54 protein-coding genes, 1 tRNA gene and 1 riboswitch (1 of these 56 only partly in view) are annotated in these 57671 nt (G+C 39.9%); of the genes, 28 read left to right on the top strand and 27 right to left on the bottom strand.

Annotation, left to right across the window (positions count from 1 at the left end):
* Positions 1 to 48: 48 nt before the first annotated feature.
* A complete protein-coding gene (locus tag HDF25_RS11245) occupies positions 49 to 549 on the top strand; it encodes a DUF4468 domain-containing protein (RefSeq protein WP_184624856.1) in 501 nt (166 codons plus the stop codon).
* 69 nt (positions 550 to 618) lie between these two features.
* On the opposite strand, the gene HDF25_RS11240 is transcribed toward HDF25_RS11245, so the two are convergent.
* From HDF25_RS11240 to HDF25_RS11220, 5 genes are all read right to left on the bottom strand, one after another.
* Positions 619 to 690 (bottom strand) — tRNA-Arg (locus HDF25_RS11240).
* A 154-nt stretch (positions 691 to 844) separates the two neighbouring features.
* A complete protein-coding gene (locus tag HDF25_RS11235) occupies positions 845 to 1417 on the bottom strand; it encodes a hypothetical protein (RefSeq protein WP_184624855.1) in 573 nt (190 codons plus the stop codon).
* 162 nt (positions 1418 to 1579) lie between these two features.
* Entirely contained in the window at positions 1580 to 4438 is a 2859-nt protein-coding gene (locus tag HDF25_RS11230) for a lantibiotic dehydratase (protein ID WP_184624854.1), read from the bottom strand.
* Between the two features lie 66 nt (positions 4439 to 4504).
* Complete coding sequence (locus tag HDF25_RS11225) at positions 4505 to 5491, bottom strand: sensor histidine kinase (RefSeq protein ID WP_184624853.1); 987 nt, start codon at positions 5489 to 5491, stop codon at positions 4505 to 4507.
* Between the two features lie 331 nt (positions 5492 to 5822).
* The gene (locus HDF25_RS11220; protein ID WP_184624852.1) at positions 5823 to 6542 is read right to left on the bottom strand and encodes a LytR/AlgR family response regulator transcription factor; all 720 of its coding nucleotides are present in this window, start codon (positions 6540 to 6542) and stop codon (positions 5823 to 5825) included.
* 357 nt (positions 6543 to 6899) lie between these two features.
* On the opposite strand from HDF25_RS11220, the gene HDF25_RS11215 reads away from it, so the two are divergent.
* Positions 6900 to 7475 (top strand): TetR/AcrR family transcriptional regulator, encoded by a 576-nt coding sequence (locus tag HDF25_RS11215; RefSeq protein ID WP_184624851.1) that lies wholly within the window; start codon positions 6900 to 6902, stop codon positions 7473 to 7475.
* A 267-nt stretch (positions 7476 to 7742) separates the two neighbouring features.
* The gene (mgtE, locus tag HDF25_RS11210; RefSeq protein WP_184624850.1) at positions 7743 to 9116 is read left to right on the top strand and encodes a magnesium transporter; all 1374 of its coding nucleotides are present in this window, start codon (positions 7743 to 7745) and stop codon (positions 9114 to 9116) included.
* 79 nt (positions 9117 to 9195) lie between these two features.
* On the opposite strand, the gene ychF is transcribed toward mgtE, so the two are convergent.
* On the bottom strand, positions 9196 to 10290 hold the full coding sequence (gene ychF / locus HDF25_RS11205; protein WP_184624849.1) for a redox-regulated ATPase YchF: 1095 nt from the start codon (positions 10288 to 10290) through the stop codon (positions 9196 to 9198).
* Between the two features lie 131 nt (positions 10291 to 10421).
* Between ychF and HDF25_RS11200 the strand changes: the two genes are divergently transcribed.
* Positions 10422 to 10895, top strand: coding sequence for a hypothetical protein (locus HDF25_RS11200; RefSeq protein WP_184624848.1), 474 nt, complete (start codon positions 10422 to 10424; stop codon positions 10893 to 10895).
* Positions 10896 to 10927: 32 nt separating this feature from the next.
* Here the strand turns inward: HDF25_RS11200 and HDF25_RS11195 are convergent, their stop codons facing one another.
* The 4 genes from HDF25_RS11195 to tatA all read right to left on the bottom strand — a co-directional run bounded on the left by HDF25_RS11195 (position 10928) and on the right by tatA (position 14183).
* Positions 10928 to 11617, bottom strand: coding sequence for an SRPBCC family protein (locus HDF25_RS11195; RefSeq protein WP_184624847.1), 690 nt, complete (start codon positions 11615 to 11617; stop codon positions 10928 to 10930).
* A gap of 309 nt (positions 11618 to 11926) precedes the next feature.
* A complete protein-coding gene (locus HDF25_RS11190) occupies positions 11927 to 13282 on the bottom strand; it encodes a sensor histidine kinase (RefSeq protein WP_184624846.1) in 1356 nt (451 codons plus the stop codon).
* A gap of 8 nt (positions 13283 to 13290) precedes the next feature.
* Entirely contained in the window at positions 13291 to 14025 is a 735-nt protein-coding gene (locus HDF25_RS11185; RefSeq protein ID WP_317618201.1) for a response regulator transcription factor, read from the bottom strand.
* Positions 14022 to 14183, bottom strand: a complete 162-nt coding sequence (gene tatA, locus HDF25_RS11180) for a twin-arginine translocase TatA/TatE family subunit (RefSeq protein ID WP_184624845.1) — start codon at positions 14181 to 14183, stop codon at positions 14022 to 14024. The genes HDF25_RS11185 and tatA overlap by 4 nt, the downstream gene beginning before the upstream one ends.
* 322 nt (positions 14184 to 14505) lie before the next feature.
* On the opposite strand from tatA, the gene HDF25_RS11175 reads away from it, so the two are divergent.
* From HDF25_RS11175 to HDF25_RS11155, 5 genes are all read left to right on the top strand, one after another.
* Positions 14506 to 14952, top strand: a complete 447-nt coding sequence (locus tag HDF25_RS11175; RefSeq protein ID WP_184624844.1) for a KTSC domain-containing protein — start codon at positions 14506 to 14508, stop codon at positions 14950 to 14952.
* A gap of 148 nt (positions 14953 to 15100) precedes the next feature.
* Entirely contained in the window at positions 15101 to 15709 is a 609-nt protein-coding gene (locus HDF25_RS11170) for an alpha-ketoglutarate-dependent dioxygenase AlkB family protein (protein ID WP_184624843.1), read from the top strand.
* A gap of 117 nt (positions 15710 to 15826) precedes the next feature.
* Positions 15827 to 16429 carry a TetR/AcrR family transcriptional regulator gene (locus tag HDF25_RS11165; protein WP_184624842.1) on the top strand — a complete coding sequence of 201 codons (603 nt, stop codon included), beginning with the start codon at positions 15827 to 15829 and terminating at the stop codon, positions 16427 to 16429.
* 122 nt (positions 16430 to 16551) lie between these two features.
* On the top strand, positions 16552 to 17058 hold the full coding sequence (locus HDF25_RS11160) for a hypothetical protein (protein WP_184624841.1): 507 nt from the start codon (positions 16552 to 16554) through the stop codon (positions 17056 to 17058).
* Between the two features lie 318 nt (positions 17059 to 17376).
* Positions 17377 to 18021 (top strand): DUF4468 domain-containing protein, encoded by a 645-nt coding sequence (locus HDF25_RS11155; protein WP_184624840.1) that lies wholly within the window; start codon positions 17377 to 17379, stop codon positions 18019 to 18021.
* A gap of 264 nt (positions 18022 to 18285) precedes the next feature.
* Here the strand turns inward: HDF25_RS11155 and HDF25_RS11150 are convergent, their stop codons facing one another.
* The gene (locus HDF25_RS11150; RefSeq protein ID WP_184624839.1) at positions 18286 to 18477 is read right to left on the bottom strand and encodes a hypothetical protein; all 192 of its coding nucleotides are present in this window, start codon (positions 18475 to 18477) and stop codon (positions 18286 to 18288) included.
* Positions 18478 to 18707: 230 nt separating this feature from the next.
* Here HDF25_RS11150 and HDF25_RS11145 point away from each other — a divergent pair, with 230 nt between their 5' ends.
* The 5 genes from HDF25_RS11145 to HDF25_RS11130 all read left to right on the top strand — a co-directional run bounded on the left by HDF25_RS11145 (position 18708) and on the right by HDF25_RS11130 (position 24169).
* Positions 18708 to 19145, top strand: a complete 438-nt coding sequence (locus HDF25_RS11145) for a DoxX family protein (protein ID WP_184624838.1) — start codon at positions 18708 to 18710, stop codon at positions 19143 to 19145.
* 58 nt (positions 19146 to 19203) lie between these two features.
* A complete protein-coding gene (locus HDF25_RS11140) occupies positions 19204 to 19803 on the top strand; it encodes a hypothetical protein (RefSeq protein WP_184624837.1) in 600 nt (199 codons plus the stop codon).
* Between the two features lie 93 nt (positions 19804 to 19896).
* Complete coding sequence (locus tag HDF25_RS11135) at positions 19897 to 22338, top strand: PIG-L family deacetylase (protein WP_184624836.1); 2442 nt, start codon at positions 19897 to 19899, stop codon at positions 22336 to 22338.
* Entirely contained in the window at positions 22338 to 22469 is a 132-nt protein-coding gene (locus HDF25_RS25840; RefSeq protein ID WP_260409361.1) for a hypothetical protein, read from the top strand. Before HDF25_RS11135 ends, HDF25_RS25840 begins: the two co-directional genes overlap by 1 nt.
* Entirely contained in the window at positions 22466 to 24169 is a 1704-nt protein-coding gene (locus HDF25_RS11130; RefSeq protein ID WP_184624835.1) for a sodium:solute symporter, read from the top strand. Before HDF25_RS25840 ends, HDF25_RS11130 begins: the two co-directional genes overlap by 4 nt.
* Here HDF25_RS11130 and HDF25_RS11125 read toward each other — a convergent pair.
* Together HDF25_RS11125 and HDF25_RS11120 are read right to left on the bottom strand one after the other, a co-directional pair.
* On the bottom strand, positions 24140 to 26212 hold the full coding sequence (locus tag HDF25_RS11125) for a tetratricopeptide repeat-containing sensor histidine kinase (protein ID WP_184624834.1): 2073 nt from the start codon (positions 26210 to 26212) through the stop codon (positions 24140 to 24142). The two genes, HDF25_RS11130 and HDF25_RS11125, sit on opposite strands and share 30 nt — an antisense overlap.
* Positions 26213 to 26433: 221 nt before the next feature.
* On the bottom strand, positions 26434 to 27285 hold the full coding sequence (locus HDF25_RS11120) for a DUF2911 domain-containing protein (protein ID WP_184624833.1): 852 nt from the start codon (positions 27283 to 27285) through the stop codon (positions 26434 to 26436).
* Between the two features lie 240 nt (positions 27286 to 27525).
* Here HDF25_RS11120 and HDF25_RS11115 point away from each other — a divergent pair, with 240 nt between their 5' ends.
* Entirely contained in the window at positions 27526 to 28137 is a 612-nt protein-coding gene (locus HDF25_RS11115) for a DUF4142 domain-containing protein (RefSeq protein WP_184624832.1), read from the top strand.
* Between the two features lie 33 nt (positions 28138 to 28170).
* On the opposite strand, the gene HDF25_RS11110 is transcribed toward HDF25_RS11115, so the two are convergent.
* Complete coding sequence (locus HDF25_RS11110) at positions 28171 to 29979, bottom strand: hypothetical protein (RefSeq protein ID WP_184624831.1); 1809 nt, start codon at positions 29977 to 29979, stop codon at positions 28171 to 28173.
* Positions 29980 to 30145: 166 nt separating this feature from the next.
* Here HDF25_RS11110 and HDF25_RS25835 point away from each other — a divergent pair, with 166 nt between their 5' ends.
* From HDF25_RS25835 to hemN, 5 genes are all read left to right on the top strand, one after another.
* The gene (locus tag HDF25_RS25835; protein ID WP_260409360.1) at positions 30146 to 30274 is read left to right on the top strand and encodes a hypothetical protein; all 129 of its coding nucleotides are present in this window, start codon (positions 30146 to 30148) and stop codon (positions 30272 to 30274) included.
* A gap of 35 nt (positions 30275 to 30309) precedes the next feature.
* A complete protein-coding gene (locus HDF25_RS11105; protein WP_184624830.1) occupies positions 30310 to 31494 on the top strand; it encodes a PAS domain-containing sensor histidine kinase in 1185 nt (394 codons plus the stop codon).
* Position 31495: 1 nt separating this feature from the next.
* A complete protein-coding gene (locus HDF25_RS11100) occupies positions 31496 to 32560 on the top strand; it encodes a response regulator (protein ID WP_184624829.1) in 1065 nt (354 codons plus the stop codon).
* 83 nt (positions 32561 to 32643) lie between these two features.
* A complete protein-coding gene (locus HDF25_RS11095) occupies positions 32644 to 33102 on the top strand; it encodes a lactate dehydrogenase (RefSeq protein WP_184624828.1) in 459 nt (152 codons plus the stop codon).
* Positions 33092 to 34456: an oxygen-independent coproporphyrinogen III oxidase gene (hemN, locus tag HDF25_RS11090; protein ID WP_184624827.1), complete on the top strand. Its 1365-nt coding sequence runs from the start codon at positions 33092 to 33094 to the stop codon at positions 34454 to 34456. Before HDF25_RS11095 ends, hemN begins: the two co-directional genes overlap by 11 nt.
* A gap of 2 nt (positions 34457 to 34458) precedes the next feature.
* Here the strand turns inward: hemN and HDF25_RS11085 are convergent, their stop codons facing one another.
* From HDF25_RS11085 to HDF25_RS11050, 8 genes are all read right to left on the bottom strand, one after another.
* A complete protein-coding gene (locus tag HDF25_RS11085; RefSeq protein WP_184624826.1) occupies positions 34459 to 35136 on the bottom strand; it encodes a sulfite exporter TauE/SafE family protein in 678 nt (225 codons plus the stop codon).
* Positions 35133 to 35558 (bottom strand): FixH family protein, encoded by a 426-nt coding sequence (locus HDF25_RS11080; protein WP_184624825.1) that lies wholly within the window; start codon positions 35556 to 35558, stop codon positions 35133 to 35135. The genes HDF25_RS11085 and HDF25_RS11080 overlap by 4 nt, the downstream gene beginning before the upstream one ends.
* A 3-nt stretch (positions 35559 to 35561) precedes the next feature.
* On the bottom strand, positions 35562 to 36959 hold the full coding sequence (gene ccoG, locus HDF25_RS11075) for a cytochrome c oxidase accessory protein CcoG (protein WP_184624824.1): 1398 nt from the start codon (positions 36957 to 36959) through the stop codon (positions 35562 to 35564).
* 2 nt (positions 36960 to 36961) lie between these two features.
* A complete protein-coding gene (locus HDF25_RS11070) occupies positions 36962 to 37798 on the bottom strand; it encodes a cbb3-type cytochrome c oxidase N-terminal domain-containing protein (protein WP_184624823.1) in 837 nt (278 codons plus the stop codon).
* Positions 37782 to 37961: a hypothetical protein gene (locus tag HDF25_RS11065; RefSeq protein ID WP_184624822.1), complete on the bottom strand. Its 180-nt coding sequence runs from the start codon at positions 37959 to 37961 to the stop codon at positions 37782 to 37784. The genes HDF25_RS11070 and HDF25_RS11065 overlap by 17 nt, the downstream gene beginning before the upstream one ends.
* Before the next feature lie 7 nt (positions 37962 to 37968).
* Complete coding sequence (ccoN, locus tag HDF25_RS11060) at positions 37969 to 40080, bottom strand: cytochrome-c oxidase, cbb3-type subunit I (RefSeq protein WP_184624821.1); 2112 nt, start codon at positions 40078 to 40080, stop codon at positions 37969 to 37971.
* Between the two features lie 67 nt (positions 40081 to 40147).
* Positions 40148 to 40339 carry a cbb3-type cytochrome oxidase assembly protein CcoS gene (ccoS, locus tag HDF25_RS11055; RefSeq protein ID WP_184624820.1) on the bottom strand — a complete coding sequence of 64 codons (192 nt, stop codon included), beginning with the start codon at positions 40337 to 40339 and terminating at the stop codon, positions 40148 to 40150.
* Complete coding sequence (locus HDF25_RS11050; RefSeq protein WP_184624819.1) at positions 40336 to 42726, bottom strand: heavy metal translocating P-type ATPase; 2391 nt, start codon at positions 42724 to 42726, stop codon at positions 40336 to 40338. The genes ccoS and HDF25_RS11050 overlap by 4 nt, the downstream gene beginning before the upstream one ends.
* Positions 42727 to 42943: 217 nt before the next feature.
* Between HDF25_RS11050 and HDF25_RS11045 the strand changes: the two genes are divergently transcribed.
* Together HDF25_RS11045 and ribB are read left to right on the top strand one after the other, a co-directional pair.
* Complete coding sequence (locus HDF25_RS11045) at positions 42944 to 44260, top strand: sensor histidine kinase (protein WP_184624818.1); 1317 nt, start codon at positions 42944 to 42946, stop codon at positions 44258 to 44260.
* A gap of 43 nt (positions 44261 to 44303) precedes the next feature.
* Positions 44304 to 44957: a 3,4-dihydroxy-2-butanone-4-phosphate synthase gene (ribB, locus tag HDF25_RS11040; RefSeq protein WP_184624817.1), complete on the top strand. Its 654-nt coding sequence runs from the start codon at positions 44304 to 44306 to the stop codon at positions 44955 to 44957.
* Between the two features lie 65 nt (positions 44958 to 45022).
* Here ribB and HDF25_RS11035 read toward each other — a convergent pair whose 3' ends face one another.
* Positions 45023 to 46162, bottom strand: coding sequence for an acyltransferase family protein (locus HDF25_RS11035; protein ID WP_184624816.1), 1140 nt, complete (start codon positions 46160 to 46162; stop codon positions 45023 to 45025).
* Between the two features lie 177 nt (positions 46163 to 46339).
* Between HDF25_RS11035 and HDF25_RS11030 the strand changes: the two genes are divergently transcribed.
* The 4 genes from HDF25_RS11030 to HDF25_RS11015 all read left to right on the top strand — a co-directional run bounded on the left by HDF25_RS11030 (position 46340) and on the right by HDF25_RS11015 (position 52993).
* Positions 46340 to 49462: a SusC/RagA family TonB-linked outer membrane protein gene (locus HDF25_RS11030; protein ID WP_221450890.1), complete on the top strand. Its 3123-nt coding sequence runs from the start codon at positions 46340 to 46342 to the stop codon at positions 49460 to 49462.
* A 13-nt stretch (positions 49463 to 49475) separates the two neighbouring features.
* Positions 49476 to 51056 carry a SusD/RagB family nutrient-binding outer membrane lipoprotein gene (locus tag HDF25_RS11025; protein WP_184624815.1) on the top strand — a complete coding sequence of 527 codons (1581 nt, stop codon included), beginning with the start codon at positions 49476 to 49478 and terminating at the stop codon, positions 51054 to 51056.
* A gap of 13 nt (positions 51057 to 51069) precedes the next feature.
* Positions 51070 to 51984 (top strand): DUF4397 domain-containing protein, encoded by a 915-nt coding sequence (locus tag HDF25_RS11020; protein ID WP_184624814.1) that lies wholly within the window; start codon positions 51070 to 51072, stop codon positions 51982 to 51984.
* 514 nt (positions 51985 to 52498) lie between these two features.
* Positions 52499 to 52993, top strand: a complete 495-nt coding sequence (locus HDF25_RS11015) for a hypothetical protein (RefSeq protein ID WP_184624813.1) — start codon at positions 52499 to 52501, stop codon at positions 52991 to 52993.
* A gap of 14 nt (positions 52994 to 53007) precedes the next feature.
* Here the strand turns inward: HDF25_RS11015 and HDF25_RS11010 are convergent, their stop codons facing one another.
* On the bottom strand, positions 53008 to 53880 hold the full coding sequence (locus HDF25_RS11010; RefSeq protein ID WP_184624812.1) for a LysR substrate-binding domain-containing protein: 873 nt from the start codon (positions 53878 to 53880) through the stop codon (positions 53008 to 53010).
* A gap of 271 nt (positions 53881 to 54151) precedes the next feature.
* Between HDF25_RS11010 and HDF25_RS11005 the strand changes: the two genes are divergently transcribed.
* The gene (locus HDF25_RS11005; RefSeq protein WP_184624811.1) at positions 54152 to 55366 is read left to right on the top strand and encodes an MFS transporter; all 1215 of its coding nucleotides are present in this window, start codon (positions 54152 to 54154) and stop codon (positions 55364 to 55366) included.
* On the opposite strand, the gene HDF25_RS11000 is transcribed toward HDF25_RS11005, so the two are convergent.
* The 3 genes from HDF25_RS11000 to HDF25_RS10990 are packed head-to-tail and all read right to left on the bottom strand — an operon-like array spanning position 55363 to position 57259.
* Entirely contained in the window at positions 55363 to 55758 is a 396-nt protein-coding gene (locus HDF25_RS11000) for a DUF1634 domain-containing protein (protein ID WP_184624810.1), read from the bottom strand. The two genes, HDF25_RS11005 and HDF25_RS11000, sit on opposite strands and share 4 nt — an antisense overlap.
* A 5-nt stretch (positions 55759 to 55763) precedes the next feature.
* Entirely contained in the window at positions 55764 to 56597 is an 834-nt protein-coding gene (locus HDF25_RS10995) for a sulfite exporter TauE/SafE family protein (protein WP_184624809.1), read from the bottom strand.
* 11 nt (positions 56598 to 56608) lie between these two features.
* On the bottom strand, positions 56609 to 57259 hold the full coding sequence (locus tag HDF25_RS10990; protein ID WP_184624808.1) for a FadR/GntR family transcriptional regulator: 651 nt from the start codon (positions 57257 to 57259) through the stop codon (positions 56609 to 56611).
* Positions 57260 to 57402: 143 nt separating this feature from the next.
* Positions 57403 to 57490, top strand: a riboswitch (TPP riboswitch).
* 51 nt (positions 57491 to 57541) lie between these two features.
* On the opposite strand from HDF25_RS10990, the gene thiS reads away from it, so the two are divergent.
* Positions 57542 to 57671 carry the 5' portion of a sulfur carrier protein ThiS gene (gene thiS / locus HDF25_RS10985; protein WP_260409359.1) on the top strand. Its footprint extends 83 nt past the window's final position, so 130 of the gene's 213 nt are visible here — the first part of the coding sequence; it begins with the start codon at positions 57542 to 57544; its stop codon lies off the right edge, out of view.

The raw sequence follows: 57671 nt of genomic DNA, 5'->3' as shown, positions 1-57671 counted from the left end.
TCTTGTTTTGGTTGTGTGTTTTTATTTAACTTAGAAAAAAGTGAAAATATGAAAAGACTAATTCTCTCTTTATTCTTAATTGCTCCTCTGATGGGGTTGGCCCAGGAATCACAAATTGATAGCCTCACAAATAAAATAACTTATACTGAAGTTGTTAAAACCCCTGGGACTAAAGTGCAACTATTTGATAAGGCCATGGAGTGGCTCGCAACTTCTTTTAAATTGGTTAATGATGTTGTTCAGATAAAAGATAAAGAGGCAGGAAAGATTGTAGCTTCATTGCTCGTTTATTCATGTGAAGAAGGACGGGTATATGCTAATATAATTATCCTTATAAAGGATGATAAATTTAAATATACAATTACTGATCTGGTATTTAATGGCAAGGGGAATTTTAGATCCTGGCAGTTTGAAGCCGATCCCGCTAAGGCTAATATTACGAAAAGGGGAGTCAGGAATATTAAAGACAACGCGTTTTTAAGAGTCCAAAATCTGATTCAATCTTTAAAGTCCAAAATGTCCAGTCCAAATTCGGTCTCAGAGTTTTAACTGTAAGCTGCGTAAATCGTAAGTTATAATTGAAAAAGCCTCTATCTTTAAAGTTAGAGGCTTTTTTAGTGTTCCCGAAGGGATTCGAACCCCCATCTTTGGTACCGGAAACCAAAATTCTATCCATTGAACTACAGGAACATTTCGGCGAATATAGGCATTCAAATGCTTATTACATATTTTCCCTGGGATAAAATTTATTTTTAATTATTTACGGATGCCCGTTACAACCAAATGAAAGCCCTGGTATTTCAACAGATCTGAACCTGACAGGATAGTTTCGATGAAGAACAGCTTATTGTTTACCCAGGTTTCCTGTTAAAGACAAGATTTCAAAGGTATAGGTCAGCTGGGTTTTGTTTTTTTCGTAACACTGAAGTGCATCCCATAAACTCCTGAATTTTGCAGGGTTCAGATTATTTTTGACATCCCTGCAAAAGGCGACAACACCATGATCTTTCCATTCATTATTACTTGTTGAGAGCTCGATGAAAGGATAAGACTCTCCTTTGGATAGTAAGGATATTTTGAAGCCGTCAAGGATGTCGTGAAGCAGACGGAAACAAGACTCACTGTCTCTGTACAAATCCGGAAACAGACCTTCAAGATGAATGTTCTCAATATTCTGTTCCAGAGCGGTTACCTGCTTCAGAAAAGCAAGTCTGATCTGATCAGCAGATTCATCGGGTACAGATAATTCATCTTGCAGTATTTTTACCATTTGCAATGATTGGGCCATGGATTTTTTTGATTCTTCATTGTTTTTTTTGAGAAAGATCTTGTGAGCAGACTGGAAGTTTTCAATCGCTTCGAGGCTCTTGACAAGAACTGAAGGGGCGTTGTAGTAGTTTTTGATAGAAGGTTTCATAGATCGTCGGTTGCTTGCAGCAACATTCGAATCCCCGGCAGGAAAAAACTCATGTTACCACTTAGGTAAAAATAATAATTTTGTTGAATGCGTATCTTATTTTTTTAATTAAATTTTACCGGAACGCATTGTCTGTCAGTGATAAATCTATATGTTTTATCTTTATACAGACGCCTGGGCTTCTTTTTCCTGGTTGACCAAATTCTGATTGTGTAGCCTTCCGATTTTCATTTTTATCCGTTTGGTCAGGTAATTATAGATGATCATCTCATGCATGCGCTGATCATCGTGAAATATCCTGTTGACATGCATGTGAAATAAATCCGCTAATAAACTATATTTCTTTGTTTCCGGACAACTGGCCAGGGCCGTCAGAAATGATCTCTCTGTCTGAAGGGCCCTTTTCTGCAATAGCTTATCCCTGTATATCGAAAGGCTGTCATAATTGAAATCTTTGAAACTTAGATTTATTTTTTTGAGCCCTTCTGGGAGAATCTTGAATTCTGCAGAGAAATTGCCATGCATTTGTTCTGCAAATTTAGCCTGTTCCTGAAGGGTTAGTTCCATACCATGCAGCACATTCTCCATCAGCATCATGGAAAGTATATAAAGGTCGTTCGCCTTTACAGGTTTAGTAATAACACTTAATACATAATCACTGTCAATTCCAAAATTCTTTTCTGCCAGGGTTATTCTCTTTAAGCCATATCTTTCTGTTTCCTGACGGTAGATTTTGACTTGTAAATCGGCTATAATACCAGTTCTGATATAAGGGGCCAGAAGATCGGAAAGACTTGTTGTCAACTCCTGTCCGTCAGTTATTTTCCTGAGCTGAAGCCTTAACCTGATATGATAGGATGGATCGTTATAACGAATAAAAAACCAGTTTTTCAATTGTTTACGCGATGGAGAGATGAATTGTCTGTTGATGAGCTGAAGGATGGAATTGCATTTTGAAGCGTGACAATAAATTTCGAAATACAGCCATTCTGTTCCGGGTAAAAATAGATCAGAAAAATGCTCTTCTTTATTCCAGCTGCCAGCTAAAGGATAAGGGAAATATAGCTGATTTTTATGTTGGAGGTTCACAATAAATTCCGGAAGATAGGGCGCATTATTTTCATCGACCGCCTGAGGCAGCTTAGGGATAAAAGCTTCTTCGATATAGAGGTCTTTTTTATTCCGGCAAAAGAGAAGGAAAGAATGCCTGTCTTCCTCTGCATTCATATCAAAGACAAGTGTCTGATCATTCACCCCGCATTTGAATGGTTTATCTAAATTAATATGTTTTAACCAGTCATGTAAGGCCTTTAAAGATTGATCAATAGCTGTCCCTGCACATACTGATTCCGGAACCAGCCACTTTTCAGGAGACAGGATAACATTTTTATACTGTATTCTCTGATAGTGTAAAAGTCCGGGAAATATAGTGTCCAGTTTGAGGCCTAAATAAGAACGGAGGCCCTGATGCTGCAAGTCGGAGAGAAACCGGTAAACAGCCAGATCGGAACGGGCGTAATTATAGGCAGAAGCTAGTTTAGGGATTATTCTTTTGCCATATTTGACTGAATGCAGGATGAGTTCATTCCCTTTGACACTTAACATGATATCATCCAGGTCGAGTACGTGCTGACTTTGCGGCCAGCTTAAAATAGGAAGTTCATATTTATAGATCGCTTTTCTGCGGTTAATATTATCAGCATGTTTTTCAATCTGGTACGCGATATCAAAAAACAGGATATCAGGATTAGCCTCCTGTTCTGTCTGGACAAATCCACGTCCCAGGCTGGTGATTTCATCACTGGCCATGGTGAACCTGCCCAGTAGAGAGTTTGCAGTACAGCCGCCAAAATATTCCACAATCAGATGTTCCTCAGTAGCCTGTAGTAATATACTGATCGTATTGGCTACAGGGAGCTGTGAAAGCGTAGGAGGGGCCTTAAAATCCGTCAGTTGTATAGTTTTCTGCTGCATCATCTGATTGAGTATAAACTGGTGCAATGCAGTATAGGAGAGGTTGTGATTTTCATTTTGTACAGATCTTCTGTATCCCTGCAGTTCATGAACAAGCAGGTCCTCTTCTTTATTTAGTGTCGTAGATCCGTAGCCAACACCTATTTCGGGGTCCATCGCAATTTGTAAGGGAACTTCTTTTTGTTCAAATTTTTTGACAAATTTTTGTCTGAAATCATCCAGTGAGGTCATCTGGCTGGCGGGTGTATGTGTAGCAAGGAATTCAGTCAACTCTGTTAATACCTGAAGTCTTCGCTCAGATAATTGTCCTTTTATCCTCTTCCGTTCGGCAATAATGTAATCGTCTATTTTATCTCTGTGGGCATAGCCGATACGGTCAAAATAATCATGGCCAATAATATTGGGTTGGAAATCTGTAATCAGTAATTGAAGGTCAACCAGTTGCTCCAAAAAATAGTTTGACATGGCCAGACTCAGTTTATGTTCCTTACGCAGAAAACGACGTGTTTCTTCAACAGTCCTTTTGGTCCTGCAAAAATCAAGTGTGGATAAGGTTGTTTCTTCGACTTCAATAGCTGACAGTTCAAAAGATCCGTTTTCAATATTGATATAACGTAAGTCATCACCTCCCTTGTAAGCTGTTGTATTCGCCATCAGGAAATCTGCACGATGAAATAGCCATTCGGAATCAAAATTGAAATTTTCCTTTTCCTGCCAGTTGACAAAACGGTGGCTTATATGTTTTTTTGAGAGGGTGACCGGATCATTATTGGTTTCGTTATTAACCGGAATAATAGAAAATGCCGCAAAATTTCCAAAAGGGGTTGCCCTGTATTTGGCGCGGTTAAAATACTTCCAGATCGTAAACCTGATTTTTGGGTCGAGCGTGGAGAGGTCTGAACATTCTGTTCCCCTTATCATTTCGTAAAATGAAGGAGAGGACTCATGAATGTAATTCTTTAGTTCATCCCATACTATATGTATATCCTCCTGATAAGAAAATACCGGGGTGCGGGAGATACTAACGGGTGAGAGCGTCAATTTCATAATTTATGTTTATATATTTTATTAAATAATTAAACAATATGATGCTCTTTACAGGTAGAGGTTTAATTAATTATTCAGCTTTATTTTAATTTCCACCCTGAATAAGTTAGCCATCATGCCATGGCTGAATTGATAATTTTCTTTATAAAACTGTTTTAACCTTGAATTGATATTAGCCAATCCGGTTTTACCGCTTATGATATTTCCATCATGATTAGGAAGATTCGAGGTTTGCAGAATCAGATATTCATCTGTTGATTCTACCCGTATTTCGGCCGGATAATCTTTGTCCAGCAGATTACCATGTTTAAAAACATTTTCAACCAGAGTAAGCAAGATGATTGGAATAATGGTTACCTGATCATTCTTTAGTTTGGTAGTATATTCAATATAAAGGGTATGATTGAACCTTAACTGATTCAGTCTGATAATGTTTTCGACTTGCTCCAGTTCTTTGGTCACCAGTATGGTCTGGCTGTTATTCTCTAAGGCAAAACCCATAATGCCGGATAACCTCATGATGGCTTCATTGGCTTCTTCAGGTTTTTTCTTTGCAGCGTATTTGATAAAGCTTAAAGTATTGAAAAGTAAATGAGGATTGATTTGTGCACGGAGAAAGTCCTGTTCAGCACGTAGAAGTTCATTTTTCAGCTGTTCGTTTTCTATTGTGCGGTTAAGTTCATTCTGTTTTTTCTGATAATAGCTGATCAAAACATAATAAGCAGAGCCATAAAGGGCAAAATATACTCCTCTCCAGACTGTACCAGCAAATGTCGTTAGAGTAAAGTACACTGAAAGCTTAGTATAGGTAATAGATTCGACATGATTTTGAGCGAATTCTTTCAGGCAGATAATGATAAATATTGAAATAAAATAATAGACAAGTAACTCGATAATGATGAGTGCCGGTATCAGCCATATATCCTTTTTGGTCTTTGTTGACCCTTTTCTGAGTAGTATCAGCGAATGAAAGTAAAACAGTGCAATGTTAAGAGAATAAAATAGAAAATAATCAATAAAAGGGCGGATGGATGAGGTGATCATCCTTAGCATAAACATCTCATAAATTATAAATAAACACCAGCATAATATATGGATGCGTACGCCTTTTATGAGTCTGAATAGGTCTTTATATAATAATTTTACCATGTAATATAATAAAGGTGTACAGCCCTTTTTTTGGGGATAACATTGGCGATAAACTAAATAATTACAGCCATGAGTTTGACCAGAAAAAAACTAAAACTGACAAAAAAAACATTGTTTCTTTACCAAAAACAATCACGTCGTCCTGATCCAGTTGCTACTGATCCAACGAATACATTTACTATAACCCCTAACTTGCCCCGAGTGTAATGTCGGTTCGGTATCTGAACATATCTATCTATGATTTTAAGGTGTGTTTCTTTAGAAAATCGAGAAACACACTTTTATATTTTTCTCCGATCTGATAATTCTGACCGCCTGCCAGTCTTGCAATATTGCCATCCACACGGTCCAGATAGTTTAAAGAGATAATGATTGATTTGTTTATCCTGAAAAAGATATCCATAACCTGCAATTTGTCTTCCATAGCTTTCAGACCGATATAAGTTATTTCGTGACCACTGGTGGTATGTATCATGATATAGTTCAGCATTGCTTCGATATAAACAATATCACTGTATTTTATCTTGATATAGCTACTCTTCTGGCCACCCTTGATAAATAAGAATTGCTGTTCGTCTTTTTGTAACCTCAGGATATCCTGGTATTTCAGCGTCAGATCTTCTACTTTTTGTCTGAAAGAAAGATAACTGACAGGTTTAAGCAGGTAACCATCTGCCTTGGCCTGGAATGCTTCAGGAGCAAAACCCCTGTGTGCAGTTACATAAACTAAGAAATGACAATAGTTATTCATAATCTCGGCAGCCTCAATTCCATTGAGTACCGCCATACTGATATCTGAGAAAATAATATCGATGTGATTTGTTTCCTGTAAATAGGCAATAGCCTGTCTGGCATCCGAAAAAGTCTCCAGCAAATTTAAATGAGGTACCTGGGCAATCAGCTCGCAAAGCTCATCAATAGCATGAGGTTCATCGTCAATAACAATACAACTCATTATCATAGATTATTCTTTTTTTTAACATGATCAACCGCTATAAATATACAAGCATTAATATTATAAGAGGCTTTTTTCGATAAAATTTCGGGCATTCATATAATATATTAACCAGTTAATATAAGTTTTTACAAATTGATATCCCTGAATTATATCTTGTTATTAAACGAAAAAAATAAATATAAGTATATAAAAATAGAATGTTTTGTGAAAATTGATGTGAGTTTGCGGCTAAGCAAACGTTTGTGTTGAAGGTCATATAAGTTTTGTAACCATCAAAATCAACTGATAATTAAAAACAGCAAAAAAATAATAACCTACGGCCCTGCAACTACTTAAGAAAACAATATAATACCGATGAAAAACAAAGAGAATACAAAAAGGAAGTTATTAGATGCGGTGGGTGAAATCATCAAAAAAAGCGGATTTAATGGATTAGGTGTAAATAAGGTCGCTAAGCTGGCCGGAGTTTCAAAAATCCTGATCTACCGTTATTTTGGAGATTTTCACCAGCTGATTAAAGCCTATGTGGCAGAAAATAATTTCTGGACAAACAACGTAACTGATCCGGCCGGATCAGAAAGTACACCGGATATTGTACGTGAACATATCATGTTAATATTAAAGGAACGGTTTCATCACTTTTATAATCATTGTGAACTGGAAGCTATATTACTTAATGACACTTCCGGTTACAATCTCATTATTAAAAACAGGGCGAATGATAACCGTTTACACAACAGAAAGGCGCACAGTCTGAAAGAGGCAATTTCCGGCGATCATCATATCAGTTATTTTAATGTGGTTTCTGCTTTACTTGTTGCCGGAACTGATCTGCTTGTTTTAGGCGGGCTTCAGGAAAAGAAAGAGGAGTTGCAGCAATCTATGGGACAGCTTGTAGAATGGACGTTTGGAGAAGCTCTCAAAGTATAAGAGCCTGTTTAAATTCATCTGCTCATTTGTTTATGCTTCTTTTTAGCTGCAACTTCATCCTATTCATTTCAGGTAGGAAAGCTACCAGAAATAAATAGGACTCGTTTCGCTTAAAAATAAGCTGTAAACAATTTGAACATCTAAAATTAAACAGGCTCTAAGGATTACAATTAATTGTACTTTACGTAACGCGTTTTTAAAAATAAAACATCACTTTTGCAATCTTGATAAAGCAAAAGAAACATGTAAATAATAAAAGCGCTATTTATGGAAGAAAAGGTTGTTGAAGAAGTTGTTGAACTAATTGAGCGTGATGGTGATGGACAATTAGGGGAGTATTTAGATGCGCTTAATATTTCGGATGTTGAACATCTTATAGACGAACTTCCTCAATATGCGGTTAAATTCATTAACACTCTTTCTATTAAAAGGGCAGTTAATGTTTTCAGAATCCTGGATTTTCCAACCCAGGAAAAAATTATAAAAAAGCTTCCCGGAGAAAAACTTGCCCAGCTGATTAATCTGCTGCCGCCGGATGACAGGACCTCCCTGTTTTCTGAGCTTAAAGGGGATGCTGTAAAAAAGCTGATCATTTTATTACCTGCAAAAGACAGGGTAGAAGCCTTATCGCTTCTTGGTTATAAAGAAGATAGTGTCGGGCGTTTAATGACGCCCGATTATATTGCTGTCAAAACGGACTGGACGGTTAAACGGGTTCTGGAACACATCAGGAAATACGGAAAAGATTCGGAGACTATTGATGTTGTTTATGTAATCGATGAGAATGGAATTCTCCTTGATGATATCAGAATAAGAGAAATCCTTTTGGCCAACCCGGATGTCCCAGTAGGCGAACTTACAGATAACAGGTCAATTGCGCTGAACGCAAATGATCCGCAGGAGGAGGCTATTAATGTCTTCAGAATGAATAACAGGGTAGCCTTACCAGTAACAGATGATAATCATGTTTTGCTGGGTATTGTGACTGTAGATGATATCCTGTGGATAGCCAATGAAGAGTATACGGAGGATATGCATAAAATAGGGGGTACCCAGGCACTGGACGAACCCTATCTGGACATGCCTATTTTTGGCTTGTTTAAAAGAAGGATTGGCTGGCTGGTAGTTCTTTTCCTTGGGGAGATGCTGACAGCTACGGCAATGGCACATTTTGAAGCAGATATTGCTAAAGCGGTTGTGCTGGCTATGTTTGTCCCGTTGATTATCTCAAGCGGAGGTAACAGTGGTTCTCAGGCTTCGACACTGATTATCCAGGCAATGGCTTTGGGTGAGATCACGATAGGGGACTGGTGGAGGGTTATGCGAAGAGAGATTATCTCGGGACTGATGCTTGGACTGGTTCTGGGTACTATAGGCTTCATGAGAATCTTCATCTGGACTCTGTTCTCTAACTTATACGGACCGCACTGGGCACTGATTGGTGTAACTGTAGGTGTAGCCCTGATCGGTGTAGTTTTATGGGGTTCTCTGGCAGGATCTATGCTTCCGTTACTATTGAAAAAACTAGGGGCTGACCCTGCAACGTCATCTGCGCCGTTTGTAGCTACCTTAGTGGATGTAACCGGGCTGATCATTTACTTCTCTGTTGCGGTTATGTTCCTGACAGGGGTATTATTGTAAATATCTAATCATTTCATATAAAAAAAGCTCCTGTGTATCACAGGAGCTTTTTTTATATGAAAGATATTTTTAATCTGGTTTATACGTTGAAACGGAAGTGCATAATATCACCATCTTCAACTACGTAAGTTTTACCTTCAACACCTAGTTTTCCGGCATCTTTACAAGCATTTTCAGATCCTAAAGTGATAAAGTCATTATATTTAATAACCTCAGCACGGATAAAACCTTTTTCAAAATCGGTGTGGATTACACCAGCTGCCTGAGGAGCTGTAAATCCTTTAGTGATTGTCCAGGCTCTTACTTCCTGAACACCTGAAGTGAAATAAGTATATAAATTCAGTAAACGGTAAGCCGCAACGATCAGTTTATTTACACCAGATTCAGTTAATCCAAGATCCGATAAAAACTCCTGGCGCTCTTCATAACTTTCCAGTTCAGCAATTTCGGATTCGATTTTTGCAGAGATAATTAAAACTTCTGCGCCTTCATTCTTAACATTTTCCTTAACCAGGTCGACATAAGCATTTCCGTTGATTACAGAGTTTTCATCAACATTACACACGTACATTACCGGTTTCTGGGTTAACAGACCAAGATCCTGAATGAAATCAAAATCTTCCTGAGTTAAAGCTGCAGAACGAACAGATTTTCCACTTTCCAGGTGAGGTTTGATCACACTTAGAATTTCGAAAGTCTTTTTCGCATCCTTATCAGTTTTAGCTAGTTTCTCCACTTTCTGAATACGCTTCTCAACAGTATCCAGATCTTTTAGCTGTAATTCTGTATCGATAATTTCTTTATCACGGATAGGATCAACTGATCCATCCACGTGAATTACATTTCCATCGTCAAAACAACGAAGAACGTGTATGATGGCGTTAGTTGCCCTGATGTTTCCCAGGAACTGATTTCCCAGTCCTTCTCCTTTGGATGCACCCTTTACCAAACCAGCGATGTCAACAATTTCAATTGTATTCGGAACCACGCGATTCGGTTTTACCAGTTCAGCTAATTTGGTTAACCTGTCATCAGGTACCGTAATTATGCCAACATTAGGTTCGATCGTGCAGAAAGGAAAATTAGCTGCCTGAGCTTTTGCGTTTGATAAACAGTTAAATAAGGTGGATTTTCCAACATTTGGTAAACCAACTATACCACATTGTAATGCCATGAATGATTTTTTTCTTGATTTGGCGCAAAGGTATCAATTTTTTTAAATCCATAATGCAATAAACTTGCGGCACACCCAAATATTCTTTATGTTTAAAGACTTAAAACACAATTTCAGTACTACACAAGATCATGGACAACTTTGAAGAAATAAAACCGGAATTGCAGGAAGATGCAGAGGTGGATGCATTATGGATTACGGAAGATATACGGAGTTATATCTATCAGGCAGCAAAATGGACTAAGTTTCTATCAATTATAGGTTTTGTACTGACGTTTATGTGCATATTTACGGCCATCAGTGCCGGTGCAATTTTTGATGCTTTAAATGCAGCCTCACCTGGTAACCCTATCCTGAAGTTAGGGCCTAATGTATTAATGGTGATTTATCTGTTATTTGCCCTGCTGCAGTTTTATCCAAGTTTTTTACTGTTTAAATTCTCAAGCTCAGCCAATAAGGCTGTTTTATTTGCCGATCAGGCAAGTTTGAGTGTGGCGATGAGCTCTATCAAATCGTTTTTTAAATTCTGGGGGGTATTAACCATCGTGTTGATTGCATCCTATATTGCGATGCTTTTTATGGTCGTTGCTTTTGCAGGTCATTAACCTGCTTTTAAGGCCTTCAGATTTCAGTGAAATTACATAATGGGTAATTCGATCTGCTGTTTGAAGGTTTTAATTTCATTGGTTAACAAATGCTCGAAATAAGGATTTAACAGGCGGGCAATACCGATCCCTAAACCTCCGGCCGGCGGGTAATAGGAAATAACTATTCTGAGTTTGGTAGCCAGGCCGTCCGCTGTTTCTGTAAATTCTACCTTGCCTACATGTTTGATGATCGAGCTGGTTGTCGATCTCCATCCGATCAGATGATTGGGCTCGTCTTTCACAATCTCTGCTTTCCAGTCTAACTTAACAAGGTTGCCCAGTACTCTGCTCTTCCATGCCGATAACTTCTCATCTAACATCTTAACATCCATTAAATGCTTCAGACTACCAGGAAGATTATTCAGGTTGCGCCAGTGGCTGTATACTTCGTGTGCCGGCCTGTCAATGATAAACTCTCCGCGAACGTTAACAGCATGAGGTCTTCTGGCATCTATACCTAAGCGTTCGTATAACAGACAATGTCCAGTAAAACCTCTGTAAGTAAGATACGCACCGTATAGAAATTTTGTCTTTAAAGGACTTTTTATGCCTTTGCTCAATAAAATGGCACCAGTAAATACGGATACAAGACGCTCAGTTAATCCCACATTTGAAAAATGATGCTTGTCTATAGAAAACTTGCCGGAACGTAATTTCAGATGTGTGTGATGTGTTTCCATAAGGAGATGATTTTATTCGCATCTAATTAACAGTTCAGAGACAATACTGTTTCGGAAAAAGTATTTAAATATAAAAAGGGGTATCCGCTTCAGCGTTACCCCTTTAAAGTGTTTGCGGACTATGCTTCAAAAACCTGCCAATTCTTTTGCATCATGCAAACACACCCTAACCAACTGAAAAAACTATCTTTACAGATAAAATCTTAATCGCCAATAACCTCCATTGACTGTTCATTTTATCCTTAAAACAAATTTAGTATCACTGAATTAAACGAGAATTAAAGGCGAATTAAAAATTGGTTAAAATAATCAGAATCTGATATGGAAGACTGTTCCCTGGTCAATTACTGAAGTTACAGTGATTTTTCCCTTGAAGAGATTGATGATTTTATTGGCCATATACAGGCCCATTCCGTTGCCCGAATGTTCAACTTTATGTGAAGAGCTATAAAAGGGTTTGAAGATATCGCTCAGTTTATCCTGGGCAATACCAACACCCTGGTCACTGATGGTTAGTGTTAAACCTTCTTCGGTAATTTCAAGCAGGCAGCTTACCTGCTGATCATCAGAGAATTTAAAGGCATTGCCAATGATATTATCCAGGGCAATTTGCAATAGAGTAGGGTTAGCGGTAATGATTAAGGGCGAATCATCTGTCATGGGCAGATTCTTCATCTCTACGGTTAATTTATTAGGACCCTTACGCTGGTTCCATTCGGCCTGCAATTGCCAGATCAATTCGTCAATACGGATCTGCTGCGCAAGGGAAGAGCTATATTCTAAGTCGGCCTGTGCCAGGTTAAATAAGGCAGTAATAATATTTTCGAGTTTTTCTGCATCCTCCAGTACAGACTGAAGTGCTTTCTTGTAATCTTCTTTTAAACGGTCTTTGGAAAGGGAAATCTCTGCACCAATGATCATCCTGGTCACCGGGGTCCTCAGTTCATGGGAAGCATTGGCTACAAATGTTTTCTGTAAAATAAAAGAGTGCTCCAGGTGCTCCATCAGATTGTTGAAGTTCTGCGCCAATAAGGTGATCTCATCGTGATTGGTACCTTCTTTTACCCGGAAATGGAGATTATTTGATTTGATGAGTTTAACCTGATCAATAAATACATCCAGTGGTGATAATATTCTTTTGGCAATCCACCGCCCGGATAGCAGCAAACCAATGAAAATGACGATGAATACACCGATCATCACGTTCAATAATTTATTTATTCTGGTTTCTGTGCTCTTGTCTATTGCAGAAGCGAGTATCACAAAGTTACCCTGATTGTCTTTATAGAAAATACCAACTGCCTGTCTGTCACCATGTTTGAAGCGTATTTTACCCGCTTCTCTTACCTTGTTGATGGTTTCGTTGGTCCAGAATTGTTTGGCATCTCCAATAAAGGCTGCACTGTTGCGGTCATTGTAAATCCGGATAACCTCACCATTCAGTTTTTCGAGATATTGCGCCCTGACTTTATTCAGGGCTTCATTTGAGATTTCATCCGCCTGCAGATATAACTTGGCGGTAACCATGGTCCGGTCAGTCAGACGATCAAAAAATTCGGACTCCATCACCTTATTGAAGGTGAAATAGATAGCTGATAATACGCACAACAAGGTGATCGTACTAATCAGCGTAAAGTATAAAGCCAGTCGGTCTTTGATCTTCATGGCCGGCTTTACTTCATAATGTAACCCATGCCAATTTTTGTATGGATCAGTTTTCTGTCAAATCCTTTTTCGATTTTATTCCGCAGGAAATTCACATAAACATCAATCACATTTGTGCCTGTATCAAAACTGATATCCCATGCATTTTCTGCAATATATTGCCGTGACAGAAGGCGGTTAGGGTTTTTAAGGAATAATTCCAGTAAGGTGAATTCTTTCGCTGTAAGCGGGATATCTTTACCGGCCCGCTGAACAGTCTTACTGTAAGTATCCATGACGATATCTTCAAAGCTCAGGGTATGGATCTGCTGATGTTGTGTAGTATTCTGCAATCTCCGGACCATGGCCTCTATCCTTGCCAGTAATTCCTTAAAATGAAAAGGTTTGACCAGATAATCATCCGCACCGGAATTTAGTCCGAGTACTTTATCATCAATAGAGCCTAAAGCAGTCAGCATCAGAATAGGCACGTCTTTATTCGTTTGCCTGATCTGGCGGCATACCTCAATACCATTCATTCCCGGCATCATGATGTCGAGAATCAGTAAATCAAACTTTCCTTCCTGGAAGGTATGAAGGGCCTCCAATCCATCAGGGATAGTAGTGACGTTATAGTTATGTTCTTCCAAACCCGTTTTCACAAGGCTGGCGATTTTTACATCATCTTCTGCTAATCCGATATTAAACATTTGCTGAGTAGAGTTGGTTGTGTCACAAAGGTAACTATCTAAATCCAAACTCATTCATTTCCTTTTTGTCCGTCTTTAAATTCTTTCATTCCCTGGCCAAGCCCTTTCATGAGCTCAGGGATTTTTTTACCTCCAAAAAGAAGTAGTACAACTACCAGGATCACCAGGATTTCGGGGGTGCCCAGTGAAGCTAAAATAATAGGTTGAGGCATATCTTTTAAAAATTAAGGGTGTGTTTTGTTGGGTCAAAAATAAAGTAGAGTGATTAAAGACCGATTAAAATTTAGTTAAACCAGGGTTAAAATATTGTTAGTTTCTCTTGATAGTACTTGTTTTTTGCATCTGGGCTCATGATTTTTTTGGTTCAAAACTGGATTTGAAGGGCTGCTTTCTAGTATTAATACTGGCTTAATTAAACCTTAATCTTTCTTTCGTTTATAAAATTGTACCTTTGCAAAATTGTTTGCAATCTGTATGGGTTTATCCTGTAATTCAGTCAGTTAAATACAAGCAATAATTGCCATTAAATATATTATGAAGAAGATTGTCGATTACAGAAAATTGTTAGGTGTTCAAAAAGATGCCGAGCTGAAAGAGTTAAAAACCATTTACAGAAATTTAATGAAGGAATATCATCCGGATAAATTTCAGGAAAGTGATGAAGCTAAATTAGCTGCTGAAACAAAAAGTAAAGAAATTATTGAAGCTTATCACTTCCTGGTTAGTATTGCTCCTGAAACGCTTGCTGGCTCAATTGAAGAATACACAAACACAATCAGTTCATGTGGTATTGCTGACTATACCTGGGCTGGACTTGTACTTACAGTTCATTTCCTTGATGGAAGCGGATATGAGTATTTTGAAGTTCCAAGAGCAATATATGTGAAATTGGTTAATGCAGATTCTCCTGGTAGATTTGCACGTCGTCATATCTTCAACTCTTTCCCTTACAGAAATATCGTAAAATTAGAAACTGCCTAATTAACAGGTTAGTTCTATCTATCGGTCAGGATGGTTTTCATAGCTCAGCTAAGAAGACATATCCTGACCGATCATATTCCACACCTTTTCCCACACAATATCTGCTGGTTTTTGTTTAGTATTGAGGAGATTGTTTGATCCTTTAACTATGCATAACCCGATTGACGCAGATCATATCAATATCCTGCCATCTCATGGTGAGGTATTATTATATCCCACTTTCTTTGACCCTGAAGAGAGTGATTCCTATTTTAACTATTTAAAAGAAGACGTTTCCTGGATGCAGGAGCCAGTTATTCTGTTTGGTAAAAGAGTAATGCAGCCCCGTCTGACTGCTTTTTTCGGTGATAAGGGGATGGAGTACAGTTATGCGGGCCTGAAGATGAAAGCTCTTGAATGGAGTCTGCCTTTACTGAAAATCAAAGAAAAGCTGGAAGCTAAATGTGAACATCAGTTCAATGTCTGTTTATTGAATTATTACCGGGACGGCCAGGATTATATGGGCTGGCACAGGGATAATGAACATTCGCTGGGAGAATTCCCGGTTATAGCGTCTGTTAGTTTTGGGGCGACCCGGATATTTCAGTTCAGAGATTATAAGGAAAAAATGCCGGTGATCTCTTTAGAACTGGATCATGGCAGTCTGGTCCTGATGAAAAGACAGACTCAGCAGTACTGGGAGCACCGCCTGACCAAAACGACTTTTCAAGTCGGCCCACGTATTAATCTGACTTTTAGATTAGTCCATCTTAAATGACCAATTAACCCTATCTAAGCCATCCTGTTTGTTGCAACTAAGTCAAAATTGAACCTAAATTCCGAACAGAATGATAATAGGTTTATATTTGCTAACAGTGTTAACTTATGCAGATATATGGGAATAGTTGAGCGTAAAATGCGTCATAAAGAAGAGATCCGTTCAGGGATATTGGCTGCAGCCTGGCATATGGTACTGACTGATGGATGGCAGTCTCTTTCTATCCGGAAAATTGCAGATGCAATAGAATATAGCATACCAGTAATTTACAATCACTTTGAAAATAAAGAAGCCATATTACTGGAGTTTTCGAAAGAAGGCTTTCAGAAGATGGCTTTGGTACTGCATGAGGCTAAAAGCACTGTTGACAAACCTGATGCGCAATTAGAGGCAATGGCTTATGCGTACTGGGATTTTGCTTTTGAAAATAAGGAATATTATCAACTGATGTTTGGTCTGGGCATTCCTGCCTGTGAAATGGTTAATCAGTTCGCTGAAATTAAGGAGATGACTACTATTCTGATTTCTACGATCAGGGAGGCATTAGTTCAGGTCAATAATGAACAGGCTGATTATTTTCTGAAATATCATGCTTACTGGTCTATTCTGCATGGATTGGTTTCTATACAGATGATTGAGAAAAGTGGTAAAACAGATGCTTTCAGGAAGATGATTCTCAAAGATGCTATCAATGGGTTCTGTAAGTCCCTGGCTTTTTAAGATTTTCTCTACAGAATTGCCTGGTTAACCACGGCTATAAGTCGTTTTATGTAAGTTTATTAAAGTTTGGTAATTAAACCCTTATCATTAAGGGATCAATATTAAAACAACTGAGCTTACCTATGAAATCCTGCATTATTCTTTTTATTTTAACTCTTAGCCTTGGTCTAAAGGCTCAACATAAGTATGTTCTTTATTATGATAATAGAGATAGTTCTGTTGTCAATTTTTTTAGTGAACCGAGGGTGTCTCTAATGTTAGAAGAGAATCCGAGGTGTGGATTTTCTACCGTTAATTTTACCGTTTCAGAAAAAGGAAAAGTTATCGCTATACAGAATTTAAATAACCAGGACGATCTTTTTTTTAAGACTGCAAAAGATGCCATTGAAAGATCCAGTAGCTTCTGGATAATTAAGTCCGGATTAAAAGAACAGAATTTTCAAATTACTTTTTTTATTATATCTACCAGATTGGATGCTTTACGGAAAAGTGATCCAAAGAATAGTGCGTTTAAAATACCTCTTGATAGCTATATCAAATATAATGACAACCCAAAAGAGCTTACTATCCTTCCAACAGTCACAATTCTTTTTAAAGAAGGATCTAAAAAACCTATCTATACATGGTGACATTTTAGAAATCTGGCCTATCCAATAAATCAGAATGGGCCAGGTAAAATGTCCGGCTGGATGATTGGCCATAGGAACCGGGCCAAAAATTCGTTTTAAGAGGTAGGTATTATTCAATGGCTGGTACCTACTAATCTCACCTTTATTTAAAGGCGACTTACTAAGGGGAAGAATCTAATTACCCAGCAACTGGTCACTGGTACCAAGCTAATGTTCGTTTGTTGAGACAAGTATTACTCACCGTAAAAAATATTAGCAATAAGTTATGTTCGAATTTCCTATAATATTAATAGCTTTAGAGCTTAAAAAATACAAGTTATGAAATTAAAAGAATTAACTCTCTCATCTATCTTAATCCTATCGATGGGACTCAGTGCTAATGCACAAGACGCAATTACCTGGAGTACATTTCGAAACGGCAGCAAGGTTGCTGATACCGTGGCACTAGGAGACTACTTGCCTCTTAAAGATAACGAAGTATATGTTGAAGCTGTCGTCGAATTACCAAATATCTCTAAACCAGAACTTTTTTCCCGGGCTAAACTAGCGATCCAGAAAACTTTTACAAACAACAAAATAGGTACATCAAATTACGACTCTGAGGCAGGAATATGTAGTATAAATAATTTTTATGACATAAGTGACATGACTGCTTTAAGTGCCCTAGGATCAAACCCTAGTACTGATCAATATTATTTCAATGCTTTACTTTCTATTATCGTTAAAGACGGAAAATACAAAATCAAAATGGAGGTGCCACAATATACCTACGGTCAATCTTCAAGATATAAATCATATACAGATTTTCAGTCACAAAGCATGCCTGTCAAAAAATTGGCTAATTCTCGTCAAAATGGCAAGAGACAAAGAATGAGAGTTTTGAAGACTCTTAATGATAAAATGCTAGTTACATTTAACTTAGTTCAAAGGGAGATGGGTAAAAAGCTTGATACAGATTTTTAGTTATAATTTATATTTCAATGTGAAGTGATCCGAGATCACCTTTTAAGTTCGCTACTTATCAAAACTTTCGCTCCATCACTCTTACCAATATTGTAGATCGGAATTAGAATTATAAAGAAAACGAATGCAAGAAAAATTGCACGTACATATGGATTATCAGAATCAACTATTTTTTCAATATTATTTTTCATCTTAATCTGATTATTACATGAAAAGGTTATAGTTGAAGTTACAGATTACCTCAGCTATAACCAAATTTAAAATTTACTTTGTCATATATCCTACAGCTACACCCAAGCCATGTGCAAAACCATAAAAAGGGCTCAAAGCCGAAATAGCATAGTATTTTACAACAACTCCCAAAATACTTATTCCACCATTAATAGTGCTCAATTCTTGATCTGGTATTTCTTCCAATCCCATTGTTGAGATTGTTTCTTGAGAAATTTTTTTCATAATTTTGGTCAGTATTAAATTTTATGTCAATTATATACAATAAGCTATTGTATTGCTATTTCAAATGAGCACCATCGTATTTTCCAATGTCATAAAACGCTTGACATATTAGTCCCCCCGTTAATAAAACCAAATCATAGAGGCCTACTCCGCCCTCAACTTCGATGGTTTTCCAAGAGTTTATTTTAAATTGTTACATTTACTTTTGATTCTAACCATGATTTTAAATAATGAACAGACTATTTAACACTAATTACAATCATAGGGGGCTGGATATAGTACTTCTGGTTCTACGTCTGGCTATCGCTTTGCTGATGTTGTCGCATGGAATTCCAAAATTGAATATGCTTTTTGCCGGTGGTGAGATCAAGTTCATGAACCCTATTGGTTTGGGTGACACTGTTACCCTTGTTCTTGCTGTTTTTGCAGAAGTAATCTGCTCGGTATTTCTGATAATGGGTCTTTCGGTGCGTTTGGCTGTTATTCCTTTAATTGTCACCATGCTGATTGCTATTTTTGTCGCACATGGAAATGATGGGTTAAAAGAACAAGAACTAGCCATTCATTACCTGCTGACTTATATTGTACTACTTTTCGCCGGTGGTGGAAAAATAAGTATAGACAGCCTGATCAGTCGTAAAGTAGCCAGATCAAGAAGATATAAGTAGCAAGGCAATAATTCAGAATTAAACCGTTATAAGGGGAGACTACTAGAGAAAAATAAAAATGAAGAGAATATTATTGATTTGCCTGACGGTAATGACAGTGGTGGGTTGTGGTGTAAACAAACAAGCACAGCAAATCAAAGCCCTGGAAAGTTGTAAGTATAAAATAGTTTCTGCCGATAACCTTTCAGTCGCTGGGGCAGACGTTAAAAAATTATTGAATAATCAGGAGATTAACCTGGCAAGTCTACCAGGATTAGCCTTTGGGTTACTGAGAAGAGACGTCCCTTTTCATGCCAGACTGAATATGGAAATTAATAATCCATCTGGTAACCTGGCTGCAATCAACCAGTTTGAATATAAAGTACTGATCAATAAACAGGAACTTGCAACAGGTTTTGTCAATCAGCAGGTAAGTATTCCTGCGGGACAATCGGTAGTGGTACCAGTAGATTTGAATGTGAATATATACCAGTTTATTTCTAATCAAAAAGTAATGTCCGAAATCTCTGATTTCGTACGTGGCAGTGCCAATGGTCAGGAAAGAAAAGGTTTAGTTACTCTTAAAATCAGACCAAGTATTATGGTAGGTGGTACCCTGATTAAATATCCTGGTTTCATCAGTATAGATAAAGAAGTAAGCAGTAAACTCCTGTTATAATCCTTGACTACAGGATTGTTACCAATATTTGTTATTAAATAAACATAATAGAGGGGGATTTTTAATTATTTTCGACAATTGATCTAACCCTGTATGAAGTGTCGTTTATCTTTCCTCTGTTTATTTTCCCTCGCTCCGTTTTTTGTTCAGGCTCAGCAAGCTGAACTGAATGCTGCAGAAATCAGGCAGGGACTAGCCAGTTTGAATGTAACTGGTAGTGTATTATACATTGCTGCACACCCTGATGATGAAAATACCCGCTTATTGGCTTATCTCTCTAAAGAGAGGAAGGTACGTACTGGTTATCTGTCATTAACCAGGGGCGATGGCGGACAAAACCTGATCGGTACTGAGCAAGGAGAATTATTGGGGCTGATCCGTACCCAGGAACTTTTAGCCGCAAGGCGGATGGATGGGGCCGAACAATTCTTTACCAGGGCCAATGATTTCGGTTTTTCAAAAAATCCAGCAGAGAGTTTCAAAATATGGAATAAAGAACAGATTCTTTCTGATGTAGTCTGGGTGATCCGTAAGTTTCAGCCGGATGTGATTATTACCCGTTTTCCTGAAGATTCACGTGCAGGACACGGACATCATTCTGCTTCAGCAATCCTGGCCAGAGAAGCTTTTACCGCGGCTGCCGATCCGGCACGTTTCCCAGAACAACTTAAATTTGTTAAAATCTGGCAGGCTAAACGCATTGTCTGGAATACTTTCAATTTTGGTTCGACCAATACAACAGCCGACGATCAGTTGAAAATTGACGTTGGTGTTTTTAATCCCCTACTGGGCAAAGGTTACGGGGAAATTGCAGCTGAAAGCCGTTCTAATCACAAGAGCCAGGGATTTGGCTCAGCTAAACAACGTGGTTCGGCCATAGAGTTCTTTAGCCCGATCGGTGGTCAGACAGCCAAAACTGACCTTTTTGATGGGATTAACCTGAACCTTGACAGAACTCAAGGAATGCAGAAAGCACAACAGTTGCTGAATACAATTATAACCGGTTATGATCCGGCAGATCCTTCAAAATCTATTCCTGCTTTACTGCAATTGAAGGAAGAAGTGAAAAACCTGTCTTTTAAACATGAACAGCTGGATGAACTCATTCTCGCCTGTGCTGGCATATGGTTGGAAACAACAATTCCTGAGACATCTTATGCCATCAATGATACTATTCCGGTTACGATCAATGCGATATCACGCGTAAAAAAAGACTTTCCGATCAAAATTTCCTTACAGGCAGTTAATGCCAGTCAGCCGGTATCTTTGATTCCGGATCAGTTATTAGCACAACATACAAAAATTGCTGCTAATCAATTAGGCAGTACACAACCTTACTGGCTGGAGAAAAAACATCCGATAGGAACTTATATCATTGATTCTTTAGCCTACCTGGGTTTGCCTGAAGCTCCGGCTCCGCATGCAGGTGTACTCAAGGTCTTATTTGGTGATCAGGCCATAACAGTTACCCGTCCTTTGGTCTATAAACATACTGATCCGGTAAAAGGAGAATTATACCAGCCATTGGTTATTGCGCCGCCTATTACGATTACACTGGCAGAGCATTCTTTTGTTTTTACCAATAATAACCCTAAAAAGATAACCGTACAGCTGAAGAGCTTTAAAGCAAATTCGAAAGGGGTACTTCAGCCAGAAGTCCCTGCCGGATGGAAAGTATCCCCAGAAAATATGACTATTGATCTTCCTCAAAAAGGGGAGGAGCAAAACGTTGAATTTACAGTTACACCAGCAGGAAATGTAACTGATGGCCAGTTTTCTTTAGCCATTAATGTAGAAGGACAAACTTACCGCAAAGGGTTGAAGGTAATCGGCTATGATCATATCCCGGTACAAACCTTATTCCCGCTGGCAGAAGCAAGAGTAGAGAAAGCTGATCTGAAGTTTGCAGGGAAGAAAATTGGTTATATAGCTGGTGCTGGCGACCTGATCCCTGAATCACTGACTCAGATTGGTTACCAGGTGACCAGGCTGACGGAAAACCAGGTGATCAATAATGAACTGTCTGGTTATGATGCGATCATTACAGGTGTGCGTTTATATAACATTAACGAAAAGATAGCACTGATGCAGCCTAAGCTGATGAGTTATGTTAAAAATGGAGGTGTTTTATTAGTCCAGTATAATGTCAATGCGCCTTTAAAAATTACTGATATAGGTCCTTATCCTTTCCAGCTTAGCCGTGACCGGGTAACAGAAGAAGATGCAAAGGTTACTTTTCTGAAGCCTGATGACCCTGCATTAAATTTTCCGAATAAGATTACCAGCAAAGATTTCGATGGCTGGATACAGGAACGTGGTTTATATTTTGCTACTGCGATAGATTCACATTATACACCAGTTTTACAAATGAACGATACGGGAGAACCAGCTGGTAACGGATCGTTGCTGGTTACTGATTATGGAAAAGGTAAGTTCGTATATACTTCCCTGGCCTTTTTCAGAGAGCTGCCTGCCGGTGTTGCCGGTGCTTACAGATTATTTGTAAACCTGATCTCTAAAAACACAACCAGGTAATGGAATCTCCGAAACGCGGACAGGATCTGCCTCCCTTTGTCAAAAGCTGGACTCAGTTTTACTGGTTGCTGGCCGGCTGGCTGGTTTTCCTGATCCTGATTTTTTACCTGTTTACCCAATATTTTGAATGAGTTATATTGACTGGGGTGTTTTAATTTTTACGCTGATTGTAATTGTTACCTATGGCATTTATAAGAGCCGGGGTGCGAAAAATATCGATGGATATCTGCTGGGGAACCGTTCTCTTCCCTGGTATAGTGTCTGCCTTTCGGTGATGGCTACCCAGGCCAGTGCAATCACTTTCTTGTCAGCTCCCGGATTAGCTTACTCTTCGGGAATGAGTTTTGTGCAGTTTTACTTTGGTTTACCACTGGCGATGATCGTACTGTGTGTCACCTTTGTGCCCATTTTTCACCGGTTAAAAGTATATACCGCATACGAATACCTCGAGCAGCGTTTCGATCTGAAAACACGGGCATTAACAGCTTTTCTGTTTTTAATACAAAGAGGTCTGTCTACCGGGATTACGATTTATGCACCTTCTATTATTTTATCCACTATACTGGATATCAACACGACTTATACCACACTGGTGATCGGCGGAATTGTGGTCGCCTATACGGTTTATGGAGGAACTAAAGCTGTTTCCTATACACAGATGCTACAGATGAGTATTATCTTCTGCGGACTGTTTGCTGCGGGGATAATGGTTGTTCATTTACTTCCGGGTGATGTAGGGTTCAGTAAAGCAATTAGTATTGCGGGTAAGATGGGGCGTACCAATGCGATTGATTTCAAATTTGACTGGAATAATCCCTATACGGTTTGGAGCGGGTTAATAGGTGGTTTCTTTCTCCAGTTATCCTATTTTGGAACTGACCAGAGTCAGGTGGGCCGATATCTGACAGGTGCTTCTGTTGGTCAGAGCCGTTTGGGTTTATTGATGAACGGGCTGGTGAAGATACCTATGCAGTTTTTAATCCTGCTGATCGGAGTACTGGTTTTTACTTTTTACCAGTATAATAAACCACCGGTTTTCTTCAATAGCTTCGAACTCAATAAACTCGAGAAAAGTACTTACAATCCACAGCTGAACCAGCTTAAAAAAGACTACCAGAAAGCCTTTGAAGAAAAACAGGTTGAGGTCAACAAGCTGAATGCAGCTTTGGACCGCCAGGATAAACCAGCTATTGATCAGCAGCGGATAGCACTTAAACAAGCTGATGAGCAAAGTAAATCAGTACGGGAAAAGGTGAAGAGTCTGATGCTTGAAAACGACCCTCATGCTGATGTCAATGATAACAATTATATATTCCTGAGTTTCGTGACAAAATATTTGCCTAAAGGGTTGATCGGCTTGTTAATCGCTATTATTTTCCTGGCTTCTATGGGATCTACAGCAAGCGCTTTAAATTCTCTGGCTTCTACCAGTGTAATCGATATTTATAAACGACTGATCAATAAAGATGCGACCGAAGAAAACTATTTAAAGGCATCCAGATGGTCAACGGTGATCTGGGGACTGGTCTGTATCGCAATGGCTTTATATGCCAGTAAAATCGGAAATCTGATCGAGGCGGTAAACATTCTGGGATCTTATATTTATGGAACGATCCTGGGGGTATTCCTGGTTGCTTTTTATCTGAAACATGTAAATGGCAGGGCCGTATTTTACGCGGCGATCCTGACTGAGGCGGTGGTTTGTATCTGTGGTTATCAGAAGGTCGTTGCTTATTTATGGCTTAATCTGATAGGCTGTTTGCTGGTTGTATTACTTTCTTTACTGTTTCAGGGCTTATTATTAAAGCGGAAACTCAACATAGAAAACTGATCCCTGATTAGCCTCACTTTCAACCCAGATCTTACCTCCATGAGATTCGATAATCTGTTTTGAGATGGCAAGACCAATTCCAAAAGGCTGTTCTCCGGCAGTACCAGATCTTTTGGCCTGACTGAACATATCGAAGATTTTATGTTTGATATCAGCAGGTATTCCTATTCCATGATCTTCTACAGCTATTAATACTGTCCGGACTCTTTTCCTCATTTTTATGGTGATTATTGCTGATTCCGGGCTGAACTTAATCGCATTGCCGATCAGGTTACTCATTACGCGCCACATCTTCTCTGTGTGCAGTGGAATAACTACATGTACGGCATGCAAAATCAATTGCTGGTTTTTCTCTTCAGCCTTATGACGGAGCAGGTTCACACAGTAATTCAAAAGGATGTATAGATCTACAGGCTCTTTTTGCAGTTTTTCAACTTCATTATTCGCTTTAAGCAGATCATTAACCAGGTGCAGCGAATTTTGCCCCGAGGTTTTAATCATACCCAGCATTTCCAGATCATCTTTTGAACGATCATCTTCTTTCAGCATTAAATCGGCTATCGAAGTGATATTTCCAATTGGATTCCGCAGGTCATGCGCAACAATCATCATCATCCGGAAATTCTCTTCCTGACTTTGTTCCAGTGAGTCAAGTGTCCTCTGCATATTGATATTCTGCTCGCTGATCTGTTTATTGATCTTTCTCGTTCTTTTGAGATTATGCCAGATGAAGAAAAGAATAACTATGATCATAAACATACAGAAGATAGCGGCAGCCAGGTAAACGGTTTTGAGCTGGTTATCCTTATTCAGCAGGGCCATGTTGTATTTCTGTTCAGTATCCCTGAAGGCCTGGTCTATGTCGAAATTTCTCAGTTCTTTATCAACCTTATAAATAGAATCCCGGCTCTGGTTATAGCGTTGTAAATAAGGATAAGCTTTCATGGGTTGGTTTTGCCCATTATAGTATTCATATTTAAATCTGGCCCACTTCAACCTGATATTTGTATTCCGCAGACTCATCCCTTGTGTTGTGGATAAGTAGGATTCCATTTCATCCAGTAGTTTACCTGCTGCTTTAAAATTGGAGTGACCCAGATAGAGTTCAATCAATTTATATTTGGCCGTTTGCGCATCCCGGATTTCATATCCGGGACGGTCATTGATTGCTATACTTTGTTTCAGATATTTTTCGGCCTGTTCATAATTGTTATGTTTGGCATAAATACCACCAAGGTTTCCAAGTACTACACCATTTGCAGCGGAAATAAAATCCTGCCTGTCAGGGAAAAGGTCTTTTTTGCTGGAAATCAGTTGCAATGCCTTGTCATAGTAAATAATGGCGCTATCTGGCTGACCTGAACGTTCAAAACACATGGCAATCGTGTTGAGATAGGTTTGCGGGAAAATAAACAGATAATTAAAACCACTGCTGGCTTTACAGTCTTTGTTTTCGTGAATTGCCTCTTTGAAATAGGGAATAGCCTTCTGATATTGTTCCTGGCTAAACCTGACCATACCCAATTTATTACTAAATACGGAAAGTGCACAGTCTTCCAGGTTTTTCTTTGCAAAAGATTTGCCGTCATAGTAGATCTTAAATGCTTCAGTATATCTTTTCTCGGCCATTAAAACCTCACCCAGAAAGAAGAGGCCATTAGCATATTCATTTTTGTAAGTGATTTCCTTGTCTTTCAGGAGCAGAAAAATGCTGTCCGTATAAGATCTGGCCTGATCAGGATTGAAATCATTATGCAGATATATGTTAATGAGATTATCATATTTTCTGTAGATATCATTAATTCCGGGTTTCGGGAAGGCTTTATAGGCAGAGTCCAGGTAGGTTTCGGCCCGTTTATACTGACCATCTCCAATATAAGTAGAAGCCTGATTAATTACAGTATCGAAATGAGCTTCATGATTAGGACGGGATTCGGGAACTGGCTTGTTGCAAGAGGTCAGAAACAGGACATAAATTACAAATATCACTGATGCAATACATCCGTATAGTCCCTTATTATAGACAGTAAATTGACAAAGCATAAACTAGATGATCGGTACTTAATATACTACATAAATCATTCCTTTTGTTTACTTAATTTTTAAAAAAATATTAACATGCCTTAACAGGAAATTAATAAGCTTATAATCAGGTTAAACCTATACTGATCACCTGCCTTTAAATAAGGTTTAAGGGTGATTGGCTGCATAAAAAAGCATGTCTTAAAAGTTAATTTAAGACATGCTAATGATATTTTTCTAACCTATTTCTTCGCTTCAGCCAATAATTGGGTATTTAAACGGATATACTCCGGGTTTTTAATTTCAGTAGCTATTTTAATTCCGGCTGCTGCACTTTCTGCAGCACCTTTTTTATCTCCCATTTTAAGTTGAACACGGCCTTTCCAAAGTTTAAACCATGGTCCTTTACCATCACTTCCTGCATCTGCAGCGTTCATCCATTCTAAAGCTTTGTTCAGGTCTTTTCCATTCTCATAGTAATACGTTGCTGCCTGGAAATAGGGTTTTTTATCTCCTTTCATAGCCTCATCAATGCTTGCCATTACTTTAGCGTCAATATCAGTTTCCAGATTTATGGCTACTAAAGTATTATCCCAGGTTAATTGCAGGGTTGCTTTCGTTGGGAAAACATTGGTAAATCCAATAGTGAAAGTTTCTGCTTTATCTTTTAAAGCAGAAGCCTTAACTTTAAACCTTAAGAAATCATCAGCTTCCTTGTAATCATAAGCTCCCCATTGTTTAGTAGTTTTGTTCAGGATGATTGTCCATTCTGTTTTACCTGGAATAGTGAATAAAGCATATTCACCAGCTGGAACATTCTGTCCTTCCATTTTTACATCTTCAGTGAAGCTGATTGTAGTTGCACTGTTAGCACCTGTACGCCATACTGCTCCATAAGGCTCCAGTTCGCCAAATACCCTACGTCCTTTAGTATTTGGACGGGAGTATTTCACCGTAATTTTACCAAGACCGAAATCCTGGATGACAGTCTGACCTGAGCTTGGTTGTGGCATATTGATGCCCTGTGCCTTGAGGTCTGCATTTAAACTTACCGCTAGTAAAAGCAGCAAAGAAGTTTTGAATAGTGTTTTCATCGGATTATATTTTTTTGGTTATAGAGCCTGCCTGAGCTTGTTTGGAGATGGAGAGCTAACACAGGTTTCATGACAATAAGTTTTGTTTAGACGAAAATACGCTTATGTTTTGATTTCTGCTAAAAACATTTTTCATAGTTAACTGTTTAAGAATTAACTATAAACAGAAAAAAAAGGAGTCCTTTTCCTTTCTTTCATTTGTTGCAGTGTATGCAGCATTCACAAAAACAAAACAAGACGATGAAAAAATTAAGTTTATTTGGCCTGTTAGTAATTGGTGCCTGTAGTATACAGGCTTGCCATAGTCCTGAAAGCAGGGCTGTAAAAGATGATTCTACTGCAGTCGGAGCGAGTAAAGATACCTCTAAAATGAGCTCCAAAATGAGCGGGACAACTCCTGCCGATCCGACTAATCAGTCAAAGGTTGATGGAGATGAAGCTACATTTATGAAAACCGCTGCTCTTGGTGGTATGATGGAGGTTGATTTAGGACAGATTGCCCAAAAATCTTCAAACCCTGATGTCAAAGCTTTTGCTGAAGAAATGGTAAAAGACCATTCTAAAGCTAATGCGGAACTTAAAACATTGGCATCCAATGCTAAAATTATCCTGCCGACAGCATTTCCTGCCGAAGATAAAGCACATATGGATATGATGAAAACGATGACCGGTACTGCTTTTGATCATCATTATATAGATATGATGGTTACCGATCATGATAAAACGATCACCTTGTTCAAATCAGCTGCGCTTTCTCAAACAAAGGAAGTAAGCGATTTTGCTAAAAAAATGCTGCCTATTATTACCGGGCACTATGAAAAAGCAAAAGCTATCCAGGCAAAGTTGAAATAATAGGTTAAACTATAAAAAGGGCCATGCTATAATTTACAGCATGGCTTTTTCAGGATCTAGAACTTTGGTAATCTGTTTTAGTTTTTCTTCGGCTTTCAATAACTGCTGATGAATTTCCTGTGTGGCTATGTCGGTCTGGAGTTTGAGTTCCGGAATCAGCTCTCTGTAATAATTGATCCCTTTAAACAGTTCTTCCCTGAATTTCTCAAAATATTTTGTTTTTTTCGCATTCAGGTCATGCAGCTGTGCATTCAGGTCTTTTTTCAGATAATCTACATACAAATGCAGTTCATTGATAAACAGATTGGGACGATTGATTTTAAAAGAAATAGTTTCCCTGCCATAAATATGACTGATCATCTCTTTCAGGCTGTAAGACCGGGAGAAATACGCCAGGTTAGGGCCCGGACAAATACTTACTGCTTTATTTTCCCTGGGCCTGAGTAAATCATTTTTCAGGTAGGCAGAAGCACAAAGACCTTCACATAAACAGACCTTTTCTGTAATAGCTGCAAATCTTTCTGCAAAAATGGCCGGATCAGGTTCGGTGGCCTCCAGTTGTTTAATCTTTAGCCGCTGATACTCCCTCGATGCCGTACAGATAGGCAATTCGGTAAACTCAGTATTGGTAGATAAGAATTTTTTGGTACAGGGGCTGCCTGGTCTTCCTTTCTCTATCCTTTGCAGGCGCTGCTCTTCTATAGTACTATTTTTGAAATTATTGAATAATACACCCAAAGGGGATGAGTCACTTACGTAAAAGTCATCCTGCTGTGCAGTGATTAAGGCCTCCAGCGTTTTTTCATCCACGTTGGTCACTTCCGGTACAAGCAAAAAAGGACTGCCCCATCCAGTCGCATCCAGCTGATAATAATTAAGCAGGAAAGCATTTTCTCCGGCTGTACCGATTCCTCCCTGAGCGGTAAATTTAAGTGTCGGATTTATTGTTAAGCTAATTCCTTTAGCGCATAATGCAGCCTGGTGAATGGTAACCAACTCGTTCCGCAGTTCAAGTCGTTTAAGTTTGAACTCTTCTAAAATTGGCCCGAGCAGTAAACCTTCAGTTGCAAAAGCATGTCCGCCGCAGTTCAAACCCGATTCTATTCTGAATTCGGTAACCCATAATCCTTTTTTGGCCAGCATTTTTGCCTGTATCAGAGCAGACCTGAAATCACTTACTTTCAGAATGATCTTCTTTTTGAGTTGTCCGTCTTCTGCAGGGTAGAAATCGCTGCAGTTTTCCATATAAGTATACAACCTGGGATTCAGACCGGCTGAGATCACGACCGAAGAAGTAAGTTTACTATTTGCAAACCCTCTCATGGCAGCTAAGGCATCTGTGTAGTCATTTCCCAGATTTTCTTTGCCAGCAGTATAATTTGCCTTATCTACTTTCGACATGATATTGACATCGATATTTCCAGCTCTCATCTGTGCACGTAACTCCTGCTGACGTAATGCTTTTTCCGCTCCTTCTTCCAATTCCATCATCAGGTTGTACCTGCTTTTCAAAATAGAATTTTCAGGAAGAAACTCAAAATACTGATGTATATCGGCACCTGTAGTAAAAGCTTCCTGTCTGAGTCTGGTAAACTGTTCATTAACTAATAAATGTATCAGGTTCAGGTACGCAGTGATCCTTTTTGCACGGCTATCTTCTTCTTCCTTTTTTATCACTACATAATCCATATGATTTGCTTCGGAATGGAATTTTCTCATCCGCTCTGTCAGCTCATCATCAACAATAGAAAGAACAGAAGAAATGCCATATTTTGCCACCTTTAGAGGTGTGTCAATGGAGTAACCTAATCCCAGAACGGGGATATGAAAAGTATGGGTCATGCAATTTTATTTTAGCTGTAGGCCGGCAAAATAGCAGAGAAATTCCTGGAAAAAATATGACGCAGATCATTATTTTGAATGATTTATACTAAGCCCGGGGGTGATTAGTATCATAGATGAGGAGGGATGCTGAGCAGATATTTGTAGTATCAAAAACAACATAATTATGGCAACTCTGACAATAAACCGCGCACCTTCCATGACTACCTTGTGGTCTAAGTCATTTATAGGCTTGTTTGGCCTGAGTCTGCTTGTTCATACAATTATATTGGTGTTTACTGTTGCAGGAATCTGATATTGATGGATTTTCTATATTTGTAAAAACCGATTATGGAAAACACGAGATTATTAGAGGCAATCATTGAAACAGCTATTGATGGAATTATAACCATTGACGGGCGTGGGAAAATTGAAACTCTTAATCCTGCTGCACTAAGGTTATTTGGCTATTCCTTAACCGAGGTTGTCGGGAGAAATATCTCCATGCTGATGCCTGAGCCTGATCATAGCAGACATGACGGTTATATCGAACATTATCATTCGACCGGCGAAAAACATATTATCGGTAAGGGAAGGGAAGTTAACGGATTACGGAAGGATGGCTCTACATTTCCTTTCAGATTGGCAGTCAGTGAAGTACAGTATCAGGACCGGAAAATATTTACTGGTTTTATTCATGATCTGTCTAAAGAAAAGGAAGCAGAAAGACGTTTGTATGAATACGCTGCTGAACTAGAAAGCCTGGTTGAGGAGCGTACCAGATCACTGAAAAAGACGGTTACCGCTTTAAGGGAAGCAAAAGAGGAGGTCAGCTTGTCACTCGAAAAAGAAAAAGAGCTCAATCAGATGAAAAGCAGGTTTGTCTCTATGGCATCTCATGAATTTCGTACGCCGCTTAGCTCGGTGCAGCTTTCCGCTTCACTGATAGAAAAATATGCACAGCCCTTTCAAAATGCCAATATAGAAAAACACGTACACAAAATAAAGAATGCCGTAGGCAACCTCACCACTATACTCAATGATTTTCTTTCGCTCGAGAGACTGGAAGCAGGAAGAGTGGAACCCGCATTTCAGGCTTTCGACCTCGTCAAACTGGCAGAGGAGATTACTGAAGAAATGCAGATGATTGCTAAACAGGATCAGCATATTATTTATCAGCATACCGGGCTTGAAAGTACGGTATCACTTGATCAGAACCTGCTGAAAAACTGTATGATCAATCTGATCAATAATGCGATTAAATATTCTGGAAAAAATACTTTCATCGAATTCAATACAGAAATCAATAATCAGCAATGTCTGGTAACCATTAAGGATAATGGAATCGGCATACCAGATACCGATCAGAAGTATCTGTTTCAGCCATTTTTCCGGGCCCATAATACAGGGAGTATACCCGGGACAGGTTTGGGATTGAATATTGTACTTCGCTATGTTGGTTTAATGCAGGGCGAAGTTCAGTTTGAAAGCAAAATTAACGAAGGAACTAAATTCACACTATCTTTTAATAAATAGGATGGAAAGCAAGAAACAAAAGATATTAATCATTGAAGACAATGATGATATCCGAGAAAGCACAGCGGAAATACTAGAACTGGCCGATTACGAGGTTTTCCAGGCAAATAACGGTAAAGCAGGAGTGGAGATGGCACACAGTCATCTTCCAGACTTAATCCTGTGTGATATTATGATGCCCGAGCTGGATGGATATGGTGTACTTTACTTATTAAATAAAAATCCGGAAACCGCTGCTACCCCCTTTATTTTTCTGACAGCAAAGGCTGAGCGGATGGATATGCGGAAAGGAATGGAAATGGGGGCAGATGATTATCTGGTTAAGCCATTTGATGATGTAGAGTTGCTGAACGCGATAGAAAGCCGTTTCAGTAAAAGAGAAAAGCAAGAAATTTTCTACAGTAAATCAATCGATAAATTAAATCATTTGGTTTCCTCCAATCAGGGAGTGAAAGAGCTGGACAAACTGATGCTCGAACGTAAGGTCCGTACCATTAAAAAGAAACAGATTATTTACTACGAAGGGGATACCGTTTCTGGTATTTATCTCGTTCTGACTGGTAAAGTAAAAACGATTAAACTTACTGAAGACGGAAGAGAGCTGCTGACAGGGATGTACGGTGCTGAAGAGTATTTTGGTATTCCTGCTCTGTTGCTCAATGAGCCTTATACCGAAACCGCAGAAGCACTGGAAGACACTTCTATCTGTCAGCTTCCGAAAGAGATGCTCGAAGAGTTACTGAACCGTTATCCTGATGTAGCCAGACAGTTTATCCATATCCTTTCAAATAACCTGCTCGAAAAAGAGGAACAACTCCTGCAACTGGCTTATCATTCTGTCCGCAAACGGATGTCAGAAGTACTGATACGTCTTTGTAAACTGGAAAAACAGGAAGGGCAGATCAATCTTCGGATATCCCGCGATAACCTTGCTGCAATGGCAGGAATGGCCACCGAAACGGTGAGCCGTATCTTAAGTGATTTCAAAGATGAAGGCATCATTGAAAGAAAAGGAAGTCAGATTGGTATCCTGGACTACACCCGACTTCAGCAGATGAAAAACTGATCTATATCATATTTATGGCTGACTAGTCTCATTCCCTGGGTTTTGTTATTGCGTTAATTTTACACAATAATAAATCAATCCGAATGAGAGTAGTAGCCTATAGTATTAAATCTTTTGAAAAAGAGCCACTGGCGATAGCCAATCATAAAAAGCATGACATCACCCTGATCTCAAACTCACTGAGTGCGGATACGGTGAGTTATGCAGCAGGAAAAGAAGCTGTTATTGTCTTTACCGAAGATATCGTATCTGAGGATGTGATCAACAGACTGGCTGATCTGGGTGTGAAATATATTGCTACCAGATCTACTTCTACCTTACACATCAATCAGGAAGCAGCAGCTGAACGCAATATTAAAATAGCGAACGTTCCGGCAGTTTCCCTGATGGCAGTTACAAGTGAGGAGCTATCCCTTGCCCTGGCCAGAGAAACTATCTTAAATCTTGATAAATGGCAGCAAAACCGGTGTTTAGGTTCAGCTTGTATTTGTTCAAAATCCTGTGACCAGGCTCACCCTAAAACTCCGGACCATGAGCACTAAGACACTGATTGCCAAATATCATGTTCCGGCGCCCCGTTATACAAGTTACCCTACAGTTCCTTACTGGGATACAGAAGGGTTTGATCAGGAAAAATGGGCTTATGCGGTGAGTAAATCATTCGATTACAGCAATCATCAGGACGGAATCAGTTTATATATACATTTACCTTTTTGCGAAAGTTTATGTACCTATTGTGGGTGTAATACCAGGATTACCCGGAACCATCAGGTGGAACATCCTTACATCCAGACGGTATTGAAAGAATGGAAATTATACCAGAAACTTTTTAGCAGTAAACCAGTTATCCGCGAATTACATCTTGGCGGAGGTACGCCAACCTTCTTTAGTCCTGAAAATCTCGAACTTTTAATTCATGGTATCCTGGGATCTGCCCAGATCCATGAAGAGGCCGAATTCAGCTTTGAAGCGCATCCTGCAAATACGACAGAAGCACATCTGCTTAGCTTATACCAATTAGGTTTTAAACGGATAAGCCTGGGAATCCAGGACTTTGACCCTAAAGTACAGTTGATCATTAACCGGGTACAAAGTGTAGAAGAAGTGGCTCTGGTTACGGCTCAGGCAAGAACAACAGGGTATAGCTCTGTGAATTTTGATTTGATTTATGGTCTTCCTTTACAGGATATTAAAGGATTAACAGCTACAATCAATGAAGTCTTGAATTTACGTCCCGACAGGATTGCTTTTTACAGCTATGCACATGTGCCATGGGTAAAACCGGGACAGCGCAGGTATACAGAATCAGATCTTCCTACGGCAGCACAAAAACAGGAGTTATATGAACTGGGTCGTGAAATGCTTAAAGCAGGTGGCTATACAGAAATTGGGATGGATCACTTTACGCTGGCTACAGATAGTTTATATCGTGCTGAAAAAGAAGGAGGACTACATCGTAATTTTATGGGATATACCCATCAGTACAGCAGGCTGATGATTGGTCTGGGGGTATCTTCTATCAGTGACAGCTGGACTGCCTTTGCACAGAATGTGAAGAAAGTGGAAGAGTATATCAGTCTGGTCAACGAAGGGAAAATACCTGTTTTTAAAGGACATATCCTGGACCAGGAAGATCTGGTGATCAGAAGACATATCCTGAACCTGATGTGTAAGGGAGAAACTTCCTGGTCAGATCCGGAACAGCAAAGTGAGGGTTTCAGTAAAGGTCTGGAGCGTATGGCACTGATTGCTGATGACGGACTGGTGATTATCCGGGGAACTGAATTAAAGGTAACCCGTTTAGGAAAAAGGTTCCTCAGAAATATCTGCATGGCACTGGATTCAAGATTATGGGCTAATCAGCCCCAGGCACAGCTTTTCAGTATGGCTGGATAAAATTACCTGCATTCTGCGGTACCGGCTCTGGCCGGACTTAAATAAGCAATATTGAGTTCCATCCCCCGCAGAATAAACCAGGTACCTAGTAAAAGCATCATATAAGGCACAAGCTTATTCATCCTTTTTCTAAATACAGCACTTGTCAATCCTACACTTATTCCGGCAATAAACATCAGAGGAAGGGTTCCAAGCCCATACCAGAACATATATTCAACAGCATGGTTCACTGAACCTGTATTCAGCGCCCCGGCCAGAGCAAGGTAAACCAGACCGCAAGGCAGAAAGCCATTAATGATTCCAATGATCAGGTGATTTGCTTTATGTTTCAGGGCATAACCAAACAATTTATTGAAGGGGAGGAGTAGCTTTGAACTGGTCTGTCCGACAGAGAATTTAAATAATCTCGAAAAGGCAGCCAGCAGAATGAGTACGCCACTTAAAATACTCACGGCCTGTTGTACACCAGAAAGCCATATTTGTCTGCCCAGCAAGCCAATAATTGCACCCAGGATACAATAAGAGATAATCCTGCCCAGCTGATAACTGAGTTTGTCCCATACCAGGAATCCCCAGCCTTTATGCAAGGTGGGGATGGCAAATGCCAGAGGACCGCACATTCCCAGACAATGTACACTGCCCAGAAGGCCAATCAGGAATGCCAGATACTGCTCACTCATCGGATGCTAATTTCCCGTTCATCAAGATATTTTTTATGCTGGCTTTCCCATTCGATAATTAAACGCCAGGAACCTTTCTGCAAAGCTGAGACGGGAATGAATACTTGTCTGTCCGCATTTGTTTCCAGGGGCATTACCCTGTCCATGCGTTTATCTGAAGTCCGCATCAGTCTGATCCTGCCTTTTGCCTGTTCTTTAAAGAGCAGGCTTATCACTTCGGTATTCACCTTGACCAAGGGTTTTGCCTGATCATGTTTGACTTGTTCTTTAAGATTGTAAACCTGATTGTAGTTGATTCCCTTTTCATAATAATCATTATCGACCAGTGCATCTGTTTTACTGTTAAACATGATGACTGCCAGTACAATGATGAAAGACATAAAGGAGGCAAGGCCTATTGTTATTTTTATTCCCCAATTCATAAGTTAATCATTAGCAGGTGCAATAAATGTAGTTTTAAACTGACCAGCCACTTTGTTTTCAGCAAGCAGTTTAAAACTTATAGCTGTTTTATATTGTTGAACAGATTTCTGAGGGAGGATGACAAAAAAAGTGATTTTAATCGTTTCTCCAGGTTTAATGATATCCTCTTTCTGGATAAACTGGATTTTAGCTTCTTTGTTATCCGGTACAATCTCAAACTTCATCGGATGATTGGTTTTGTTGACCAGTTCCGAATTATAAAGATTACTCACGGTCTGATCTTTATCCCTGAGCTGGTATAATGTTCCTCCGGCCCGGAGAATGGTTGTTTCTATGGCACTCCGGCTAACCAGCAGGTAAGCCAGTACACTCATCAGGATAAGTAATACCGCACTATAGCCATAAATCCGTTTATTGAGATGGAAAGGTTTTTTACTGGCAATTTCATCCTCAGACTTGAAACCGATTAAACGCAGCGGTCGGTTAATTTTCTCCATAACCATGTCACAGGCATCAATACAAGCCGTACAGTTCACACATTCCATCTGTGTGCCATTTCTGATATCTATACCCGTAGGGCATACCTGCACACACAATTTGCAGTCAATACAATCCCCTTCAGGCTGCGGTGTTTCTTTAACTCTTTTTCCACGAGGCTCACCACGTTGATAATCATAGGCAACAATAATACTCTGGTTATCCAGTAGTACGCCCTGTAAACGGCCATAAGGACAAGCCACGGTGCAAACCAGTTCCCTCATTCTCGAAAAAACGAGATAGAAAGCCAGAGTAAATACACAGATTGCAATAAATCCGGTGGTATGCTCTGCTACAGGTTCAGTCATGATTTTCCAGAGCACTGAACTCCCGATCAGGTAAGAAAGGAAGATATTGGCGATCAGGAAAGATATGGCCAGAAATAAACTATGTTTAATCGTTTTCTTCCTGACCTTTTCGAAGTTCATTGGTCCTTCATCCAGTTTCTTTTGTTTCAGATGATCACCTTCTACCCAGTTTTCAATTTTCCGGAAGACCATTTCCAGGAAAATAGTCTGGGGACAGGCCCAACCGCAGAAAACTCTGCCGAATACCACCGTAAATAAGACCACGAAAACAATAAAGGTCAACAGAGCCAGTACGAATAAATAGAAATCCTGCGGCCAGAAAATGATACCAAAAAAGACAAATTTCCTTTCTAGTACATTCAGTAAAACCAGTTGCTCTCCGTTCAGTTTGATAAATGGTGCTGCAAAAAGCAGGGCCAGGAAAAAATAACTGACTGCTGCACGATACCGGTAGATTTTTCCCTTGATTATTTTAGGATAGATCCATTTTCTACTTTTTCCGTCATCGGTAATGGTGCCGGGCTGATCTCTGAAATTTGCAGGACTCTGTGACATACTTATTCTTTTTTACCCTGTGGGGCTTTGGCACCTGCAGGTTTTGTTCCCTGTAATGACAGTACATAATTCGCTAAATCTGATATTTGTTGTGCGCTGAGTGATTTCTCCCAGGAGATCATGCCTTTTTCGGGAACTCCATATTTGATAGTTTTGAAGACATCTTTTATGCTTCCGCCATGTAACCAGTATTCATCGGTCAGATTTGGTCCCACAATCCCTTCGGCATGTTCCCCGTGACAAGGTGTACAACGGTTGGCAAACAATGCCGCACCACTTTTAATAACCGCATCATCTTTACTTTGCACAATATTATTTTCATTCACTGCACTGGCCGAATTCTTAGGATTTGCAAGGAATGCTATTTTTGCCTCAGCTGCCTGCTCTATTTCGGTACTATATTCCTGTTCCTGTGATTTACCAAAGCCAAGGACTTCATAGTTCAGTAAATAACAAACTGCAAAGATGATCGTACCGTAAAAAAGCACCATAAACCAGGCAGGCGTAGGATTATTGAGTTCTGCGATCCCATCAAATTTGTGCTCCATGACCAGGTTTTTCTCTTCCTCCAATGGTTTCAGCTGCATGATCCTGGTCCAGATAGAAGGTTTTTGTTTTTCTATCTCCAGTTTAGCCTCTTGTTCCAGTCTTTTCCTTTCCCTTTCTTCGGGAGTCGCAAAAGGAGTAGGGTTAATAGATTCCTGTACATAAAACCGGATCACCTTCATCATCAGGATAGCCACGCAAAGGATCATAATTGCCGTCACCAGCATCAGGCCGATGACGATATCTGCTGATAAACTTCCTGTTGACCAGCTGCTGTTAATTATCTCTTTCATCCTGATCGTCTTTTAAAGGGAGTTCGCTCATATATTTTATTTCGTCCTTTTTCATGGTCAGTAATAATATTCCTACCAGTAAAAAGAATAGCATGAAGATGCCGAGTGAGCTGAGCAGATACCCTTGGTTCCCGTCAACCTTATCTAAAAATTGCTTAAACATATTTGCGTTATTTTGCTTTTATATCTGTTCCCAGGCGTTGCAGATAAGCGATGATCGCAATGATCTCCTTATCACTTTTCACCTTAATATTATTTTGCTTTAAATCCGCGGCAATTGCTTTGGCTTGTTTGTCCAGAGCTGCATTGGCCACAAGCTCGTAACCAGTTTCGTAAGGAACCCCAAGGGTACGCATGGCATTGATTTTTGCGCGTGTATTTGTTGTATCCAGTTTCTGGTTGACCAGCCATTCGTAAGGAGGCATAATGCTACCCGGTGACATCGTTTGTGGATCATACAAGTGATTGTAATGCCAGGCATTACCGTATTTGCCGCCCTCGCGTTGTAAGTCTGGACCGGTCCTTTTTGATCCCCATAAAAACGGATGGTCGTAAACAAATTCGCCCGCTTTACTATATTCACCATAACGTTCGGTTTCGGAACGGAACGGACGGATCATCTGTGAGTGGCAATTGACGCAGCCCTCTCTGATATAGATATCGCGCCCCTGTAATTCGAGTGGTGTATAAGGTTTGACACTGGCTATGGTTGGAATATTAGATTTGATGGTAAAAGTTGGCATCATTTCTATCATCCCGCCAATCAGGATCACAATCAGAGACAGCACCATAAACACCATTGGTTTACGTTCGAGCATTCTGTGTACTTTCCTGTCATCGCCCTGCGGAACGTATTCTTTAGGTAGGGGCTGGGCCTCGGCAGCTTCATTGGCAACCAGTTTACCTGCTTTCATGGTTTTAACCAGGTTATAAGTCATGACGATTACACCAGACAGATATAATGCACCACCAACGGCCCTCATCATATACATAGGGATGATTTGGATAACTGTTTCCAGGAAATTAGGGTACCTTAATACACCTTCAGGAGTAAACTCTTTCCACATTAGGCCTTGTGTAAATCCGGCGAAATAAAGAGGCACAGCATAAAATATAATGCCCAGGGTACCAATCCAGAAATGGAAGGAAGCCAGCTTATTGGAGTATAAATTAGTATTATAGATTCTTGGGATCAGCCAGTACAGAATACCGAAAGTTAAAAATCCGTTCCAGCCTAATGCACCTACGTGTACGTGTGCTATGATCCAGTCGGTATAATGGGCTATGGCATTAATCTGTTTTAAAGCCAGCATAGGGCCTTCAAAGGTGGCCATTCCATAGGCTGTCAAACCTACAACCATGAATTTAAGTTTCGGGTCTTCCCTTACTTTGTCCCATGCACCGCGCAGGGTAAGTAAACCATTAATCATACCACCCCAGCTTGGTGCAATCAGCATAATGGAAAAGGCTACACCCAATGATTGTGCCCACGAAGGGAGTGAAGTATATAACAGGTGGTGTGGCCCGGCCCAGATATAGATAAAGATCAGGGACCAGAAATGCAGGATACTCAGTTTATAGGAATATACCGGACGGTTAGCCATTTTAGGAAGGAAGTAATACATCATTCCCAGATAGGGTGTGGTCAGGAAAAAAGCTACGGCATTATGTCCGTACCACCACTGTACCAATGCATCTTGAACACCTGCATAGAGATAATAACTTTTCCAGGCAGAAATAGGTAATTCAAAAGAGTTGATAATATGCAGAACGGCTACTGTTACAAACGTCGCGATATAAAACCAGATAGCCACATACATGTGTTTTTCCCGTCTTTTAATAATCGTACCGAACATATTGATCCCGAACACTACCCAGATAACTGTGATGGCAATATCTATCGGCCATTCCATTTCGGCATACTCATGTGAAGTCGTGAACCCTAAGGGCAGCGTAATAGCGGTAGCTACAATGATCAATTGCCAGCCCCAGAAATGTATTTTACTTAGCGTATCGCTGTACATTCTGGCTTTCAGTAGCCTTTGTAACGAATAATAAACACCCATGAAAATTGCATTACCTACAAAGGCAAAAATTACCGCGTTGGTATGCAATGGCCTGATCCGGCCAAAAGTGGTGTACTGGGAACCCAGGTTCATGGCTGGTTTGAATAGCTGCATCGCTATCAAAAGCCCAACCGTCATGCCTACTATGCCCCAGACTATGGTGGCAATGGCGAAATTTCTGACGGTTTTGTTGTCGTAGTAAAATTTTTCAGTCATAAGAAAAATTGGTGTGGTTTATGGGGGTAAAATTACTTTGCTGATCTAAGCCCTGGTGTGACAGGAGTTATCCCGCGGGATGATCTTCATCACTTTTTTCTTCAGGAACCTTTTCCTGTTTTTCTTCCTCAAAGAGAACTCTGACACCAGGAGTATAGAGGTCATCATGCTGACCGGATTTGCTTGCCCAGAAAAAGGCAAGTAAAAACAACAGCGCCAGTAAAATGCTGAAGCCAATCAGCATATAGATCATATTCATAATAACTTGTTTTTACGGGCGTAAAACCGGGCGGTTAAACTGGTGAATAAAATGATGGTGACTGTGCTCAGGGGCATCAGAATAGCCGCGATCAAAGGAGAGAGCAAGCCCTGGACGGCAAAAAATAAACCAGCTGCATTATAGATCAGTGAGATGACGAAACTCATATGAATAACCTTCACGGCATCTTTGGCCTGCTTCATAAACTGAGGGAGCTTACTGAAAGCGGTACCATCCAGTATGGCATCACATCCGGGAGAAAAATTATTGATATCATCAGTGACAGCTACACCAAGGTTACTTTGTTTCAAAGCTCCGGCATCATTCAGTCCGTCACCCAGCATCATCACTTTGGCTCCGTTTTGCTGTAGCCGAAGGATATAATCCAGCTTTTGCTGCGGACTTTGTCCAAAATGTAACTGATGCGTTCCTGGAAAAAATGGGGTAAGGAGTTTTCGGTCGTGGTCCTGGTCACCAGATAATAAATGAAGATCATTCTGCCGGTCCAGTTTTAAAGCAAGTTCTTTAAAGCCTTTCCGCCAGCGCTGCCCGGAAAGGAAATAACCACGGTAATGACCATCTATTAAGATATGGACCAGACTTCCTTTATCCTGCAGATCTAATCCCAGATGGGCAGCACTTCCTAATTTCAGTTCGTGTCCATCTACAAAACCGCTGATTCCGCGGCCCACCTTTTCTCTGTAATGATCCACTGGAAATCCTGGGCTGAGCTTTAGCCATTTGACCATTTCCCGGCTTAAGGGGTGTCCCGAATTTCTTGCCAGGTCACTGACCCATTGTTTTTCCTGTGCGCTTAATTCACCGGTAAAATCAAAATCTATAGCTTCGGGATTAGTAATTGTCCCTGTTTTATCAAATACTATCGTGTCGATCCTGGCTAGTTCTTCAATGACTGCCGTACTTTTCAGATAGAATTTATTTTTGTCGAAAATACTCAGGACTGCAGCCAGGGTAAAAGGAGAGCTCAATGCGAGTGCACAAGGGCAGGCGATAATCAGAACTGCAGTAAATGAAGCTATTGCCCGGTTCGTGTCGGTGTTGAGCCAATACAGACCGGCGGCCAGCGCAACGGCGACAAGAATAATACTAAAGTATTTACTAGCCGTATCACTAAAGGTCTTAATGGGATCTCTCTGGCCCGAAAAGGCTTCATTATTCCAGAGTTTGGTCAGATAACTCTGGGATACAGGTTTAACAACCTCCAGCTCAATTGCACCCATTAACTGCCTTCCTCCGGCATAAACGATCTCACCCAGAACTTTTTCTACGGGAAGGGATTCACCGGTGACAAAACTGAAATCAAGTTTAGCTTCTCCTTTCAGTAAAATAGCATCTGCAGGAATAATTTCATAGCTGCGGATCAGGATGCGGTCGCCAGTTTTCAGTTCATTCAATGGGAGAGGCTGCTCCTTGCCATTTTTTAGCTGCGTGACTGCTACGGGAAAATAGGAACGAAAGTCACGTTCAAAAGACAGATAATGATAAGTGCGTTTTTGCATCCATTTACCAATCAGCAGGAAAAATACAAGAGAACATAAGGTATCTACAAAACCGGCACCCGTGCCAGTTGTAATTTCATAAGCAGAACGGATAAACATAACTGCAATACCCAGCGCCAATGGAAAATCAAGATTCAGTACCCCGTTTTTTAGATTTTTCCAGGCAGAGATAAAATAGTCTCTTGCGCTGTATAATAAAACCGGAATGGAAAAAGCCAGGTTAATCCATCCAAAAAAAGTTTTGAATTCCTGGTCTAAATTGCCGAGTCCGAAGTAATCCGGGAAACTTAGCAGCATGACATTACCAAAGCAGAAACCAGCAACTGCAATTTTTGTCAGCAGATTACGCTCAGAATGATCTGACCTTTGTTTCTGGATCATATCCTGTAAACTAATCAGGGGTTCATAACCAATGGCACTCAGGGTTTCCACTACCTGGCGCAGTGAAATTTCCTGGTTCCGGAAAGTAATACTGACTTGTTTTTTTAGAAAATCTACCCTTGACTGTGAAACAGCAGGGGTGATTTTATGCAGATGTTCCAGCAGCCAGATACAGGAACTGCAATGAATTACCGGAATGAATAAGGTAATGACTGTAACTTTATCGTCGGTATAATCGACCAGTCCGGCAGTAATATCCGGTTCATCGAGATAATCGAAACGCTGCACTTTTTTCTGTTGAGAGCTACCGGGTACATCATTATATAAATAATAGCTTGAGAGATTATGAGTTGAAAGGAGCTGATATACTCCCTGACAGCCCAGACAGCAAAACTCTTTGTCATCCGAGTGATATGGTTTGTCAGGAAGATCTTCTCCGCAGTGAAAACAATGAGTATCTGTTATCAGTCTTATTTTTCCATTCATGCTGAAATTCTTTCCGCCAAAAATGGGTATCGGTCTCTGATTTTAAAATGATATGAGAAACCTTAAAAAGTGATATTTGTCACTTTTATTTCTATAGATTTGCGTCTTATTTCTTGATATTAAAAACTCTTGTATTAATATTAACGTATACCAGATATAATTATACTATAAATGAACATTTAATGAGGCTCAGGCCTCTGGCTATCATCCTGACAAAATGAAGAAAGAAAAAATGCAGTTCTGGGAGAAGCTGATTGGCAGTCCGGATACCCATACGCTGGAGGCTACCATATTTCATATTACCTGCATTTCTACTATCCTGCTTTTTACCTGTAGTATTTTCTTCAATTACAGCATTGGTTTGTATACCCTGTCCTTATTGCTTATTCCGGCGGTATTGGCCACTTGTTTTGTTTATTACTTATCAAGGTATAAGTTCAGGCTCAATCTTGCTGTCGCCATTTTTTGTACATTGGGTAATCTTCTTTTTATTGCATTTTATCTGAATAATTCGGGGATTAATGGTCCTGGACTGATCATCTATCTTCTTTTTTTCTTCCTGGTCATGAGTATTGTGCCTAAGAACCAGCGTTTGATCTGGATGGCTGTGAATATTATGGTTGCTGTAAGTCTGATTTTTTTTCAGTTCTACCATCCTGAACTTGTCCCTGTTAAATATAAAGATGAATTTAGCCGGCATCTGGATTTTGGCTATGTGTATTTTTTTACACTGATTATTGTCTATTTCATCATCACAAATATCATTTCCAGGTATAACCGCGAAAGACAGCTGGCGCAAAAACGGGCAGAGCAACTGGAATTGGCCAACCAGTCAAAAAACAAATTATTCTCTATTCTGGCACATGATCTGAGATCACCGTTAAATTCTATTCAGAGTTTCCTGGAAATTTCTATGGAAATCGGGATTGAAGAAAGTGAAAAAAGAAACATAAATTCAAGCCTGCTGAAGGAAACGCAGTATACCGGACAAATGCTGATTAACCTGCTGTCCTGGAGCAAAACCCAGATGGATGGAGTGAAAGTCAGACTGATCAGTCTTGAGCTGGAGAGAACACTTGAACCGACTTTGCTCCTGCAAACCAGTCTTGCGGAAGAGAAAGGAATTAAATTAAGTAACAGGATTGAAAAGTATATCCAGGTGATTGCGGACCGCGATATGCTCGAACTGATTATCCGTAATCTGGTGAACAATGCAGTTAAGTTTACACCTGCAGGCGGAGAAATCACTGTTTCTTCAGAAACTCATGGTCATGAATGCTGGATAAAGATAAAAGATACCGGTATAGGCATTGCGCTGCAAGAGTATGAGAGTATATTTTCCTTACATTCGGAAAGTACATATGGTACAAACCAGGAAAAAGGAGTAGGGCTGGGTTTAGTATTATGTAAAGAATTTATAGCCATGCAACATGGCAGAATATGGGTGGAAAGCACTTTAAACGTAGGGACTACTTTTTATGTTGCTATTAATCTTGCTGTGCAGGCCGATTTATTTCCTTTGCATTTGAATTGAAAGTTAAATTATTCACCTTTGCAGCGTCAAAAAAACTATATATATGGAAGATCATTATGAACTGTCCCGTTTCGGAAATGGTTTTAAAGAAAGAGTTGAGCGTGCACTGGACTGCCTGAAAAATGGCAAAGGAGTATTAGTCGTTGATGATGAAAGCAGAGAAAATGAAGGAGATTTAATCTTCCCTGCCGAAACCATGACAGTAGCTGATATGGCTTTAATGATCAGAGAGTGCAGTGGTATTATCTGTCTTTGTCTTAAACCAGCTAAGGTTGAGTCATTAGAATTACAACCAATGGTACAGGTCAACACAAGTAAATTTCATACCCCTTTTACGGTAACAATTGAGGCTAAAGAAGGCGTGACAACCGGTGTTTCGGCAGCGGACCGTATACAGACAATCAGAACAGCAATTTCTGATCAGGCAAAACCTTCAGACCTGTCCAGACCAGGACATGTATTCCCTTTACGGGCAAATGAAGATGGTGTTTTCGGAAGACGCGGGCATACAGAAGGAAGTGTCGATCTGATGGTCCTGGCCGGCTTAAGACCAGCAGCGGTATTGTGTGAACTAACCAATGAAGACGGAACAATGGCACGTTTGCCGGAAATTGCGGCTTTTGCAGTTAAAAGAGAATCTACGGTTGTATCTATAGAAGATATCTTCCAGTATAGATTAGCACTGAAGAATTTATAAAAAAAAAACAGCTGGCATGAGTTCTCTTTTTACCAGCGTTCATGCCAGCTGTTTTTATAAAACTATCAAACCTTTATAAATATCTTTTTCCGGTAAAGGTAAAGCATCATGACCCAAATGATCAGTACATAAATGATAGCCCGGATCAAAGAAGCATCATTGGGTGAGAAATAAGGTACGAGGGTTGTTTTGTAAAAATATGCACCGGCAGTAACTGTTTTGCCATTTAGCTCAGCGGGTATAAAATTAATCAGACCGATTAAAATACCGGAAAGTGCAAAGGCAGTTATCGCATTCATCCCAAATACGACGAAAGGCCACGCTAGTTTTTTATAGCCCTTAATATCAATCAGCCAATAAGTAAAAGTGAGACCGATAGTAGCCAGGCCCCCTGTGTACAATACATAAGAACTTGTCCAGAGGGATTTATTGATCGGAAAGAATATATTCCACAGTAAGCCAGTCAGAATGGCTGCAACGCCATAACTGAAAAGCCGTTTTATTTTAACACTGTTTTTATAATCAGTTTTTTTAAGGCAAGTCCCGACAATTATCCCAAAAAGGGTTGTCCCTAAAGCTGGTAAAGTACCCAATAGTCCTTCCGGGTCCCATGTCTTTGTTCTTCCATACAAGTGATTGCTGGTAAATATAATTCTATCCAACCATGCCCCGATATTGGTTTCAGGTTCGAGTGTGGCGTATCCCTGGCCAGGAACAGGTATCAATACCATGATTAAATAGTATGCAATCAGTACAAATGGAAATATCCAGTCGCGATATTTCGCGTTGGTTTTAATATAGATCAGACTGCAAATAAAATAGACCAGGCCAATCCGGGGAAGAACTCCGGGAAACCGGAGATGGGTTAAACTATGTTTGTAAAAAAGATTGATGGACCATCCGATCAGGATCAGGAGTATCCCCCGGCGTAATGCACCTAAAATCATTTTGCGATGATTGGCGGGGTCTGCCTTCTGGGTTTCCATGGCAAACACAATGGATACACCAACAATAAACAGGAAAAACGGGAAAATCAGGTCGGTAGGGGTACAGCCATTCCATGTCGCATGTTCCAGCGGCGCATAGATGTGTCCCCAGTCACCAGGGTTATTAACTAATATCATTGCTGCGACAGTAACTCCGCGAAATACATCGAGAGAAAGCAGGCGGATTTTTTTTGTATCCTGATTTAATGGTGAATTCATATTTAAACTGTTGAGCTATAGTTAGATTAAATTTGCGGTTTTTTGCTGATATATTAAAAAAACTCTACAAAACATGCAGTGTTGGAGAGTTTTTTATATAAATTAGTGTTGCATAAATCGTTTTTTAACAAGTATTCCTCTAACTAAAACTAAATATTTACCCTAAACAAACCAAGTATGAAAAAAAAGCTACTCATGCTTTTTCTGGCCGCGTTTTGTTGTGTGACAAACATCGTCGGACAGACTAAGACTATTACCGGAAAGGTAACAGGGGCGGAGGATGGACTTCCGCTGCCTGGGGCCTCAGTTAAAATTAAAGGTACCAACCTTGGCGCCGTAAGTGATGGCAACGGATCTTATAAAATTAATGCAAATCCCACACAGATTCTGGTTTTTACCTCTGTTGGTACATTAAAAGAAGAAAGGCTCATAGGGAATTCGACTGTAATCAATGTACAGTTAAAGGAATCGGCAAATACGATGAACGAAGTCGTCGTAACAGGTTTTGGTGTAAAACAGGAAAAAAGAGATCTGACTTCGGCAGTACAAGTTGTAAAAGGGAAAGACATACAGCAGACCCAGCAGGAAAATTTCATCAATGCATTACAGGGACGTGTTGCCGGAGCATCAGTTACCAGTACAAGCGGCAATCCCGGGGCATCGGCGTCCATTGTACTGCGCGGCGTAAATTCAATCGGAGGGAGTAACAGTCCGCTGTTCATCATTGACGGAATGCGGGTAAGTAATGATGCGATTGATCAGAGTTCGCTCGCTTCAAACGGAAATAACAGGGGGGCAGATTTTACGAACCGTATGGCTGATATTAACCCTGATGATATTGAGTCAATTACTGTACTGAAAGGTGCTGATGCAGCAGCTGTATATGGCTCATCTGCAGCAAGTGGTGCTATTGTAATCACGACAAAAACAGGACATAGCGGCCCGGGGTCGATTACCTATGACAACGCTTTTAGTTTTGCTAATGAATATCGTTTTCCTAAAATTCAAACCGAATTTGGGATAGGTACAAACGGAGCCAGCAGCGCCACTGTGCGTACTATGTTCGGTCCTGCCTATGCACCAGGCACAAAGACTTATAACAACCTGCAAAACATTTTGCAGACAGGTCGTACTGTACAGAATAATATAGCATTTGAAGGGGGGAATGATATCGCGACTTACCGTATTTCTGCTTCTATGAGAAATGCTACCGGTGTCTTGCCAGTGGCTTCTAATGATAAAATTTCATTGCGGTTGTCAGGATCGGCTAAAATAACGCCCAAGCTGACCAGTACTGCATCATTTAACTACTTTAATATTGATAACCGTAAATTGAATAAAGGTAATTCCGGGACTTTTATCAATGCACTGGCCTGGCCTACCAATGATGATGCACGTAATTACCTGAACCCGGATGGTAGCAGAAGACTGTTATTACCGGCAAGTGGAAGTAACATTGTGACTGACGGCAGTATTGATTTTGATAACCCGCTTTGGGATGCACATAATAACATCAGCCGGGATAAAACCAACCGGATGATCGGGAATGTTGATTTATCATATGACGTTGCACCCTGGCTTAATCTGAGAGGATTAGTCGGAATTGATTTTGCGGCTACAAGCGGTAATAACTTTTATAGTCAGTATAGCTCTTCTTATCAGAGTTCCGCATTAAATAGTTTTGCCAGTACAAGTGGTATAGCTGCAGGTGGTATTATAGATAACTATAATGATAATAACATGCAGTTAAACGGTTCATTGTTTGCAACTGCTAAAAAAACATTCGGTGACTTTCGTACTACACTGGCTGTAGGTACAGAAATCGTTAGCAATAATGATGACATGACTGGTTTTTACGGAGAGAAATTTGTCCAGCCGGATTTCAACAGTATTAATAATACTTTACCAACAACCCAGCGTAATTCTGATTACCTGAAAAGAGTACGTTATCTGTCGGGGATTGCCAGGTTTGGAATTGTGTATAAAGATATGGTTACCCTGAATGCCACTGCGAGGGAGGAATACACTTCTAAACTTTCAGGGACAAACCAATACCATTATTTTTACCCGTCAGTTGGGGCTGGTTTTATATTCACTGAATTACCGGCATTAAAGAATAATAACATCTTATCATATGGTAAATTAAGGGCTTCTTATGCGGAGGTTGGTAAAGATCCATCTGCGCCTTACAAAATATCCTCTACTTTATTGCAGCAAACAACCACAGGTGGGGGATTTGCTTATGATGTTAACGGAAATAACCCGAAACTGGTTCCTGAACGTGACAGACAGTTTGATGTGGGTGCTGAATTACAATTCTTTAAAGGACGCTTAGGTGCTGATATCAGTTATTATCAGACCAGGGCTACCAATCAGATATTTAACTCGCGTATCAGTTATGCTTCAGGTTATGTTGTGGAGTACATTAATGGTGGTGAAGTAAAGAATCATGGACTGGAGATTTCGTTAACCGGCGTACCGGTAAGAACAAAAGACTTTAGCTGGGATGTGTTGCTGAATTTCACAAGAGCAAGGGGTAAAGTGGTTAATTTAGGTGGTTTCCCGGAATACTATAACTCTGACACCTGGGTATATGCAAATGCAAGAGCAAGTATATTTCCTGGTAGCAGTACCACCAATATTGCAACATACAGTTATGCCCGTAATAATGCAGGACAAATATTAGTTGACCCGAGTAGCGGTCTGCCAATAAGTAATGCAACGTTTGGTGTATCTGGTGACAGGCAGCCAAAATTCACCATAGGTTTAAGTAATCATTTTACTTATAAAGATTTCGAACTCAGTTTTCTGTTTGATATCCGTAAAGGCGGGGATGTGTTTAACGGGAATGAGTTATTCCTGACCAGATATGGACTAAGTGCACGTACGGTGGACAGAATGACTCCGATCGTGGTTCCAGGCGTATTAAAAGACGGAAAGGAAAACAGTACTACACCAACAGTTAATTCTATTCAGGTTACTCCTTTTTATCAGAGTACTTATTATACAAATAGCATTGAATCTGATTTTGTGGAACATAATATCAACTGGATCAGACTTCAGGATATTACCCTGAACTATAAGCTACCACAGAAATTAATGAACCACCAGAAAGTATTTAAAATGGCCAGCGTATTTGTAACGGCTACCAATGTGTTTTTAATTACGAACTATTCAGGAGCAGATCCGAATGTAAACGGAACTAACGGGTCGACATTAGGATCAGGTGCAGCGGGTTTTGATTATGGATCACTGCCTTCACCACGCGTGTTTTCTTTTGGAATAAGAGTGAAATTATAAAAGAAATATAAAGATGAAAAAAATTAAATATTCATTGATTGCGATACTGGCACTGTTCTCAGTAAGCAGTTGTAAAAAATATATTGACGTTAATACGAATCCGAATGCGCCGACAGTGGCTGATGCTTCTACCTTGTTACCACCAATGCAGGCGGGTATGGCCAGAGGGGTTTGGTACGATAGCCGTTATATTGGTCAGTATGCGCAGGTATGGGGTTCACCGGCCGCTAATAATGTCTGGGATCAGGAAGGTTACTCTCCCGGCACGGATACAAATGGCGAAATGTGGCGTACAGTTTACTTTAGCCTTGGTCAGAATGTAAACCTGATGTGGCAGAGTGCCCTTTCTAAAAAAGCATGGGATTATGTAGGGGTAGGTCATGCCATGAGAGCCTGGGGCTGGCAAAATGGAGGCGACCTTTACAATAATATGGTTGTAAAGCAGGCCTTTGAGCCGGGCCGCTTAACTTTTGATTATGATTCGCCGGATTATGTCTATGCTGAAGTGGTCAAAGAATGTCAGTTAGCACTTAATTATTTAAACCTGGCGATTCAGACAGATCAGTTAAATGTATCTACAAACCTGGCCAAGGGCGATTATATCTATTATGGAGATCGTACCAAATGGATCAAATTTGTATACGCAATACTGGCCCAGAATGCTTTGCACCAAAGTAATAAGGCAGCGTTCAGCGCGGATAATGTGAAAAAATATGTAGACAGTTCTTTTGTAAGTAATGCTGATAATGCCAGTGTACAATGTAATGGATCGCAATCCGGGGATTCCAATTTCTGGGGCCCTTCACGTAATAACCTTGGGAGCTTCAGACAATCTGATTATATGGTGCGTTTACTGGATGGACGTATATTTACAGGGTCGGCGGTACAAAACACGAATTTAGATCCGCGTTTACCTTATCTCCTTGCTGCAAGTAAAGACGGGGTTTACCGGGGTGTAATAGGAGCGAATGGTGATCCTAATTCAACTAATGCAAATACCTCGATTCCCTATTTATTTGGTGCCGGGATAACCACTAATCCAGCTGCAGGGACTCCACAGAAATATATTTTCAATGATAATTCCCGGGGTATTCTGATGACTTATGCTGAACTTCAGTTTTTTAAAGCTGAAGCGCTGTTTAAAAAAGGTGATCTTCCGGGGGCTTATTCAGCCTATATTAACGGTATATCAGGAAGTATCGATTTTGTAAGTAATCCACCTGCGGGAACTGCATTAACCGGGTCGCAAAATAATATCTCTGCGGCTGCCAGGGCAGCTTATCTGGCGGGCCCATGTGTCAGACAGAGTGCTGCTCAATTACAGCTGAGTGATATTTTACAACAGAAATTTATCTCTTTGTTCGTCTGGGGATCATTTGAAGCCTGGGCAGATGAACGTAGATACAGTTATGACCCGACTATTTTCCAGGGCTTTCAGGTACCCTCATTGTATCCTGACAATGCTGGCAAACAGGTTTATCTGGTAAGACCACGTTATAATTCAGAATATATCTGGAATGTACCTTCATTACAGGCTATTGGCGCAATGGCACCAGATTATCACACTAAGAAACCATGGTTCATTTTACCTTAATTCAGAAAAAGAGATGAAGAAAATACTTTACATGGCAGTCTGCTTATTGATTTTATTGGTAAGCAGTTGTAAAAAATCTGTAATTACACAGATTTCAAATCCGGCAACTGGCGGGAGAATTAAGTTCTTCCATGCTGCGCCGGGAGTACCAGCGTTAAATGTACTGGTCGATGGTGTACAAATTAATGCAGCAGTAAATCAGTCGGTAACAGATAATCAGGTGGCCACTTCAATTGTAACCGGATATGCTTATTCGACAGGTTTTCCGGCAAGTAATTACGCAGTGATTGCTTCTGGTAATCATGAAATAAAGATAGGTACTGCCATACCAGTACCTGCATTGGTCAGTGCACAGACTGTGGCTCCAGGAACAACTATAAGCACGATTACACAGGCCATAGCTGATACCTCAGTCTATTCTGTTTTTACCTGCGGATTACCAGGTTCGACAACCACTCCCTTAACTTCGCTGGTTATAAAGGATGTATTTCCGGTAGCGGCAGCAGGAAAGGCTTATGTGCGTCTGATCAACCTGATACCTAATGGTGGCGCTGTTGATGTCACCGGTACTTATACGCCGGTAAACGGAACTTCCACAACTGTCACTCCAATAACCAATATCAGTTATGGAAAAGTAAGTAGTTTTATCGCTGTAGACGTTAACACGGTAAGTACTACAAGTTACGTTTTTCAGTCCAATCTGGCAGGTACTGCGACTAAACTGGGCAGTACAGTAACAGCTAGTCTTGCGCCTGGTCGTTATTATACGTTGATTTTAAAAGGCCTGGCTGCTGATTATCCGGTTCCAGGAACAAGTATCGTCTTAAAAGCAACTGCAAGACCAACTACGCCGGCCACAGATCCAACTACAAAATTCCCTGAAATCTATTTTAATGTGCCTGGTTTGGTTTCTTATACCAACAAGTAGATGATCAGTAAATAAGCACAAGGCTGTCTCTGGAAAATATTTCAGGACAGCCTTGTGTGTTTTATCCGTCTATAGCGATACACCTTCGAATTCAGAATGTTGAAAGTTTAATTCTGATGTTTGTAATGTTGATAACTTTTTAAATATAAGGCGATGTTTTGTGTGTTGATGTTTTAATTTAGTTGTGTTAATGATAAATAATATAGTAAATTGACTCTTTTATCTCAGCGTTTAGTTTTAATGTAATTATTATTATCTCTTACGCAATGTATAACTTACAAGTATTTCAACGTATAAATACCCTTACCGGGAATAGAATTAATGTATTTTCCCCTACCGATGCTGTTCATCCTGCCGATTTAATAACTTCAACTGGACGAATGATATATATAAATGAATCATTTAGGGTAGATGCGTATGTTGGTTGGCTCCAGACTTTTCCTAATGGTTCATCAGCAGATATCAGAACTCTGCGTCTTTCAGCTGATTCTGTATCACCCGTTAAAGTAGTAAGATGAGAAAGTTAGTTGTTTATTTTGTATTTATTCTTTTGTGCAGCCTGAGTTTATCCGGTTATTCACAAAAAAGAACTGGTTCCAATCTGTTTATAGCTCCTGTTTTTATAGATAGTGGAAGGCTGGTGAAAGATATAGTTACCAGTACCAACCTGAAAGATATTCTTAAATATCAAAGTAATGTGGGGATGCCAGAAAGTTATACTTATGATTTTAAAATCGATCCAAATGGTAAGGTTATATCTGGAGTATTGTATCCCGATTCTATTTATTTATCAGTAAACAAATTCATAAAAGATATTTTTAATCGTTACAAATGGCAACCGGCAAGGAGATCGGGCTGTTCTAAATGTCAGGTCATGGGATATGGCATTTTCACTATTAGTTTTATTACAATTGAGAATAACGCGAAATTAGAGATTATAATTTTTAATGGAAAGATAGGAGAGCGAATGAGAAAAAAAGTTGTTTATTCGAATACAATTAAGCTTTGATCACAAAATATTGATCAGATTACCTTCATAAACTCCTCCATAAACAATATGGCAGATCTTTTCCGGTAAACACCCTTCTGCCAGAGTAAAAATGCCTGTTTGTAGAGTGTCTTGTCTGCTATAGGAACCGCAATCAGGTCATCCCATGTACTGATTGCTTTTTCATTAATGATGGTTACCCATTTCCCTGATTCTACCATCGATAATAAGGAATGCACATCATTCATTTCAATTTTTATACTCGTCTGAATATTATTTTTCCTGAACAGGTCATCCAGCATATCCCTCGAACTAAAGCCCTTACTGGGTAAAATCAGTTCCAGTTTTCCCAGTTCTTTCAGGGAGATTTTATGCAGTTTTGCCAGTGAGCTCTTTTTCGATACTGCCATCACGATTCTTGAAGAAAACAAAGGCTGCATTTCAAAACCGCTGTTATCTACCTGTTCATGAAAGGCCAGGATCAGATCCAGATCAGCCATTTTAAGCTTGGCTTCCAGTTCGGCCGCGGTTCCATATTCTACGTGAATGATAATACCAGGATGTTTTTCTGAAAATGGGGTCAGGGCGGGTAAAAGGAGAGAGCTAAAAGCATAAGTTACCCCAATCCTCAGTTCTCCGTTAACCATATTGGCCAGCTCAAAAATCGCTTGTCTTGATTTCTTGATATCCAGCATAATCTGTCTGGCGTGAACTAAAAAAACATGTCCGGCCTCTGTCAGTTTCACATGTTTCCCCATTCTGTCAAACAGTAACATACCAAGTTCCTCTTCCAGCTGTTTCACTTGCTGAGATAAAGTTGACTGGGTCACAAAACATGCCGCTGCTGCTTCCGTAAAGTGCAGCAATTCTGCGGCTTTGATAAAATAATTCAATTGTCTGACTTCCATAATCAATCGTTTAAACTAATCAATATCATTAAAACTATCAATTTTACAAATATAGTTATAATACCGAAATTTGTAACAGCTTCATAAGAGCTTGTTTAGAATTCATCTGATAATTTGTTTATGCTTCTTTTTAGCTGCAACCTCATCCTATTCATTTCAGGTAGGAAGGCTACCAGAAATAAATAGGACTCGTTTCGCTTAAAAATAAGCTATAAACAATTTTACCATCTAAATTTAAACAAGCTCTGAGCAATAGCAATATAATCACATCATGACTGTTTTTCGATCACTAAAATCACGCAATTTCAAACTCTTCTTTTATGGACAATCAATTTCCCTGATAGGTACCTGGATGCAGAAGACTGCAGTCAGCTGGTTAGTGTATCAACTGACAGGTTCGGCTGTGTTGTTAGGCGTAGTTGGTTTCGTCAGTCTTATTCCTTCCTTAGTTTTATCTCCTTACGCAGGGAGTTTGGTTGACAGACATAACCGTTACCGTATCCTGGTGATCACACAGGTTGTATCTATGATCCAGGCGGGTATATTGGCAGGGATTATCTATTTTGGTTACAACAGTATTATTTTCATCATAGTACTCAGTCTGGTGCAGGGAATTGTAAATGCTTTTGATGTAACCTGCAGACAGTCGCTGATGGTCGAGATGGTCAATGATAAAGATGATTTGCCTAATGCAATTGCTTTAAACTCTTCCATGGCCAATTTTGCACGTATTGCGGGGCCTGCGGTAGCTGGAATTATACTGAGTACTTTCGGAACGGATATGTGTTTTCTGGGAAACTTCCTGAGTTATATTCCAGTCCTGATCTGTTTATTTATGATGCGTTTACCTGTTCAGGTGATTACCAAATCGACTAAAAGTATCTGGAGAGAACTGGAAGAAGGGTTTAAATATGTATCTGGTGATAAAGAATTGAGCAGTATGATTATGATGATCGGGATCAGTAGTCTTTTTGTGATCCCATTTAATACCCTGATGCCTATTTTTGCCAAGGACATCTTTCAGGGGGACGCTAAAACCTTCAGCTGGTTTGAAAGTGCGGCAGGTCTTGGATCGATCATCAGTGCGATATATCTGGCTAATCTGAAACAGAGCAACACAATGATCAAATTAACAACCATTGCCGGTGGAGTACTGGGAGGTAGTTTATTATTTCTGGCCTATGCACCGCAGCTGCCAATCGCTTTATTTTTCATGGGATTATCCGGGGTAGGGATGATGGCACAATCCTCAGCCATTAATACTTATATCCAGACACACTCTATTCCTGAAATGCGCGGACGTGCGATCAGTTATTATGTAATGGCTTACCAGGGATTGATTCCGGTAGGTAGTTTATTAATTGGTTGGGTTGCCCATTTAATTGGTCCCAGACCAGCAGTATTGATTGAAGGTTTTATCGGATTGACTGCCACCGGCATCTTTGCTTATTACAAAAGCAGGCAGGCGGCAGTTAAAACAATTTAAAGGCTTAATCCACCGAACGTACTAAACAGGATTATAGAGAGTACAATCAGGGTGATAAATACATATAATCTGTCCTTTTCAAAAATGAATGCCACTAGCGAGAACACGATTCTTATGATAGGGGTTGCAATCAGGATAACTACACCCAGCTGGATGATTTCTGTCGCATTACCATTGCCCAGCCCTTGAATAATCCCTGTCAGACTGGTAAATCCTTTACCTTCTCCATGGAATTCTGTGTAAGCCGGGAGACCGGAACCTTGCTGATACAAATACCATATTCCTCCGATAATTGCAATTGCGCCCGAGATCAAAACTCCATATCTCAATACCTGACCAATCAGCTGTTGCATGTCATAGTCAGTAACTCTTTTTATTTCTTTGTGTTTCATCCTGTTTAGAATTTATGATTAAAACCATTGTATATCATATTGATGGCGATAATCGTAATCGCAATACTGAAGATGATTTTTAATAATTTCACATCCAGTTTCATCAGTAGTTTAGAGCCTGTAAATGCACCTGCCAGTACACCAATAATTACAGGAAAAGCAATTCCGGGATCAATATAACCTCTTTGTAAATACACTACTGCACTGGCAGCAGCTGTTACACCAACCATGAAATTACTGGTTGTAGTACTTACTCTGAAAGGTACCCGCATCGCACTATCCATTGCCAGCACCTTTAAAGCACCCGATCCTATACCTAATAAACCTGATAACATACCGGCAAGAGTCATAATAGAAAAGCCACCACCTATGTTTTTTAGTTTATAATCGACCACACCTTCAGGGGTAGGGTAGCTGCTGTTGAGTTTCAAGGTATAGGAAAGTTTACTACCTTCAGTTAAGGCTCCTTCATGTTTTTTTCTCAGAGTCATTGCCGCAGAAAAAATGAGTGTCACGCCGAAAAGAATCGCTACTATATTTACGGGCGTATAAATAGCCAGCACGGCTCCCATTACTGCTCCGGCAGTGGTTGCAATTTCGAGAAACATCCCCAGACGGATATTGGTAATCCCTTCTTTGACATAAGCACTTGCTGATCCGGAAGAAGTCGCAATCGAAGCAACCAGTGCCGCACCGATAGCATACCGGATATCAACGTGAAAAAACAATGTCAGTAATGGGATAACTACCACACCACCACCCAAACCGGTCAGTGAACCGGCAAGCCCGGCTAGGTACGCGCCTAATAACAGGATCAGCGTAAAGGTTAAAATTGTCATGATTTATTTGTTTAATAATTGTTGTCTAATAAGGTTTGTATAAGCTGTTGTGCAGCCTGCTGATCCTGCTCTTTGATAGCCTGTGCCAGTTCTTCATGCCACTGATGGCTTTTAGCAAACTGAATCATGTTTTCCTCTTTTCGCTTTGCAAAGAAATTACGGATCACCGAAGTGAAACTCTGGTACAGGTCTAACAAAACCTGGTTTCCTGAGGCTTTGGCAACACTGATGTGAAAGGCAATATCTGCATCTGTGCATTTTTGCTGCTGATCAGCTACGATAGCTTTTTTTCGCAACTCCAGGCAATGAAGCATTTTGGATATATCACTAGCCGTCCGGTTCTGACAAGCCAGTCTTACGATTTCTTTTTCCAGTAAGGAACGAACGGTATTTATTTCTTCAAAATCTGCCCGGCGTAACCGCTGGGTAAGTGTCTCGTCTTTTATTTTAGAAGCGACAAAAGTCCCTGACCCTTGCTGTACTTTCAGGATTCCTGAAATGGCCAGTGTCTTTATGGCTTCCCTGATCGTAGAGCGGCCTACTTCATAACGTTCCATCAGTTCCGGTTCTGCCGGAATCCGTGCCCCTTTTTTTAGTTTTCCAGACGCAATGTCGTTTTTCAGGGCGTTGATGACTTTGTCGGAGAGATTAGTTCTTTGCATGGTTTAAACATCTGATGTTTCAAAGGTATGTAATGACTTTAAACATCAGATGTTTGTAATACAAAAGTTACCCTTGAAAGACAAATCTTAAAATCTGATTTTTTAATAAATTTCGTTTCTTATCAAAAATGTTATAGGTTTACAAAAAACTTTAGGGGTGCCTTGTGCTGAGATATACCCTTTGAACCTGATGCAGTTAGTACTGCCGAAGGGAAAAGTGAAGCTGCAACTCCATTGCGTGCTTTCGGTTCCTTATACAGGTCATTCCTATCGTTGTTAAAAATGAAAAGAATGGAAATTACTGTAAATCATCAAACTTATTCTGTTGCTGTTCCATGTTCTGTAGTGCAGCTTTTGACGGCTGTTTTACAAATTCCAGGGAGCGGTATTGCGGTAGCTGTCAATCAGTCTA

The organism is Pedobacter cryoconitis (genome assembly GCF_014207135.1).
Taxonomy (GTDB): Bacteria; Bacteroidota; Bacteroidia; order Sphingobacteriales; family Sphingobacteriaceae; genus Pedobacter; species Pedobacter cryoconitis_D.
This window is presented reverse-complemented; position numbering and strand designations above follow the sequence as displayed.

Excerpts from the sequence above, each read along its gene's own strand:
- hemN (WP_184624827.1), top strand. The coding sequence starts at position 33,092 with ATGAGCACTAAGACACTGATTGCCAAATATCATGTTCCGGCGCCCCGT.
- HDF25_RS11070 (WP_184624823.1), bottom strand. The coding sequence starts at position 37,798 with ATGAAAGAGATAATTAACAGCAGCTGGTCAACAGGAAGTTTATCAGCA.
- HDF25_RS11000 (WP_184624810.1), bottom strand. The coding sequence starts at position 55,758 with ATGAAACACAAAGAAATAAAAAGAGTTACTGACTATGACATGCAACAG.
- ccoN (WP_184624821.1), bottom strand. The coding sequence starts at position 40,080 with ATGACTGAAAAATTTTACTACGACAACAAAACCGTCAGAAATTTCGCC.
- HDF25_RS11235 (WP_184624855.1), bottom strand. The coding sequence starts at position 1,417 with ATGAAACCTTCTATCAAAAACTACTACAACGCCCCTTCAGTTCTTGTC.
- HDF25_RS11010 (WP_184624812.1), bottom strand. The coding sequence starts at position 53,880 with ATGGAAGTCAGACAATTGAATTATTTTATCAAAGCCGCAGAATTGCTG.
- HDF25_RS11045 (WP_184624818.1), top strand. The coding sequence starts at position 42,944 with ATGAAGAAAGAAAAAATGCAGTTCTGGGAGAAGCTGATTGGCAGTCCG.
- HDF25_RS11120 (WP_184624833.1), bottom strand. The coding sequence starts at position 27,285 with ATGAAAACACTATTCAAAACTTCTTTGCTGCTTTTACTAGCGGTAAGT.
- HDF25_RS11225 (WP_184624853.1), bottom strand. The coding sequence starts at position 5,491 with ATGCTAAGGATGATCACCTCATCCATCCGCCCTTTTATTGATTATTTT.
- HDF25_RS11230 (WP_184624854.1), bottom strand. The coding sequence starts at position 4,438 with ATGAAATTGACGCTCTCACCCGTTAGTATCTCCCGCACCCCGGTATTT.
- HDF25_RS11115 (WP_184624832.1), top strand. The coding sequence starts at position 27,526 with ATGAAAAAATTAAGTTTATTTGGCCTGTTAGTAATTGGTGCCTGTAGT.
- HDF25_RS11020 (WP_184624814.1), top strand. The coding sequence starts at position 51,070 with ATGAAGAAAATACTTTACATGGCAGTCTGCTTATTGATTTTATTGGTA.
- HDF25_RS11140 (WP_184624837.1), top strand. The coding sequence starts at position 19,204 with ATGAAGAGAATATTATTGATTTGCCTGACGGTAATGACAGTGGTGGGT.
- HDF25_RS11015 (WP_184624813.1), top strand. The coding sequence starts at position 52,499 with ATGAGAAAGTTAGTTGTTTATTTTGTATTTATTCTTTTGTGCAGCCTG.
- HDF25_RS11030 (WP_221450890.1), top strand. The coding sequence starts at position 46,340 with ATGAAAAAAAAGCTACTCATGCTTTTTCTGGCCGCGTTTTGTTGTGTG.
- HDF25_RS11100 (WP_184624829.1), top strand. The coding sequence starts at position 31,496 with ATGGAAAGCAAGAAACAAAAGATATTAATCATTGAAGACAATGATGAT.
- HDF25_RS11065 (WP_184624822.1), bottom strand. The coding sequence starts at position 37,961 with ATGTTTAAGCAATTTTTAGATAAGGTTGACGGGAACCAAGGGTATCTG.
- ribB (WP_184624817.1), top strand. The coding sequence starts at position 44,304 with ATGGAAGATCATTATGAACTGTCCCGTTTCGGAAATGGTTTTAAAGAA.
- HDF25_RS11160 (WP_184624841.1), top strand. The coding sequence starts at position 16,552 with ATGAAATCCTGCATTATTCTTTTTATTTTAACTCTTAGCCTTGGTCTA.
- HDF25_RS11215 (WP_184624851.1), top strand. The coding sequence starts at position 6,900 with ATGAAAAACAAAGAGAATACAAAAAGGAAGTTATTAGATGCGGTGGGT.
- HDF25_RS11245 (WP_184624856.1), top strand. The coding sequence starts at position 49 with ATGAAAAGACTAATTCTCTCTTTATTCTTAATTGCTCCTCTGATGGGG.
- ccoS (WP_184624820.1), bottom strand. The coding sequence starts at position 40,339 with ATGAATATGATCTATATGCTGATTGGCTTCAGCATTTTACTGGCGCTG.
- HDF25_RS11025 (WP_184624815.1), top strand. The coding sequence starts at position 49,476 with ATGAAAAAAATTAAATATTCATTGATTGCGATACTGGCACTGTTCTCA.
- HDF25_RS11085 (WP_184624826.1), bottom strand. The coding sequence starts at position 35,136 with ATGAGTGAGCAGTATCTGGCATTCCTGATTGGCCTTCTGGGCAGTGTA.
- HDF25_RS10990 (WP_184624808.1), bottom strand. The coding sequence starts at position 57,259 with ATGCAAAGAACTAATCTCTCCGACAAAGTCATCAACGCCCTGAAAAAC.
- HDF25_RS11190 (WP_184624846.1), bottom strand. The coding sequence starts at position 13,282 with ATGAAGATCAAAGACCGACTGGCTTTATACTTTACGCTGATTAGTACG.
- HDF25_RS25840 (WP_260409361.1), top strand. The coding sequence starts at position 22,338 with ATGGAATCTCCGAAACGCGGACAGGATCTGCCTCCCTTTGTCAAAAGC.
- HDF25_RS11050 (WP_184624819.1), bottom strand. The coding sequence starts at position 42,726 with ATGAATGGAAAAATAAGACTGATAACAGATACTCATTGTTTTCACTGC.
- HDF25_RS11200 (WP_184624848.1), top strand. The coding sequence starts at position 10,422 with ATGGACAACTTTGAAGAAATAAAACCGGAATTGCAGGAAGATGCAGAG.
- ychF (WP_184624849.1), bottom strand. The coding sequence starts at position 10,290 with ATGGCATTACAATGTGGTATAGTTGGTTTACCAAATGTTGGAAAATCC.
- HDF25_RS11185 (WP_317618201.1), bottom strand. The coding sequence starts at position 14,025 with ATGAGTTTGGATTTAGATAGTTACCTTTGTGACACAACCAACTCTACT.
- HDF25_RS11130 (WP_184624835.1), top strand. The coding sequence starts at position 22,466 with ATGAGTTATATTGACTGGGGTGTTTTAATTTTTACGCTGATTGTAATT.
- HDF25_RS11155 (WP_184624840.1), top strand. The coding sequence starts at position 17,377 with ATGAAATTAAAAGAATTAACTCTCTCATCTATCTTAATCCTATCGATG.
- HDF25_RS10995 (WP_184624809.1), bottom strand. The coding sequence starts at position 56,597 with ATGACAATTTTAACCTTTACGCTGATCCTGTTATTAGGCGCGTACCTA.
- HDF25_RS11145 (WP_184624838.1), top strand. The coding sequence starts at position 18,708 with ATGAACAGACTATTTAACACTAATTACAATCATAGGGGGCTGGATATA.
- HDF25_RS11175 (WP_184624844.1), top strand. The coding sequence starts at position 14,506 with ATGAAGAAGATTGTCGATTACAGAAAATTGTTAGGTGTTCAAAAAGAT.
- HDF25_RS11125 (WP_184624834.1), bottom strand. The coding sequence starts at position 26,212 with ATGCTTTGTCAATTTACTGTCTATAATAAGGGACTATACGGATGTATT.
- HDF25_RS11170 (WP_184624843.1), top strand. The coding sequence starts at position 15,101 with ATGCATAACCCGATTGACGCAGATCATATCAATATCCTGCCATCTCAT.
- HDF25_RS11105 (WP_184624830.1), top strand. The coding sequence starts at position 30,310 with ATGGAAAACACGAGATTATTAGAGGCAATCATTGAAACAGCTATTGAT.
- HDF25_RS11220 (WP_184624852.1), bottom strand. The coding sequence starts at position 6,542 with ATGAGTTGTATTGTTATTGACGATGAACCTCATGCTATTGATGAGCTT.
- HDF25_RS11135 (WP_184624836.1), top strand. The coding sequence starts at position 19,897 with ATGAAGTGTCGTTTATCTTTCCTCTGTTTATTTTCCCTCGCTCCGTTT.
- HDF25_RS25835 (WP_260409360.1), top strand. The coding sequence starts at position 30,146 with ATGGCAACTCTGACAATAAACCGCGCACCTTCCATGACTACCTTGTGG.
- HDF25_RS11195 (WP_184624847.1), bottom strand. The coding sequence starts at position 11,617 with ATGGAAACACATCACACACATCTGAAATTACGTTCCGGCAAGTTTTCT.
- HDF25_RS11095 (WP_184624828.1), top strand. The coding sequence starts at position 32,644 with ATGAGAGTAGTAGCCTATAGTATTAAATCTTTTGAAAAAGAGCCACTG.
- HDF25_RS11165 (WP_184624842.1), top strand. The coding sequence starts at position 15,827 with ATGGGAATAGTTGAGCGTAAAATGCGTCATAAAGAAGAGATCCGTTCA.
- HDF25_RS11005 (WP_184624811.1), top strand. The coding sequence starts at position 54,152 with ATGACTGTTTTTCGATCACTAAAATCACGCAATTTCAAACTCTTCTTT.
- mgtE (WP_184624850.1), top strand. The coding sequence starts at position 7,743 with ATGGAAGAAAAGGTTGTTGAAGAAGTTGTTGAACTAATTGAGCGTGAT.
- HDF25_RS11110 (WP_184624831.1), bottom strand. The coding sequence starts at position 29,979 with ATGACCCATACTTTTCATATCCCCGTTCTGGGATTAGGTTACTCCATT.
- HDF25_RS11035 (WP_184624816.1), bottom strand. The coding sequence starts at position 46,162 with ATGAATTCACCATTAAATCAGGATACAAAAAAAATCCGCCTGCTTTCT.
- ccoG (WP_184624824.1), bottom strand. The coding sequence starts at position 36,959 with ATGTCACAGAGTCCTGCAAATTTCAGAGATCAGCCCGGCACCATTACC.
- HDF25_RS11080 (WP_184624825.1), bottom strand. The coding sequence starts at position 35,558 with ATGAATTGGGGAATAAAAATAACAATAGGCCTTGCCTCCTTTATGTCT.
- tatA (WP_184624845.1), bottom strand. The coding sequence starts at position 14,183 with ATGCCTCAACCTATTATTTTAGCTTCACTGGGCACCCCCGAAATCCTG.
- HDF25_RS11150 (WP_184624839.1), bottom strand. The coding sequence starts at position 18,477 with ATGAAAAAAATTTCTCAAGAAACAATCTCAACAATGGGATTGGAAGAA.